Genomic DNA, 56,365 nt, shown 5'->3' with positions numbered 1-56,365 from the left:
GCAGCGGCGGGTACTCGGGGTTCTCCACCACCGGCGTGCAGAGGTCGGCGCCCACGTCGAAGAGGTCGTTCTGGATCCGGACGAGGACCTTCACGACGTCCTCGTCGAGCTGCCCGAGGGCGATGGCCGTCCCGATGGCGGCGTTGGCCTCGTTGGCGTCGGCGTAGGCCGAGATCCGCAGATCCGTCTTGGCGGTCCGGCTCATGTCGCCGAGCGCCGTGGTGCCCTTGTCGCCGGTACGGGTGTAGATGCGCGTCAGATTGACCATGCCGTCAGCCTAGTGAGGCACCGGCGCTCCGGAACGTCCGTGTGCCGACCGTCACGGCGACCACCGTGAGCCCGGCCGCGGCGAGGACGCCGTACAGCATCGTGGCGGTCGCGTAGTGGCCGGTGTACGCGTCCCGTACCGCGTCCACCAGATAGCGGAACGGCACGAAGTGCGACAGGACGTCGAGCCAGCCGGGCGCCAGGGCCATCGGCAGCATCAGGCCGGACAGCAGCATCGCGGGCATGGCCAGGGTGTTGATCGCCGGACCGAACTCCTGCGGGCTGGGCAGCCGCAGCGCGAGCACGTGCGACAGCGAGGCGAGCGAGAAGGTGAGCAGGGCGACGAAGCCGAAGCCGATGAGGATTCCGGTGAGCGGCGCCCGCAGGCCCATGAGCAGGGCGGCGAGGACGAGCAGGACGGCCTGGAAGAGGAAGAGGACGGTGTCCCGCAGGGTCCGGCCGAGGAGCAGCGCGAGGCGGCTGACCGGGGTGACCCGCATCCGTTCGAGGACGCCCCAGTTCTTCTCCATGATGACGGCGAATCCCGCGAACGAGGCACCGAAGAGGCCGAGCTGGAGCAGCAGTCCCGGCACGAGGACCTGCCAGGAGTCGCCCGCGCGGCCGAGCGGCAGCCCGGTCAGCAGCGGGCCGAAGAAGAACAGGTAGAGCAGCGGCATCAGCGCGCCGAAGAAGATCTGGAACGGCGAACGCAGGGTCTGCCGGACGTAGCGGCCGAAGAGGACCGCGGTGTCGTGGAGAAGCATCGTGGGGACTCCCGGACGGCTAGTGGACGGCGACGGGCGTGGTGTCGACGGGCGCGGGGCCGCGCCCGGTGACGGAGAGGAAGGCGTCCTGGAGGGTGTCCACGCCGTGCTCGGCCTTGAGCGCGGCGGGAGAGCCCTCGGCGGCGACGACGCCCCCGTCGATGATCACCAGCCGTTCGGCGAGGGCGTCCGCCTCGTCGAGGTAGTGGGTGGTGAGGACGACGGTGGTGCCGTGGTCGTCGCGCAGCCGTCGGACGAGCGCCCAGAGGGCGGCCCGGCTGCCCGGGTCGAGACCGGTGGTCGGCTCGTCGAGGAAGAGCAGCGCGGGGCGGTGGGTCAGGCCGAGCGCGAGGTCGAGCCGGCGCCGCTGACCGCCGGAGAGCGCGGCGGTGCTCCGGTCGAGGAGCTCGGTGAGGTCGAGGTCGCGGGCGAGTTCGGCGGCGCGGGCCGCGGCCTCGGGCCGGGGGAGACCGTAGAGCCTTCCTTGGACGATCAGTTCGGAACGGACGGTCTCCTGCGGGTCGAGGCCGCCGGCCTGGGCGACGTACCCGATCTTCCGCCGCACCGCCACGGGGTCCCGCAGCAGGTCGTGGCCGCAGACGGTGGCGGCGCCGCCGGTGGGCGGCAGCAGGGTGCTGAGCATCCGCAGGGTCGTGGACTTGCCGGCGCCGTTGGGCCCGAGGAAACCGAGGATCTCGCCTGCCCGCACCGTGAGGTCGATGCCCCGGACCGCGTACACCTCGCCCTGTTTCGTCCGGAAGGTCCGGGAGAGCCCGGACGTGCTGATGATTGCCATGGTGACTACAAAAACAGAGTGACTGGAAATTTGCAATGTATCCAAAATTTCAGGCCACCTAGGATGACGCCATGGCTGAAGGGCTCAGGGAGCGCAAGAAGCGCCAGACGAAACAGCGGATCTCGGACATCGCGACCGGGCTCTTCCTGGAGCGCGGCTTCCAGGCCGTGACGGTGGCGGAGATCGCGGAGGCCTCCGACGTCTCCGTCAACACCGTCTACAACTACTTCCCGGCCAAGGAGGACCTCTTCCTCGACCGGATGGAGGGCGTCACCCACCGCCTCGCCCGGATGATCCGCGGCCGCGACGCGGGGGAGTCCGCCGCCCAGGCCGTGCTCCGCGAGATCCGCGGCCACGTCACCGCCGTCTCGCCCGCCTACGGACTGATGGACGGCTACGCCGACTTCATGCGGGTGATCGACGAGGCCCCCACCCTCCAGGCCCGGCTCATGACCCTCCAGCAGGAGGTCCGCCGGACCACCGTCGCCGCCCTGCGCGAGGAGGTCGGCACCGGCCCCGACGACCCCATGCCCCTGCTCGTGGGCGGCCAGATCGCCTGGATCCAGGACGCCGTCGTCGAGTTCATCAGCGACGGGATGACCGCCGGACGGAAGGCGACCACCGTCTCCCGCGAGGCCCTCGACCTCCTCGACGAGATCGAGGAGCTGCTGGGCGAGAAGGTCCTGACGTACGCCGTGCGCCAGGGCTGAGCCCTCCTCCGGCCGCGCGGGGGGTGTCGCGGGTGTGACGTCCGTCAAAGAGGGCGTGACGCGCATTACTTCACGGTCACATGGCGGCCCGCGACCGCTAATCTCCGCCGGAGAGCCAGAAGTGAACAGGCGTTAAAGGGGTGGAACATCGTGGCCAGGAAGCTCGCCGTCATCGGGGCCGGACTCATGGGGTCCGGCATCGCGCAGGTCTCGGCACAGGCGGGCTGGGACGTCGTCCTGCGTGACGTCACCGACGCCGCCCTGACCCGCGGCACCGACGGCATCAAGGCGTCGTACGACAAGTTCGTCGCCAAGGGCAAGCTCGCCGCGGAGGACGCCGAGGCCGCCCTCGGCCGGATCACCGCCACCACCGAGCTCGACGCCGTCGCCGACGCGGACGTCGTCGTCGAGGCCGTCTTCGAGAACCTCGACGTCAAGCACGAGATCTTCCGCTCGCTCGACAAGATCGCGAAGGACGGCGCCGTCCTCGCCTCCAACACCTCCGCGATCCCGATCACCAAGATCGCCGCGGTGACCGAGCGCCCCGAGGCCGTCGTCGGCGTCCACTTCTTCTCGCCCGTGCCGATGATGCAGCTCGTCGAGCTGGTCCGCGGCTACAAGACGAGCGACGAGACCCTCGCCACCGCCCGCGCGTTCGCCGAGTCCGTCGGCAAGACCTGCATCGTCGTCAACCGCGACGTCGCCGGCTTCGTCACCACCCGCCTCATCTCGGCCCTCGTCGTCGAGGCCGCCAAGCTCCACGAGTCGGGCGTCGCCACCGCTGAGGACATCGACATCGCCTGCAGGCTCGGCTTCGGCCACGCCATGGGCCCGCTCGCCACCGCCGACCTCACCGGCATCGACATCCTGGTGAACGCCGCCAACAACATCTACACCGAGTCCCAGGACGAGAAGTTCGCGCCGCCGGAGCTGATGCGCCGGATGGTGGATGCGGGTGACATCGGTCGCAAGAGCGGGCAGGGCTTCTACAAGTACTGAGTCCGGCCCGCCGTCCCGCCTCACTCCGTGGGGTGAATTTCGGTATCGGTTCGCTGACAAGGCGCAACGTATCTGCCGGTGCGGCAGTCAGTTGTTGCGAAGACGGAGCACTCTCGGGGAGCGCATATGCACATCAGGGGCGACCACGTCGAGCTGGTCGTCGGGGGCCGCCTCGACGTCCGCAGCGCGGCGGACGCCCGTACGGTCCTGCACTCGGCCGTCGACGACGGAGTCGGCGACCTGGTGCTCGACCTGACCGGCCTCGACTCCTGGGACGCCACCGGACTCGGCGTCATCATGGGCGCCCACCGGAGGGCCGGCCGCTGCGGCCGGCGCCTCGTCCTGCGCGGGGTGCCGCCCCAGATGCAGCGGCTCCTCGTCGCCACCCGGCTCCACCGCATCCTCGCCATCGAGGGCGGCCTCGCCCTGGAATCCCTTCCCCGCGTGTGACCCGTCCCGGCCCCGCCGCCCGTGAAGCAGCCGTGCGAACCAGGCGTCACGCGCAATCCTCACAAGACCGTGACGTCTTGGTCTCGGGAGCACCCCGGATGTTCCCGAGCCGCTGACCACGGTCTAGGGTTCGGTCGCCCGCACATTGACGGACCCGCCTGCACATGGGGCGGACCCACCGGCGGGCACCGGACACCGCTTCTTGGGGGCTAGGACCATGGACCCGATCAACCCTGGGTCGGAGGAGTACGGTCACGACACCGAGGGCGAGGAGGCCCACCAGGGCCGAGGCATGCCCGCGCCGGCGCCCGTGCCGACGCCCGCGCGCGCCCGTGTCGTCCGGCTCGTCTCCGGCGAACTGCTCCTCACCGTCAACCCCGTCGACGGCAGCGAGATCGAACCCTGCCCGCCCGGCCGGGAACCGGCGGCCCCCCGCCCCCGCACCCCCGAGGAGCGCGCCGAGGCCGCCCGCGCCGTCGCCCCGCCCGTCCCGCCCGGCCCTCCCGCACCCGAGCTGCCCTTCCTCGAACGCCAGGAGGAGCGCGAGCGGCTCGCCGGCATCCTCCGCCAGGGCCGCTGCGCCCGCCTGATCGGCTCCCCCGGCTCCGGACGCACCGCCCTCCTCGACGCCGTCGCCGCCGACTGCGCCGACCTCGCCCCCGACGGGGTCGTCCGCCTCTCCGGCCGCCACCGCACGCCCACCGCACTCCTCCGCGAGCTCTTCGCGGCCGTCCGGCACGCCCCCGACCAGCGCCCCGACCGGGCCGCCCTGCTCGACCGGGTCCGTGACATCGGCGCCGTGGTCGTCGTCGACGACCTGGAGTTCGGCGGCGCCGCCCTCGACGAGCTCCTCGCCGCCGCCCCCGAGTGCGCCTTCCTCCTCGCCGCGGGCCCCGAGACGCCCGCCCCCTCCGCCGACGCCCACGTCGAGGAGGTCCTCCTCGCCGGCCTCGGCCGCGCCGCCGCCCTCGAACTCCTGGAGAGCGCCGTCGGCCGCGCCCTCACCGAGGAGGAGGCCAACTGGGCCGGCGACCTGTGGTTCGAGTCCGAAGGCCTCCCGCTCCGCTTCGTCCAGGCCGGTGCCCTGCTCCGGCAGCGCGACCGGCTGCGCGTCACCCCCGCCGAGTTCGACGCCTTCGGCGCCCTCGAAGAAGCCTTCGGCCCCACCGGCCCCGCCGCGGCGGCGGCCTTCGACGGCATCGACGACCCCGACGTCGAGCTGCGCGAGATACCGCTGCCCAGCCTCGGCGAGGGCGCCGCGCCCGCCGCCCTCCTCGCCTCCCGCCTCAGCCGCGCCGCCCAGTCCGCCCTGCGCTTCGCCGTCGCCCTCGGCGGCGAGGTCCCCCACCAGGCCCACCTCCCCGCCCTCGTCGGCGACACCCACGCCGACGCCGCCCTCGGCGAACTCATGGCCTGCGGACTGCTCTCCCCGGCCGGTCCCCGCTACCGGCTCGCCGCCGGCGTCCTCACCCAGCTCCTCGCCCACGGCTACGACCACGGGGCCGCCGACCGCGTTCACACCCTCGCCCAGCACTACGCCTGGTGGGCGGGCCACCCCTCCGTCACCCCCGAACGGGCCGCCGCCGAGGCCGACGCCCTGCTCGCCGCCCTCACCGCGCTGATCCCCGGCACCGGCGAACCCGCCGCCGAACACCGCGCCACCGCCGTCCTCCTCGCCCGCGCCGCCGCCCCCGCCTTCGCCGCCGGACTGCACTGGGGCGCCTGGGAGCGCGCCCTGCGGGCCGGTCAGGAAGCCGCCCGGCTCACCGGCGACGTCGCCGAAGAGGCCTACTTCCACCACGAGCTCGGCGTCCTCGCGATCTGCGCCGGAAACCTGGAACGCGCCCGCGCCGAGCTGGAGGCCTCCATCGGCATGCGCGGGGTGCTCGCCGACAAGCGCGGCACCGTCGCCGGCCGCCGGGCGCTCGCGCTCGTCTCCGACCTCTCCGGAGAGCACCCCGCCGCGATCGCGCCGCGCGCCGACGAACCCGTCTCCCCGCCGCGCGGCACCCCCGCCCTGCGCGGCCCCGCCGCCCGCCCCGCGAGACCGGAGCCCGTCACGGCCCCGCTGCCGGGCGGACCCGCCCGGACCCCGGCGGCGGCCCCGACCCCCGCCTTCCCCGCCTTCGCCGACGGGGCCCCGACGGTCCTCACCCACCCCGACGCCGACGGCCGCCGCCCCGGCCTCGCGGGCGGCATCCTCAGCGGCGCCCGCCGCAACCTCGTCGCCGTCGGAGCCGGTGCGCTCCTCGTCGCCGTCCTCGGCACCGTCGTCACCCTCGGCGCCACCTCGGGCAACGGCGAGAACCCCGCCACCGACCGCGTCACCTCCGACAGCACCACGAACGAGAGCGGCACCGAAGACGGCCTCGACGAGGAGGAGCCGCCGGCCGACGGCGAGACCGGCCCGGCCGAGACGGGCGCGGCGACCCGCTCGGGCTCCCCGAGTCCGTCGGGCCCGGGCAGCACGCCGCCGTCCGCGTCGACGGACCCGTCGGACCCGGGCTCGCCCTCTCCTTCGGACAGTCCGACGGCGACGACGTCCCCCACCGGGACGAAGCAGCCCACCGGGGGAACGACGACGACGGCCCCCACCGCGACGGGCGGGCCGCGCCCGACGACCACGTCACCGAAGCCGCCGTCGACCACCCCCGCGCCGACGACGACCGAGCCGACCACGACGGCCCCGCCGACCACGACGGCCCCGCCGACGACGACCGCACCTCCCGCGACCGGCGAGACCACCACCCTCGGCGCCCCCTCCACCTCCGGCACCACCGCCGACTCGGAGCCGCCGGCCTGACCCCGTACGGACACGACGACGGCCCCGGGCGCGCTCACCGCACCCGGGGCCGTCCCCGTGCTTCGTACTCCCGCCGCCGCTAGAACAGCCGCAGCTTGTCGTCCTCGATGCCGCGCAGCGCGTCGTAGTCGAGGACCACGCAGCCGATCCCGCGGTCCGTCGCGAGGACCCGTGCCTGCGGCTTGATCTCCTGGGCAGCGAAGACGCCCTTCACCGGCGCGAGGTGCGGGTCGCGGTTGAGCAGCTCCAGGTAGCGGGTCAGCTGCTCGACGCCGTCGATCTCGCCGCGCCGCTTGATCTCCACCGCGATCGTCCCGCCGTCGCCGTCCCGGCACAGGATGTCCACGGGGCCGATCGCGGTCGGGTACTCGCGGCGGATCAGGGTGTAGCCCTCGCCGAGGGTCTCGATGCGGTCGGCGAGCAGCTCCTGGAGGTGCGCCTCGACGCCGTCCTTGATGAGGCCCGGGTCGACGCCCAGTTCGTGCGAGGAGTCGTGGAGGACCTCCTCCATCGTGATGATCAGTTTCTCGCCCGCTTTGTTGATCACGGTCCAGATGCCCGCCTCGCCGTCGGCACCTTCCTTCAGCGTGCACGGCGGGGACATCCAGTTGAGCGGTTTGTACGCCCGGTCGTCCGCGTGGATGGAGACGCTGCCGTCTGCCTTGACCAGGATCAGACGGGGTGCGGAGGGCAGGTGGGCGGTGAGCCGGCCCGCGTAGTCCACGGAACAACGGGCAATGACGAGACGCATGGTCGGCAACGCTACAAGACGGGCGCTCTTCCGCGCGATTCGGGCATCGCCCCGACGGCGCGTGGGGGTCCTCGTGAGCCGAACACCCGTCGGTTATCAGCCGGTTGTACGCCCATTCTTCTGGTGTCGCCCGGACCGCGCGCTTACCGTGGAAGCTGGAGGTCGTCGTCCGTGCACGCTGCGTGGCGCACGGCCGGCCTTCACCCCTGCCCGCAAGACCCCGTCCGCGGGGTCGCGAGAGGAGAACCCATGTCGCTCGACGTCTCACCGGCCCTGTTGGAACAGGCCGAGCGAGGCGAGGTCGACGAAGCCGACTTCGTCGACTGCGTCCGGACCTCCCTGCCCTACGCATGGGAGATGATCAGTTCTCTGGTGGCACAGCTGAAGGTCGACGGCGGAGAGTTCGCCGACAACCAGACGCCGCCGCCGAATGAGCAGGCACGTGGTCAGCTGCTGCGCGCACTCGCGAGCGATGCCATTCGCGGCGCGCTGCAGCGGCACTTCGGGGTGCGCCTCGCCTTCCAGAACTGCCACCGCGTGGCGGTCTTCCCACTGGACCCGTCGGTGGACGAGCGACTCGCCCGCTTCACGTCCGTACGGGGACAGCTGCTGAACCAGTCGCCGGAACTGCGCGACTGCTGAGACATGGTGCTGCCGCTCCGCACCGCGGGAGAACGCGATCGATGCGAGCCGACGCGCATCGCCGCCGAGGAGCGCGGAAGCGGCAGCACAGTCAGCACCGCTCCCGTGAGGGCCCTCACACCAGGAGCGGCAGGACCTCCGCGCCCAGGCGCCGGACGTTCTCCTCGGTCGCCGCGAGGTCGCCCGAGCCCTCCGCGAGGAGGGCGAAGCGCGTGATGCCCGTACGCTCCGCGGTCGCCGCGAGCCGGTCCGCCGCCCGCCGGGGCGTGCCCACCGGGTGCAGTCCGCACAGCAGCTCCGTGTACGCCACGGGGTCCCGCATCGCCCGGTGCCGGCCGTCCACCGTCACGTGCGCGTCGAGCCCCTGCTTCAGCCAGCCCGGCATCGCCTTGACCAGTGCCTCCGCCGCGTCCGCGCCCCGGTCCGCGAGCTGGGCCACCCCCGCCGAGACGTGGTCGGCGCCGATCCGCGCGATCTCGTCCGGGTCCCGCCCGGCCTCCCGCGCGCACCGCGCCCAGGCCGCGACCATCTCGGCCTTGTCCTCGTCGCCGCAGTGCATGCCGAGCAGCATCGGCAGGCCGCGCTCCGCCGCGAGCCGGACGCTCTTCGGCGAGGTGCAGGCCACCACCACCTCGGGGGCGGCCGCGCCGCCGAGCAGCTCGTCGGGGCGGGGCACCACGGGAACCTCGCGGAAAGCGAATCGCTCACCCTCGGCGCCGACGCGCGGCTCGGTGAGCCAGCGCAGCAGCAGGTCGAGCGATTCGGGGAACCCCTTCTCGTACGCCGCCAGGCCCGAGCCGAAGACCTCCAGGTCCACCCAGGGCCCGCCCCGGCCCACCCCCAGGGTGAACCGGCCGCCCGAGGTGAGGTGCAGCAGCGCCGCCTGCTCGCCGAGGGCGACCGGGTGGACGGTCGGCAGCACGCTCACCGCCGTGCCGACCCGGAGCCGCCGGGTGCGGCCGAGGAGCAGCGCGGCCAGCGTCACGGCCGAGGGGCAGACCCCGTACGGCACGAAGTGGTGCTCGGCCAGCCAGACGGAGTCGAGCCCCTCCTCCTCCGCCACCTCGGCGGTCCGCACCGCCCGGTGCAGTGCCTCACCCTGGCCCTGGCCCGGGAACTGGGCTGCCAGAACGAACGTACCCACGCGCATCGCCTTCTGCCTCCTTGCGGCCGACGCGTATCTCCCCTCGCACTGGCATCAACGTCTGACACGTGCCAAAGGCAACGGCCGTTCATGAAGTTCTTGCGATTTTCGGCTAAGCCCTCCCGGGCGGGGCCCGGGGCACCGCGTGGCGGCCCGTAGGCTGGAGGGAACGGTCCGTGTTCCCCGACCCCGTGAGGTGTGCCCGTGTCCCCGCGTCACAACCGTTCCCGAGGCGGCGAGAAGCCCGTGCAGCAGGGCGACCACGGCGACCGGTACGGCGGCGCGCAGCGCACCGAGACCTGGCAGGGCGAGGAGTGGTACGTCCGGCTCGTCGCCGGGGCGAGCGCACCCGGCAAGCGCTACCGCTGCCCGGGCTGCGACCAGGAGATTCCGTCCGGCGCCCCGCACGTGGTCGCCTGGCCGGAGTGGGGCGGGGTGGACGACCGCCGCCACTGGCACAAGGCCTGCTGGAACGCGAAGGACCGCCGCACCAGCAGGGTGCAGCGGTCCCGCAACGCGCCGAGGTACTAGCCCCTGCGCGTCCCCTCACACGTCCCGGGCGTTCAGCAGGGCGTACGCGCCGCCCAGCGCCGCCGCCGCGACCGCCGCCATGATCAGCAGCGGCTCCCAGCCCGCCGGACCCGAGTCGCCGAACGGGGGACGCTCGCTGTAGAGCGAGATCATCTGCGAGGGGATCGCGTAGGTGAACAGGAACTTCTGCACCGACTGCAGCGTCTGGTTGAACATGAACAGGGCCGCCACCAGCGGCAGCAGCAGCAGGCCGATCATCACGGTGATCGCCCCGGCCGAGTGCCGGATGAGCGTGCCGACCGCCATCGAGAGCAGCCCGAGCGCCGCCAGATAGGCGCCCGCTCCCACCGTCGCCCGCAGCCATTCGGAGGTCGTCGGCTCGCCCGCGTCCACCATGGCGACCTGGGCCACCGCCACGAGCGTCGTGACGACGGTGGTGAGCGCGAAGACCAGCAGGAAGAAGACGATCGCCTTCGCCGTGAGCACCCGGCCCCGGCTCGGGCAGGCCGTCAGGGTCGTCCGGATCATGCCCGTGCCGTACTCGGAGGCGATCGTCAGGACGCCCAGCGTGATCACGCAGATCGAGGCCGGCAGCATGCCGAAGAAGCCGAAGCCGAGCGCGGACTCCTCGCCCATCGGGGCCTCGGAGGCCGCGGCGATGGCGGCGACGCCGATCCCGATGCCGACCATCAGCAGGATCATCACCCCCAGCGTCCACATCGTCGAACGCACCGAGCGGATCTTCGTCCACTCGGAGGCGAGCGCGTCACCGAGGTGCGCGGCGCGGACCGGGATGGGCGAGACGTAGGAGTGCGGAGCCGGGGCGTGGTGGTGGGCGGGGGCGGTCATCGGACGTCCTTCGAGGTGTCGTCGCTCGGCTGCGGGAGACCCGGCTGCGGGGCGGCCGGAGGGGCGTACGGACCAGGCGCGGGGGCCTGCGGACCCGACGCGGGAGCCTGCGGGGCCCCGGCGTACGGGTTCTGCGCGGGGGCCTGCGGGGCCGCGCCGTACGGGTTCCGTCCGGGCGGCGGCGGGGCGTACCACCCCTGCTGCGGCACGTCCTGGACCGGCGGCTGCGGCGGCATCCCGTACCCCGGCTGCCCGGGCTGCACCGGCGGCTGGAGGTGGGCGAGGCGGTCGTCGGTGGAGCGGTAGTCCACGGCACCCTGCGTCAGCCGCATGTACGCCTCCTCCAGGGAGGCCTGGTGCGGGGACAGCTCCCAGAGCCGCACGTCCGCGTCGTGCGCGAGGTCGCTGATCCGCGGCAGGGGCAGGCCCGTCACGCGCAGCGCCCCGTCCGGCTCCGACAGCACCTGGCCGCCGGCCTCCATGAGCACCGACGTCAGCTTCTCCCGCTGCGCCGGCTCGGTCCCCGGCGTCCGCACCCGGGCGAAGTCGGCGGAGTTCGCCGAGATGAAGTCCTTGACGGGCATGTCCGCGAGCAGCTGCCCCCGGCCGATCACGATCAGGTGGTCGGCCGTCAGCGCCATCTCGCTCATGAGGTGGCTGGAGACGAAGACCGTGCGGCCCTCGGCGGCCAGCTTCTTCATCAGGTTCCGCACCCAGAGGATGCCCTCGGGGTCCAGGCCGTTGACGGGCTCGTCGAAGAGCAGCACCTGCGGGTCGCCCAGGAGCGCCGCCGCGATGCCGAGCCGCTGGCCCATGCCGAGCGAGAAGCCCTTCGAGCGCCGCTTGGCGACGTCCTGGAGACCGACCACGCCGAGGACCTCGTCGACGCGCTGCGCCGGAATGCCGGCCAGCTGCGCGAGCGACAGCAGGTGGCTGCGCGCGCTGCGGCCGCCGTGCACGGCCTTGGCGTCGAGGAGCGCGCCGACCTGCCGGGGCGCGTTCGGCAGCTGCCGGAAGGGGTGGCCGCCGATCGTGACGTGACCCGCGGTGGGCCGGTCGAGCCCCAGGATCATGCGCATGGTCGTCGACTTGCCGGACCCGTTGGGCCCCAGGAATCCGGTGACGACACCGGGCCTCACCTGGAAGGAAAGGTTGTACACGGCCGTCTTGGCGCCGTAGCGCTTCGTCAGGCCGACTGCCTCGATCATTCTCCAGCCCCATCGACAGGTCGGTCGCATCCATGTCGGGGCGTGGCGGCCGTCGGCCGGAGCCCCCCGTATGAGCTAGGAGCTTATCCAGCCGTTGACGGTTGCGGCCAAGTCCGGGGAATCAGGCGTCCCGCTCCTTCAGCACCAGATAGCCGCCGCCGAGCGCCGCCACCACCCAGAGCACCATGATCCCGAGTCCGCCCCACGGGCCGTACGGGGCCGCCTCCGAGTTCATCGCGTCGGGGACGACCCGCATGACCTTCGAGCCGGCCTGGTCGGGGAAGTACTGCGCCACCTCCTTGGCCTTCGGCACCGCCGAGAGGATGTTCGAGACCAGGAGGAGGAAGGGCACCAGGATGCCGAGCGACAGCATCGACGAGCGCAGCATCGCCGCCACGCCCATGGAGAACACCGCCAGCAGCCCCATGTAGAGCCCGGCGCCGACCACCGCCCGCAGCACCCCGTCGTCCCCGATGGAGGCCCGGTGCCCGCCGAGCAGCGCCTGCCCCAGGAAGAAGGCGAGGAAGCTCGTCGCGAGCCCCACCAGGAGCGCGAGGCCGCCCGCGACCGCGATCTTCGAGAAGAGGAAGGTCGCGCGCTGCGGCACGGCGGCCAGCGAGGTGCGGATCATGCCGGAGGAGTACTCGGTCCCCACCACCAGGACGCCGAAGACCACCATCGCCAGCTGCCCCAGGATCATCCCGGAGAAGCTGACCAGGGTCGGGTCGAAGGTGAGCCTCTCGGCCTCCCTCATGTCGTCGAAGGTGGCGTTCGTCAGGGCGCACAGCGCCGCGCCCATCGCCACCGTGACGAAGAGGGCGCTCGCCAGCGTCCAGACGGTCGACGACACCGTCCGGATCTTGGTCCACTCGGACTGCAGTACCGCGGATGCCACCGCCATCGTTCAGGCTCCCTCGGAGGTCGTGCCCCAGCGGGGGCCGGGCGCCGCGGCGCCGCTGTGAACATCGGTGCCCTGCGCGTGGTACTCCACGGCAGCGGCCGTCATCTGCATGAACGCCTCTTCGAGGGAGGCGCGCTGCGCGCTCAGCTCGTGCAGCACCAGACCGTTCTCCGCGGCCAGTTCGCCCAGCTTCTCCGTCGTCGCCCCGTCCACCTCCAGGGTCCCGCCGCCGGCCTCGACCACGACGAATCCGTTCGCGCGGAGCACGTCCCGCAGGCGTTCCTGCTGCGGCGAGCGCATCCGCACATAACTCCGGGAATTCTGCTGGATGAAATCCGCCATCGAGGTGTCGGCCAACAGTTTCCCCTGCCCGATCACGATCAGGTGATCCGCCGTCAGCGCCATTTCACTCATCAGATGGCTGGAAACGAAGATCGTCCGGCCCTCGGCCGCCAACGCCTTCATCAGATTGCGGATCCAGTGAATTCCCTCGGGGTCCAGACCATTGACGGGTTCGTCGAACATCAGGATCTCGGGATCTCCGAGGAGCGCCGACGCGATCCCGAGCCGCTGCCCCATGCCGAGGGAGAAGCCCTTCGACTTCTTCTTCGCGACCGCCGTCAGACCCACCAGGTCCAGCACCTCGTCCACCCGGCTCGCCGGGATGCGGTTGGACTGCGCCAGACACAGCAGGTTGTTGTAGGCGGAACGGCCGCCGTGCATCGCCTTCGCGTCGAGCAGCGCCCCGATGTACTTCAGCGGCTCCGCCAGCTCCCGGTAGTGCTTGCCGTCGATCCGGACCGTCCCGCTCGTCGGGTTGTCCAGGTCGAGCATCATCCGCATCGTCGTCGACTTGCCCGCCCCGTTCGGCCCGAGGAAGCCGGTGACCACACCAGGGCGGACCTGGAAGGAGAGGTGGTCGACCGCCGTCTTCGCCCCGTAGCGCTTGGTCAGGCCCTCAAGCTCGATCATGCGTCCCAACCTACGGGCGCGCAAAACCCCCCGCCACCGGAATGACGGGGGGTTTTCGGACGAGCCGCGGGCTCGTTACCGCGACTGCTGGGCCGGGACGCCGGCCGTGCGCTCGTCGTCGATCGGGGAGCCGGCCGCCGCCACCGCGGCACCGGTCAGCGTCGCCAGCATCTCGCGGACGTTGGTCAGCTGCGCGTTGATCGAGTCGCGGCGGTTCGTCAGCGCCGCGAGCTCGCGCTCCGATTCCGAACGGATCCGGTCGGCCTTGGCGTTCGCGTCGGCCACGATGTCCTCGGCCTGGCGCTGCGCGGTCTCCACCGTCTGACGGGCCCGGCGCTCCGCGTCCGTCCGCAGCTTCTCGGCCTCCAGGCGGAGCTGCTCGGCGCGGTGCTCGATCTCCGCGAGGCGCTTCTCGGCCTTCGCCTGACGCGAGGCCAGGTCGCGCTCCGACTGCTCGCGGCGCTTCGCCAGGTTCGTCTCGAAGTCCGCGGCGGCCTGGGCGGCCTTGGCGCGGGTCTCCTCGAAGAGGGCGTCCGCCTCCTCGCGCTTCGACTGCGCGTCCTTCTGGGCCTCGGCACGCAGCGAGTTGGCCTCGCCCTGCGCCTTCTCGACGATCCGGACGCCCTCGTCCTCGGCCTTCGCCTTGCGCTCGGCCGCGAACGACTCCGCGTCGTTGCGCACCTGCTGGGCGGCCGACTCGGCCAGCTCGCGGTGCTGCTCGGCGGCGCGACGGGCCTCCTCACGCAGGTCCTTCGCCTCCTCCTCGGCCAGCCGGAGGATCTTCTCGACCCGGGCGCCGAGCCCCGCGTACGACGGCTCGGCGTCGGTGACCTGTGCCTGGGCGTTCTGCGTCTCGAGGTGGAGCTCCTCGATGCGCTTCTCCAGCGAGGTGATGCGGGACAGGGCGCTGTCGCGGTCGGCCACGAGCTTGGTAATGCGGTCGTCCACCTGACCGCGGTCGTAACCGCGCCGCACGAGCTCGAAGCCGAAGGGGGAGGAAGTGTCGCTCATGGGGTTCCTGTCGAATGAGACCGGTGAGGTGTTAGAGGGAATCCTAGGGGCCGAAGCGGCGTGTCATCGAGCGTATGCCCGTTTGATCTGGAGAATGTCCAGCCTTTTGAGTGGCTAGCCGTCCTGGGACTTGCCACTCGTCCGGGTGGAACCCGCCGACGCACCCGCCTTGACCCCGTCCTTTCCGGACGACGGGGTCTCGAAAGACTCCAACGCCTCCAGCACGTCCTGGACACGGGAGATCTCGGCATTGATGTCCTTGCGACGGCGCGTCAGCACCTCCAGCTCGCGCTGACCCTCCTGGACCGTCTTCTCCGCTTCGGCCTCGGCCTCCGCGCGGATCCGCTCGGCCTCCGCCTTCGCGGCCTCGGCCTCCGCGATGATCGAGGCCTTCTTCTGCGCGGCCTCCTTGAGGAGCGCGTCCGCCTTGCGGACCGCGGCGATCCGGACCTTGCTCGCCTCCGAAGTCGCCTCGGAGACCAGCTCCTTCGCCTTCTCCTCCGCCTCGGCGCGCTGCTCGGTCGCGGCCTTCACCAGCTTGTCGACGCGCTCGCCGGCCGTCTTCATCTGCTCGGCCGTCTCGCGCCGCGCCCGCTCGTGCAACTCCTCGATCTCGCTCTCGATCCGGCCCCGCAGCTCCTCGGCCCGCTCCCTTATGGCCGTCGCGTCGCTGCGCGCCCCGACCAGGAGCTCGTCCGCGTCCGTACGGGCCTTCTCCACCAGCGTGTTGCCCTCGACGGTGGCCTCGGCGACGATCCGCTCGGCCTCCTTGCGGGCCGCGCCCACCATCGTGTCCGCCTGCGACTCGGCCTCCGTGGTGGCGCGCAGCGCCTCCTCCTGGGCCTTGGCGACGAGCTGGTCGGCCTGCTCGGCCGCGTCCGAACGCTTCCGGGCCCCGGCCTTCCGGGCCTCGTCGAGGGTCCGGTCCGCCTCCTCGCGGGCCTCCGCGCGCATCTGCTCGCCCGCCGCGGCGGCCTCGGCCTTCACCCGCTCCGACTCGGTACGGATCCGCTCGGCGTCCCGCAGGGCCTCGGCGATCGCCTCGGCGCCCTCGGCGCGCAGCCGCTCGGCCTCCTCCGAGGCCGCCGCGACGGTCCTGCCCGCCTCGGCGCGGGCGTCCGCACCCACCGAATCGGCCAGCTCGGCCGCCTCGTTCACGATCCGCTCGGCCTCGGCCGTGGCCTCGCCGACGAGGGCGTCGGCCTGCCCGGCCGCGTCCGAACGGCGCTTGTCGGCCGCCTTGCGGGCCTCGTCCAGGATCTGTTCGGCGTCGGCCAGCGCGGCGTTGCGCAGGGCCTGCGCGTGCGCCTCGCCGTCGGCCTTGACCTGCTCGGCCTCGGCGCGGAGGCGGGCGGCGTCCTGCTCGGTGGTCTCCATGAGCTCGACCGCCTCGGCGGTGAGCCGCTCGGCTTCGGCGGTGGCCTCGCCGATGAGGGTGTCGGCCTGCTCGGCGGCGTCCGAACGGCGCTTGTCGGCGGCCTTGCGGGCCTCGTCGAGGACCTGCTCGCCCTCGGCGCGGGCCTCTGCCCGCAGGGCCTCCGCCTGCGCCACCCCGTCGGCCTTGACCTGCTCGGCCTCGGCGCGGAGGCGGGCGGCGTCCTGCTCGGTGGTCTCCATGAGCTCGACCGCCTCGGCGGTGAGCCGCTCCGCTTCGGCGGTGGCCTCGCCGATGAGGGTGTCGGCCTGCTCGGCCGCGTCCGAACGGCGCTTGTCGGCCGCCTTGCGGGCCTCGTCGAGGACCTGCTCGCCCTCGGCGCGGGCCTCTGCCCGCAGGGCCTCCGCCTGCGCCACCCCGTCGGCCTTGACCTGCTCGGCCTCCGCGCGGAGGCGCTGGGCGTCGCGCTCGGTCGTCTCCCGCAGCTCGGCGGCCTCGGCCGCGATCCGCTCGGCCTCGGCGGTGGCCTCGCCGATGAGGGCGTCGGCCTGCTCGGCGGCGTCCGAACGGCGCTTGTCGGCGGCCTTGCGGGCCTCGTCCAGGGCCTGCTCCGCCTCGGCGGCGATCCGCTCCGCCTCCGCCCGCGCCTCGCCGACCGTCGTCTCGGCGCGCCCGGCGGCCTCCGAACGGATCCGGTTCGCGTCCTCCCGGGCGTCCGCGCGCGTACGGGCGGCGTCCTGCTCGGCCGAAGCCAGCGAGTCCGTCGCCTCGGTCCGCACCCGCTGCGCGTACTCGGCGGTGTCCGTCCGCAGCTTCTCCGCCTCGGCGAGCGCGTCCGCGACCGTCCGCTCCGCCAGCGCCTTCGCGGCCTCCGACTCCTCCTGGGCACGCGCCCGCGTGCGGACGGCGTCCTCGGACGCCCGCTCCCGCTCCTCGTACGCGTCGGTGCGGACCCGGTCCGCCTCCTCCTGCGCCTCGGTGCGCGTCCGCTCGGCCGCGTGCTCGGCGGCGCTGCGCAGCCCGGCGATCTCCTCCTCGGCCTGCTCGCGCAGACCGGCCACCGAGTCCCGCACCTCCTGGGCGGTCTGTTCGGCGGCGGTGACCATCTCGGTCGCCCGCGCGTCCGCCTCCTCGACCAGGCGCTGCGCCTCGGTCTGCGCCTCCTCGACCCGCTTGCGGGCGGCGGCCAGGAGCTCCTCGGACTGCGCGCGGGCGTGCTCGCGCTCCCGGCCGGCCTCGGAGCGGGCCGACTCGAGGGTCTCCTCGGCCTCCCGGCGGCGCCGGTTGGCCTCGTCCCGCGCGGCGGCCAGGGCCTCGGCGGCCTCGGCGGCCACCCGCTCGGCGGCGGCGGCGGCCTCGGCCCGCACCCGGTCGGCGGTCTCCTGGGCCTCCGAGCGCAGCCGCTCGGCCTCCTCGGACGCCTCCGTGCGGAGCCGTACGGCGGCGGCCTCGGCCTCGGTACGGGTGGTGGAAGCGTCCGACGCGGCCTCGGCGCGCAGCCGCTCGGCCTCCTGCTCGGCCTGCTCACGGAGGGACCGGATCCGCTCGGCGGCCTCGGTCCGCAGCCGCTCGGTCTCCTCGGCGGCCTCGCGCCGGATCCGCTCGCCCTCGGCCCGGGCGTCGGTGAGCTCCTCACCGGCGGCCGCGACCTTCGCCTCGGCGTCGGCGTGCAACCGGGTCAGCTCCTCGGCGGCCTCCGCGCGGCGCGCCTCGGCGGCCCGCTCGGCGTCCGCGCGCAGCCCGGCGGCGGCCTCCTCGGCCGCCCCCTTCACCGACTCGGCCTGCTCCTCGGCCTCGGCGCGCAGCCGCTCGGCCTCGGCGCGGGTGCGCTCCAGGGTCTCCTCGGCCTGGGCGCGGAGCGTCTGGGCGCGCTCCATCGCCTCCGACTTGACCCGCTCGCTCTCGGCACCGGCCTTGGTGCGCAGCTCGTCGGCGTCCGTACGGGCCTTGGTGAGGAGCTCCTCGGCGGTCCTGGCCGCCTCCTCGATCTGCTGGAGGGCCTCGCGCCGGGCCTCGCCGCGGATCCGCTCGCCCTCGTCGACGGCCTCGGCGCGCAGCTGCTCGGCCTCGCCGCGCAGCCGGCGGGCCTCCTCCTGGAGCTCGACCGTCTTGGCGCGGTACTCCTTGGTGTCGTCCTTCGCCGAGCCGAGCAGTTCGTCGGCCTGCTCCCCGGCCTCGGCGCGCAGCCGGTCCGCCTCGGTCTCGGCGTCGCGGCGGACCCGCTCGGCCTCCTCGGCGGCCTTGCGGGTGGTCTCCCGGGCGTCCTCGGACGCCTTGGTGAGGATCTCCTCGGCGCTGCGGGCGGCCTTGGCGAGCGCGGCGGCGGAGTCCTCGGCGGCGGCGGTGACGGCCTTCTCGGCGGCCTCCGTGACGAGCCTCTCCGCCTCGGCGGAGGCCTCGCGGAGCTTCTCTTCGGCCTCCGCCTTGAGCGCCTCGGCCTCCTTGGTGGCCTCGCCGACGAGCCGGGCGATCTCGGTCTTGGCGGTGCGGGTGCGCTGCTCGTTGACCGACTCGGCGGAGGAGAGCTGCCGGGCGGCGGCCTCCTTGGCCTCGGTGAGGGCCTTCTCGGCCTCGGCGCGGGCGAGCCGCAGCCTCTCCTCGGCCTCCTGCATGCGCTGTTCGGCGGCGCGGGAGAGCTCGGTGGCCTGCCGGCGGGCCTGGTCGGTCTCGGCGGCGGTGGTCGAACGCAGCTGCTCGGCGTGGCTGGTGGCCTCCTGCGCCTGGCTGGAGGCGGCGCTCAGGAGCCGCTCGGCGTCCTTGCGGGCGCGCAGCAGAATCGCTTCGGCCTCGGCGCGGGCGGACTCCGCCTCGGCGCCGACGCGGCGGCTGGTCTCCTCGGCGAGCCGGGTGGCCTCGGCGCGGGCGGCGGCGAGCGCCTGCTCGGCCTCCGCGCGGGACTCCTCCATGAGGCGGCGGGCCTGGGACTCCGTGCGGGCGCGCAGCTGTTCGGCCCAGGCGACGTTCTCGTTGACGTGCGCCTCGACGGTCTGGCGGCGCTCGTTGAGCTCCTGGTCGAGCTGCTGGCGGCGCTGGACGGCCTCGTTGTGCAGCTCGGCCTGGAGTCGGGCCTGGTGCTCGGCGTGCTCCTGGAGGATGCGCTGGGTCTGGGCGCGGGCCTCGCGCAGTTCGCGCTCGGCGTCCTGACGGAGCTGCTCGGCCTGCGCCTGTGCGTTCCGCAGCATCTGTTCGGCCTGGTAGCCGATGTCGGCGCTGTCGTAGGCGGGCCGGGAGGCGATGGTGCGGCGCGCCTCGTGGAGCTTGGCGCGCAAGACCTCGACCTGGTAGCCGAGGTCCTCGGCATGCTGGACGGCCTTCTCGCGCTCGGTCTTCAGCCGGTCCATCTCGGCTTCGAACCTGGCGAGATGGTCGTCTTCAGCTCGGTGGCTCTCCTGGCGTTCGTAGCCCCGCACTGCGCGGTCCCATCCTTCCCCGAGCTCTTCGAGCAGGGGATACCCCAACCCTGATCGCAACTCCTACGAGCACGCCCTCACGGCCGAGGACGGGCCCCCGGGGAATCGCGGCAGATCGGACGACCCCGACATTCCGTCTTCGGTGCCGCACGGAGCGGCCCCGACCGGCCCCGGCCCGGAGTCGCCCACTCTACCGGGCCAGGAATCCGGAGGTCAGTGCTCCGCTGAGGAGTGGTCAGCGGACGGCTTCGCCGAGGTGACCAGTTCCGTGAGGACGCCGTGGCAGTCCTTGGGGTGGAGGAAGGTGATCCGGGAGCCCATGGAGCCGATCCGCGGCTCGTCGTAGAGGACCCGGACGCCCTTGGAGCGGATGGCCTCGGCGTCCCCGTCGACGTCGGCCGTGCCGAAGGCGATGTGGTGCACGCCCTCGCCGTTCTTGGCGAGCCACTTGCCCACCGCCGAGTCCTCCCGGGTGGGCTCCAGGAGCTGGAGGTAGGAGGCCCCGCCGTCCGAGGTGTCGTTGATCTTGAGCATGGCCTCGCGGACGCCCTGCTCTTCGTTGACCTCGGAGTGGAAGACCTCGAAACCGTACGTGGCACGGTAGAACTCGACGGTCTTGTCCAGGTCGAAACAGGCGATCCCGATGTGGTCGATACGCGTCAGCATGGCTCCAGTGCACCCCCGCGGGGATGGTTACGCAACGTGCGCGCCGTCACACCGTCCGGCCGATGACCCGGCGCCGCGCGCCTCAGTACATTGGCGGTAAACCCTCGTTCACCTCTCATCCCTAGGGGCCGTGCCTCATGTCTGGAACGACCGGTACCACCTCAGTGATCGTCGCGGGCGCCCGCACGCCCATGGGTCGCCTGCTCGGCTCGCTCAAGTCCTTCTCGGGCGCCGACCTCGGCGGCTTCGCCATCAAGGCGGCCCTCGACCGGGCCGGCATCGGCGGCGACCAGGTGCAGTACGTGATCATGGGCCAGGTGCTCCAGGCGGGCGCCGGTCAGATCCCCGCCCGTCAGGCCGCCGTCAAGGCCGGCATCCCGATGAACGTCCCCGCGCTCACCATCAACAAGGTGTGCCTGTCGGGTCTCGACGCCATCGCGCTGGCCGACCAGCTGATCCGCGCCGGCGAGTTCGACGTCGTCGTCGCCGGCGGCCAGGAGTCCATGACCAACGCCCCGCACCTGCTGCCGAAGTCCCGCGAGGGCTTCAAGTACGGCGCCATCGAGATGCTCGACGCCATGGCGTACGACGGCCTCACCGACTCCTTCGAGGGCATCGCCATGGGCGAGTCCACGGAGAAGCACAACACCCGTCTGGGCATCCGGCGCCCCGAGCAGGACGAGATCGCCGCCCTCTCGCACCAGCGCGCCGCCGCCGCCCAGAAGAACGGCGTCTTCGAGGCCGAGATCACCCCGGTCGAGATCCCGCAGCGCAAGGGCGAGCCGGTCGTCTTCTCCCAGGACGAGGGCATCCGCGCGGAGACCACCGCCGAGTCCCTCGGCAAGCTCCGTCCGGCCTTCGCCAAGGACGGCACCATCACCGCCGGCACCTCCTCGCAGATCTCCGACGGCGCCGCCGCGGTCGTCGTGATGAGCAAGGCCAAGGCCGAGGAGCTGGGCCTGGAGTGGATCGCCGAGATCGGTGCCCACGGCAACGTGGCCGGCCCGGACAACTCGCTCCAGTCGCAGCCGTCCAACGCGATCCGGCACGCCCTCGGGAAGGAGGGCCTGGAGGTCTCCGACCTCGACCTGATCGAGATCAACGAGGCCTTCGCCGCGGTCGCCGTCCAGTCAATGAAGGACCTCGGCGTCACACCCGAGAAGGTGAACGTCAACGGTGGCGCGATCGCCCTCGGCCACCCCATCGGCATGTCCGGCGCCCGCGTCGTGCTCCACCTCGCCCTGGAGCTCAAGCGGCGCGGCGGCGGCGTCGGCGCGGCGGCCCTCTGCGGCGGCGGCGGGCAGGGTGACGCGCTGATCGTCCGCGTGCCCGGCAACGGCAAGTAAGCACCCGATCGAGGAGCAGCGCAGATGGTGGACGTCCCCGAACTCGTCGCCCAGGCACGGGAGGGCAGGCCGCGGGCCGTGGCCCGGCTGATCTCGCTCGTCGAGGGGGCGTCCCCGCAGCTGCGCGAGGTGATGGCGGCGCTCGCGCCGCTCACCGGCGGCGCGTACGTGGTGGGGCTGACCGGCTCGCCGGGCGTGGGCAAGTCCACGTCGACGTCCGCGCTGGTCTCCGCGTACCGCCGGGCCGGCAAGCGGGTCGGCGTGCTCGCCGTCGACCCGTCCTCGCCCTTCAGCGGGGGAGCGCTCCTCGGTGACCGGGTCCGGATGTCGGAGCACGCCTCCGACCCGGGCGTCTACATCCGCTCCATGGCGACCCGCGGCCACCTGGGCGGGCTCGCCTGGTCCGCTCCGCAGGCCGTTCGCGTCCTGGACGCGGCCGGCTGCGAGGTGGTCCTCGTGGAGACCGTCGGCGTCGGCCAGTCGGAGGTGGAGATCGCCTCCCAGGCCGACACCTCGGTGGTCCTGCTCGCGCCGGGCATGGGCGACGGGATCCAGGCCGCGAAGGCGGGCATCCTGGAGATCGGCGACGTGTACGTGGTGAACAAGGCCGACCGGGACGGCGCGGACGCCACCGCCCGCGAGCTCAACCACATGCTGGGCCTGGGCGAGGCGCGGGCGGCGGGCGACTGGCGGCCGCCGATCGTGAAGACGGTCGCGTCGCGCGGCGAGGGCGTCGACGAGGTCGTGGAGGCGCTGGAGAAGCACCGCGCCTGGATGGAGGAGCGCGGGGCCCTGGCGGAGCGCCGCCGGGCCCGTGCCGCGCGCGAGGTGGAGACCATCGCGGTGACGGCCCTGCGCGAGCGGATCGGCGACCTGCACGGCGACCGGCGCCTGGACGCCCTGGCCGAGCGGATCACGGCGGGTGGCCTGGACCCGTACGCGGCCGCCGACGAGCTGGTCGCGAGCCTGACCGGAAACTGAGGTCCGGAACGCGCGCGAAGGGCCTCCCCGGTCACCCGGGGAGGCCCTTCGCGGATATGTCAGGTCACGGCTTGCCGCGGCGGCCGCGGAGCTGCTCGGCGACCGGCTTGAGGGACTCGTGGAGGTCGCCGAGGGCCTCGCCGCTGAGCTGGTCGATGAAGTGCTTGCGCACCGACTCGACGTGGTGCGGGGCGACCTTGCGCATGGTCTCCATGCCGTCGTCGGTCAGGACGGCGTAGAGCCCGCGGCGGTCGGACTCGCAGTTCTCGCGGCGTACGAGGCCGGCGTTCTCCATGCGGGTGATCTGGTGGGAGAGCCGGCTCTTCGACTGGAGGGTGGCGGCGGCGAGGTCGCTCATGCGCAGCCGCCGTTCCGCCGACTCCGAGAGGTTCACCAGGATCTCGTAGTCGTTCATCGTCAGGCCGAAGGGCTGGAGGTCCCGCTCCAGCTGGTACGTCAGCATTCTCTGGACGTCCAGGAACGTGCGCCAGGCGCACTGCTCGCCGTCGGTGAGCCAGGGGGTGGCCGTCTCGGTCTCCATATATGGATTCTACCTAAGAAGTTGAATACTTGACGAAGTCTGGGAGTGTGACGCCGGGCACCACGCGCCGGGCGTCATGTGCCGGACACCCCTGGTCCGGCGCAGACGTTCGAGGACGTCACACTCCGCAGACTACCGGCTACAGGCCGAAGCGACGCTGGAGGTCGCCGAGCTGGCCGGGAAGGCGCGGTACCGAACCCAGCGCCCCCTGGCCGGAACCAGGCGCCCCGTGCCCGCCCGGAACACCCGCCTGCGCCGGCGGCGCGCCGGTCGCCCGCTCCGCCATCAGCAGCTCCGTCGACTGGAGCAGCACCGTGCCCGCGCCGACGAACTCGAACTGGTGCTCCTCGCCCGAGGTCCCGCCGATGCCCGTCAGCGCGCGGACACCGCCCATCACGCCCGTCATGTAGCCGTGGTCGTAGTGGTGACAGGGCGAGGGGCAGTCCGCCCAGCCGACGAGCGCCTGCGGGTCCACCCGCATCGGCGGCTCCATGAAGACCACCGGGCCGTTCGACGCGGCCACGAACTTGCCCGTGCCGATCAGCGTCACGAACCCCGGCACGATCGACTGCTTCAGCGCCAGCGTCGGCTGGTAGGCCAGCAGGTTCCCCGAGCGGATCGTCAGATTGCCGTCGTCCAGGTCGTACGAGTTCACGTCGAAGGCCCGGTCCGCCAGCAGCATCTTCCCGCTGCCCTCGGCCACCACCCAGTCGCTCGCGTGCAGCGGCGAGTGGAAGGACGTCCGCACCAGCCGGTCGAGCCGGCCGTGCCCGATGCCGTTGAACTCGATCCGCCCGTAGTAGGCGATCATCTTGCCCTTCTGCAGGAACCACTGGCTCCCCTTGAGCTCCACGCAGAAGGTGTACGGATTGACGTTGTCGTCCGACGGAAGGGTCGTCGGGTCGTGGATCACCGGGGTGCTCACAGCTTCTCCTCCGAGGCCTGGACGTACACCACGCCGTTGCCGCTCAGCTCCAGCTGGAACGCCTCGCCGGAACCGCGCCCCACCATGTCGCGCCAGCCCAGTGCCGTGGACAGCTTGTTCCGCACGTCGCCGCGGTGCGCCACGTACGCCTGCGGGTCCACGTGGACCGGGCGGGCCGGGGAGATCGGCAGCTCGATGACGCCGCCGTGCGCCATGACCGCCACCGAGCCGTGGCCCTTCAGGGTCGTGGTGAAGAGGCCCTGGCCGGTCACCTGGCCCCGGACCATGCCCATGACCCCGCCCTGCGAGCCCATGAACATCGTGCCCTGCTCCAGGGTCCCGTCGAAGGCGAGCAGCCGGTCGGCCTCGACGTACAGGGTGTCGCCCGTCAGCGTGATCACCTGGATGTGGTGACCGCCGTGCCCGAACATCACCGTGCCGTTGCCCTCGACGGTCATCAGCGGGGTCGCCTCGCCGGCCACCCGGCGGCCGATCATCGACATCAGGCCGCCCTGGCCGCCCGCCATGTTCGGCGTGAAACCGACGTCGCCGCGGTACGCGAGCATCGCGCCGCGCTGACTGAACATCCGCTGCCCGGGGACGACGGTCGCCTCGACCATCTTCGAGTTGATCTCGCGGAACGGCATCAGACGTCGCCCCCGATCGTGTTGCGCTCGCTCGGCTGCACGTACACGAGGCCGTCGCCCTCGAAGCGGATCTGGAAGGCCTCGCCGCCGCCCTCGCCCATCAGGGTGCGGAAGGTCACCCCGGACTGGAAGTGCTGCTGGAGGTCGCCCTGGTGGGCGATGTACGCGCCGGGGTCCACCTGGAGCGGGTACTGCGGGGTCACCCGCAGCACCACCGCCGGGCCGTCCGACATGATCGCGGCCTGGCCGGTGCCCTCGACGGTCGTGGTGAAGAGACCGTTCCCGGTCGCGCCGCCGCGCAGGCCCGTGAAGGTGGTGCCGGTGCGCAGCCCCGCGTCGGTGCAGAGCAGATTGCTGGCCTCCACCCACAGCTTGTCGCCGTGCAGCGAGACGAGATTGATCTCGGAGGCCCGGTCGGCGAACCAGCAGGTCCCCTGGCCGCGCACCTCCATCACCTCCATCTGCTCACCCGTGAGCCGGCGGGTCACCATGCCGCGCAGACCCTCACCGCCCCCGCTCATCTTCTTGAACGCCATCTGGCCGTCATAGGCGACCATCGAGCCGTTCTTCGCCTTGACGGCGTCGCCGGTCATGGAGACGGCGAGCACTTTGCTGCCTTGGAGTCGGAACGTTGCCACCCCAGGAAGGTACTGGGCCCCCGGCCAAAGAGACAGCAAAGTGGCCGTGCACAATGGACGGGCCCTTGTGCATCCGTTCACAAGATCGAACGAAGGTGACCTCCTCCGTGGACATCAAGACCGCTTCCTCGCTCCACCGGCTCCGGCTCGTCTCCGCCCCGGAGGCCGTCTCGTTCCTGCTCCTGCTGGTCTGCTCGGTGCTCAAGCGGACGACGGACTTCAACGCGGTGCCGGTCATGGGCGCGATCCACGGTGTCCTGTTCGTCCTGTACGTCCTCTTCTGGCTGGACGCCTGGAACAAGACCAAGTGGAGCTTCGGCACGGCCGCGCTCTACTTCGTCCTCTCCGTGCTGCCCTTCGGTGGCTTCGTCGCCGAGCGGAGGCTGAAGCGCGAGGCCGAGGCCGCGGTCATCGCCTCCCGCGCCCGTCGCGAAGGGGTGGTCAACGCATGATCGTCGCGTTCTCCGTGACCCCCCTCGGCGTGGGGGAGGAGGTCGGCGAGTACGTCGCCGACGCCGTCCGGATCGTCCGGGAGTCCGGCCTGCCGAACCGCACCGATGCCATGTTCACCTCGATCGAGGGCGAGTGGGACGAGGTGATGGACGTCGTGAAGCGCGCCGTCGCCGCCGTCGAGGCCCGCGCCCCGCGCGTCTCCGTCGTCCTCAAGGCCGACATCCGTCCGGGCGTGACGGACGGCCTGACCTCCAAGGTCGAGACGGTGGAACGCCACCTCGGCGCCTGACCCGCCCCCGAACCGAAGCAGCCCCCGCCCCTTCCGGGCCGGGGGCTGCTCCTCGTCCTGCGGTTGAGCGAGTGCTCAAAATCGGCTACCTTCACTCGCGGGCAGTTTTGAGCAGTCGCTCAAAACCCCGGACGGGCAGGGGGACGGCCATGGGTCTCTACATCGAGACACGGGTGCGCGCGGACCTGGGGACGCTCTGGGAACGCACGCAGGAACCCGACCGGCACCAGCGCTGGGACCTGCGGTTCACCGAGATCTCCCACCTCCCGCGCGCCGAGGGCGAACCCCAGCGCTTCCGCTACGCGACGCGCGTCCTGCCCTTCCTGGTCGTCGCCGGCACCGGTGTCTCCGCGGGGGAGCGCCACCGGGCCGGCGGCGACCGGGTCTCCGCCCTGCGCTTCGCCTCCCCGCACCCGCTCTCGCTCCTCGCCGAGGGCAGCGGCTACTGGAGGTACGTCCCCACGCCCGACGGCGTCCGCTTCCTCACCGGCTACGACTACCGCCCCCGCTGGGGCCGCCCCGGCCGGCTCGCCGACCGGCTCCTCTTCCGGCCCCTCATGGGCTGGGCCACCGCCTGGTCCTTCGACCGGCTGCGGCTCTGGTGCGAGCGGGGCATCACCCCCGAGCGCTCCCGGAACCGCTGGCTCCTCGAACTCGCCGCCCGGATCCTGCTCGCGACCCTCCCGTGGATCGCGACCACCCTGCCGCTCGGCACCGTGTCGCTCGCCGCGGTCCCGCTCACCGTCCTCGGACTCGCCGCCGCCGTCCTCGTACCGCCCTCCCCGGGCGCCCCCGCGGCCCGCCGCTGTCTGCGCACCCCGCCCGCCCGCCACCGGGAGCCCCGGCTCCTCGCCACCCTGGAGCAGCCGTGACCGCGACCTCCACCGCGCCCTCGATCTTCCGCACCGCCATGGGGGACGCCGCGTTCGAACGGCTGCACCCCGAACTCCAGCGGCGCTTCTCGGTCGGACTCGCGAGCGGCGAGCTGTGCGTCGGACGGGGCGTCATGGACCGGATCTGGCACGGCCGGGCCTTCGTGAAGCCCTTCCTCGCCCTCGGCGGGCTGCGGAACGTCCTGCTGCCCCGCACCGGCCGCGACGTCCCCTTCACCGTCGAGAACGTCCCCTACGCCGACTCGTACGGACGGGAGACCGTCACCTTCGTCCGCACCTTCGCGCTGCCCGACGGCCCCCGGCGCTTCGACGCCACCATGGTCCACAGTCCCGAGCGCGCCTGCGTCCTCGACTACCTCGGCACCCATCAGCACCTCGCCAGCGACCTGCACCCGACCGTCGAACCCGACGGCTCGCTCCTCGTCACCTCCGGCGAACACCGCTTCCGCGAGGGCCCCGTGGACGTGCGCGTCCCGGAAATCCTGGCGGGCCGGGCCGAGGTGCGCGAGTCCTTCGACGAGCGCACCGGCCGCTTCCGCATCGACGTCCGGGTCGTCAACCGGCACTTCGGCCCCCTCTTCGGCTACCACGGGTCCTTCACCGCCACGTACGCCGACGTACGCTCCACCGGGGTGCGCGCGGGGCTGCGCCCGGTGCGCGAGGAGGTACGGGCGTGACGCGGGGCGGTACGGGTGCGGGCGGACGGGCCGCGGCGGGCGTGAAGGCACAGGGCGCGAAGGCGCAGGACGCCAGGAGCCGGGAGACCCGGGAGAAGCTGCTCGACGGCGCCCTGCGCACCCTCGCCGAGCAGGGCATCGCCAAGGCCTCCGCGCGCGCGATCGCGACCACCGCCGGGGTCAACCAGGCCCTGGTCTTCTACCACTTCGGCTCCGTCGACGAACTGCTCTCCGCCGCCTGCCGGCACGGCGCCGAGCAGCGGGTGGCCCGCCACCGGGAGCGGCTGCGCTCCGTCGGCAGCCTCTCCGAGCTGCTCGCCTTCGGCCGCGAGATGCACACCGAGGAGCGGGACGCCGGTCACGTCGCCGTCCTCGGGCAGCTGCTCGCCGGCGCCCAGACCCACCCCCGGCTCGCCCCCGCCACCGCCGCCGGACTCGACCTATGGGTCGCCGAGATCGAGCAGGTCCTCGTCCGGGTCCTCGCCGGGACCCCGCTCGCCGAGTTCACCGACCCCGCCGGGCTCGCCCGCGCGGTCGCCGCCTCCTTCGTCGGCCTCGAACTCTACGAAGGGGTCGACCCGGCGGGCGCGGAGGCCGCGCTCTCCGCCCTCGAACGGCTCGGCGCCCTGATGGCCGCGGTCGAGGAGCTGAACCCGGTGGCGCGCAGGGCCGTCACGTACACCCTGCGGCGCCGGCTGGAACCCTGAGGCTCATCCCGGGTCGGGCCGTGACAGGGCGATGCCCAGCGGGGTCCGCTCGTACAGCACCTGGTGCCCGTACCGCCGCGAGGTCAGCAGCCCCGCGTCCCGCAGCACCGCCAGGTGCGAGGAGACGGACGAGGGCGCCCGGCCCAGGAGGTGGGCGAGCGCCGTGGTGCCCGTCGGCTCGTCGAGCGCGCACAGCACGTCCGCGCGCACCGGTCCGAGCAGCCGGGCCAGCGCCTCCGGCGTGCGGTCGGCGGGCTCCGACCACAGCCCGCCGATGCCGCGCGCCGGATAGACCACCGTCGGCTGCCACGGCGGGTCGAAACCGCTCACCACGTCCGGCCAGGTGAACACCGACGGCATCAGCACGAGCCCCTGCCCGTCCAGCGGCCGGTCGTGCTCCCCCGGATAGGCCACCCGCAGCGTGGCCGTCTCCGCCGCCCAGTCGAAGGCCGGGTGCAGCTCGTTCAGCAGCCGTTCGAGCCCGCCCTCCGCGAGCCGCCGCGAGTGGTACGCCACGTCCGCCTCCAGGAGCGCGCGCAGCCGGGGCCACTCGGGCGCGATCAGGGCCTCCCAGGCGGCCCGGAGCAGCTCGGCGAGCCGCTCCACCGCCCCGGCGGGGTCGACGAGCATCCGGCGCCCCTCCGCCGTGTCCGCGGCCCCCGGCGTCTCGGCGAGCGCCCGCTCGAAGTCGTCCAGGGCCAGCGACGGATCCGTCTCCCGTACGGCCGTGATCTCGTCCTCGAAGGCGGCGGCGGGGCCCAGCGGCGGCGGGTACAGGAAGTCCGGACTGTGTCCGCGCAGCGGCATCAGCAGGTGCAGCGGCCCGAGGTCGAGCTCCCGCGCGGCGCCCGCGATCCGTCGCATCCACGGCAGGTGGTAGCCCTGCTTGGCGGGCCGCGCGAGCACCCGCACCGCGGAGTGCGTCTCCCAGAGCGGCGAGACCGCGAACCGGATCCGCAACGGGTCGGCCTCGCCGAAACGCAGGTGGTACGGCACGGGGCCCTCCGGGGACGCGGCTGGACATTCGCCTGGAGCCGAAAGTCTAGGTCCCGCGCCCCGCCCCGGGCACGCTGCGCCCATGCCCGAGAACACCCACCGGACGCCGCTCCCGGCGCCCGCGCCCACCCCTGTCCCGCTTCCACCGGAGCCGGAGCCGGAGTCGCTCGCCGCCCCCGAGGCCGCGCCGACCTCCGTACGGGCCGCCGTACGGGCCACCGCGCCCGAGGGGCCGCCCGCCACCCCCGGATATCGCGCCGTCTTCGCCGTCACCGAGTTCCGGTTCGTGTTCGCGGCGCATCTGTTCTCGCTGCTCGGGGTCGTCGTCAGCGAGCTCGCGCTCACCGTGCTCGTCTACGACCTGACCCGCTCCCCGCTCCTCTCCTCCCTCACCTTCGCCCTCGGGTTCCTGCCCTACCTCCTCGGCGGCACCCTCCTCGCCGGACTCGCCGACCGGCTGCCGCCCCGACGGATCCTCGTCGTCTGCGACCTCGTCTGCGCCGGCTGCGTCGCGCTCATGGTCGTGCCCGCCACCCCCGTCGCCGCCCTGCTCGTGCTGCGCTGCGCCGTCGCCGTCGTCTCGCCCGTCTTCAACGGCACCCGCACGGCGACCCTCGCCGACATCCTCGGCGAGGGCGAGCTCTTCGTGCTCGGGCGCTCGCTGCTGCGGATCGTGTCGCAGGGCGCGCTGCTCGCCGGCTTCGCCGCCGGCGGCGTCCTCCTCGCCCTCGTCCCGCCGCGCGGCGCCCTCGCCGTCACCGCCGTCACCTTCCTCGTCTCCGCGCTGCTCCTGCGCCTCGGCACCGTCCGCCGCCCGGCCAGGGCGGCCGGGAAGGAGACCGGCAGCGGCCTCGCCGGCACGTGGGCGGTCCTCCGCGACCGGCGGATCCGCGCCCTGATGCTGATGTTCTGGGTGCCGCCGCTCTTCGCCGTCGTCCCCGAGGCGCTCGCCGCCCCCTACGCCGACGAGATCGGCGTCTCCACCGCCGCCCTCGGCCTCCTCATGTGCGCGCTGCCCGTCGGCACCATCGCGGGCGAACTCTTCGCCGGATCGTTCCTCTCCGCCGGGACCCGCTCCCGGATCGTGCTGCCGCTCGCCGTCACCGGCGTCCTGCCGTACCTCCTGTACGCCCCCGAGCCGGGCGTCGCCCTCGCGGCCGTCGCCCTGTTCCTGGCCGGCGCCACCGGCGCGCACACCCTCGGCCTCGACGCCCGGTTCGTCGCCGCCGTCCCCGAGGAGCAGCGGGGGAGGGCCATGACGCTGATGACCGCGGGCATGATGACCGTGCAGGGCGTCGGCATGGCCGGGGCGGGGATCGCGGCCGAGTTCGCCCCCGCGCACACGGTCGTCGCGGGCACGGGCGTCCTCGGCACGGTCTGTCTCCTCGCCGCCGCCGCCGAGCTGCGGGCGACCGAAAGGCGAGACGGGGCTGACCGGCATATGACCAGTCGGTAAGGTCGACGCGTGCCGAAGCCGCTCAGTCTCCCCTTCGACCCCATCGCCCGAGCCGACGAACTCTGGCAGAAGCGCTGGGGCCCGGTCCCCTCGATGGCCGCGATCACCTCGATCATGCGCGCCCACCAGATCCTCCTCGCGGAGGTCGACGCGGTCGTCAAGCCGTACGGGCTGACCTTCGCGCGGTACGAGGCCCTGGTGCTGCTCACCTTCTCCAAGGCGGGCGAGCTGCCGATGTCCAAGATCGGCGAACGGCTGATGGTCCACCCGACCTCGGTGACGAACACGGTGGACCGGCTGGTGAAGTCGGGACTCGTCGCCAAGCGGCCCAACCCCAACGACGGCCGCGGCACCCTCGCCTCCATCACGGAGAAGGGCCGCGAGGTGGTCGAGGCCGCGACCCGCGACCTGATGGGGATGGAGTTCGGCCTCGGCGCGTACGACGCCGAGGAGTGCGCGGAGATCTTCGCCATGCTGCGCCCGCTGCGGGTCGCGGCGCACGACTTCGACGAGGGCTGACCGTACCCCGACCCGGGCGAAGATCGCCCGGATCGTGCCGTTACGCTCGACGGCATGAAATCCAGCGTGCTGACCCGCTACCGCGTCATGGCGTACGTGACCGCGGTCATGCTCCTCATCCTGTGCGCGTGCATGGTCGCCAAGTACGGCTTCGGCGTCGGGGAGGACCTGACCTTCGCGGTCTCCCAGCTGCACGGCGTCCTCTACATCATCTACCTGGTCTTCGCCTTCGATCTGGGCTCCAAGGCGAAGTGGCCGTTCGGCAAGCTCCTCTGGGTGCTGGTCTCCGGCACCATTCCGACCGCCGCGTTCTTCGTCGAGCGCAAGGTCGTCGCCGAGACGCTTCCGCTGGTCGGCGGCGCGCAGGCGCAGCCCGTCAAGGCCTGACCCCCGCCCCCGTGCACACGTACGGGGGTTTCCCGTCGACATGTACTAGGACGTCCTAGTAAATTCGAGTCATGGACGCTGACGCCATCGAGGAGGGCCGCCGCCGCTGGCAGGCCCGCTACGACAAGGCCCGCAAGCGTGACGCGGACTTCAGGACGCTCTCCGGCGACCCCGTCGAGCCGGTCTACGGCCCCCGGCCCGGCGACACCCACGAGGGCTTCGAGCGCATCGGCTGGCCCGGCGAGTACCCCTTCACCCGAGGCCTGTACTCGACCGGGTACCGGGGCCGGACCTGGACCATCCGCCAGTTCGCCGGCTTCGGCAACGCCGAGCAGACCAACGAGCGGTACAAGATGATCCTGGCCGCGGGCGGCGGCGGCCTCTCCGTCGCCTTCGACATGCCGACCCTCATGGGCCGCGACTCCGACGACCCCCGCTCCCTCGGCGAGGTCGGCCACTGCGGGGTCGCCGTCGACTCCGCCGCCGACATGGAGCTCCTCTTCAAGGACATCCCGCTCGGGGACGTCACGACGTCCATGACGATCTCCGGGCCCGCCGTCCCGGTCTTCTGCATGTACCTGGTCGCCGCCGAGCGCCAGGGCGTCGACCCGGCCGTCCTCGACGGCACGCTGCAGACGGACATCTTCAAGGAGTACATCGCGCAGAAGGAGTGGCTCTTCGAGCCCGAGCCCCATCTGCGTCTGATCGGCGACCTGATGGAGCACTGCGCGGCGCACATCCCCGCGTACAAGCCGCTCTCGGTCTCCGGCTACCACATCCGCGAGGCCGGGGCGACGGCCGTGCAGGAGCTGGCGTACACCCTCGCCGACGGCTTCGGCTACGTCGAGCTCGGCCTCTCCCGCGGCCTCGACGTCGACGTCTTCGCCCCCGGCCTCTCCTTCTTCTTCGACGCGCACCTCGACTTCTTCGAGGAGATCGCCAAGTTCCGCGCCGCCCGCCGGATCTGGGCCCGCTGGATGAAGGAGGTCTACGGAGCCAGGACCGACAGGGCGCAGTGGCTCCGCTTCCACACCCAGACCGCCGGGGTCTCCCTCACCGCCCAGCAGCCGTACAACAACGTCGTGCGGACCGCGGTCGAGGCGCTCTCCGCCGTCCTCGGCGGCACCAACTCCCTCCACACCAACGCCCTCGACGAGACCCTCGCGCTCCCCGGCGAGCAGGCCGCCGAGATCGCCCTGCGCACCCAGCAGGTGCTGATGGAGGAGACCGGCGTCGCCAACGTCGCCGATCCGCTGGGCGGTTCCTGGTACGTCGAGCAGCTCACCGACCGCATCGAGGCCGAGGCCGAGAAGATCTTCGAGCAGATCGAGGAGCGCGGTCTGCGCGCCCACCCCGACGGTCGGCACCCGGTCGGGCCGATCACCTCCGGCATCCTGCGCGGCATCGAGGACGGCTGGTTCACCGGCGAGATCGCCGAGTCCGCCTTCCGGTACCAGCGGGCCCTGGAGAAGGGCGAGAAGCGGGTCGTCGGCGTCAACGCCCACCACGGCTCGGTCACCGGCGACCTGGAGATCCTGCGGGTCAGCCACGAGGTCGAGTGGGAGCAGGTCCGGGTCCTCGGCGAGCGCAGGGGGCGGCGCGACGACGCCCGGGTCCGCGCCTCGCTCGACGCGATGCTCGCGGCGGCCCGGGACGGGTCGAACATGATCCCCCCGATGCTGGAGGCCGTCCGCGCCGAGGCCACGCTCGGCGAGATCTGCGACGTCCTGCGCGAGGAGTGGGGCACCTACACGGAGCCCCCGGGCTTCTGAGGGCCCGGGCTTCTGGAGCCTCCGGTACGCCTGAGGGCCCCGGGCTTCCACAGCCTCCGGTGCGCCTGCTGCGCCTAGTACGCCGCCGCCGCGCCCAGGCCGCCGAGGAGGAGGGCGGAGAGGCGCGCCGCCCAGGACCGGTCCACCGGCTCCGCGCTCACCAGGGCGCGGTGCACCACCGCGCCGGCGACCACGTCGAAGATCAGGTCGTCGAGGGCGGCGACGGTGGACACGGAGTGCTCGTCGGGGAGTTCGCCGCGCTGCTGGGCCCGCTCGCGGCCCGCCAGGACCAGCCGCTTCTGGCGGTCGACGATGGAGGCGCGTATGCGCTCGCGCAGCGGCTCGTCCCGGGTCGACTCGGCCACCACGGCCATCAGGGCCGTCTTCGTCTCGGGCCGTTCGAGGAGGGCCGCGAACTGCAGCACCACGTGCTCGATGTCGGCCTGGAGGGAACCGAGGTCGGGCAGTTCGAGTTCGTCGAAGAGGACGGCGACGGCGTCCACGACGAGCTCGTTCTTGTTGGCCCAGCGGCGGTAGAGGGTCGTCTTCGCAACCCCGGCGCGGCCGGCCACGTCCCCCATCGTGAGCTTGGACCAGCCCAGTTCGACCAGGGCCGCGCGGGTCGCCTCCAGGATGGCCGTGTCGGCCTCCGTGGAGCGGGGACGCCCGGTGCGGCCGCTGCGGGGGTTGGTGCGCTTACACATGGAAAGGGACCATACCCGCCGGTAGGTGCACCGCCAGGGGTCGGTGATGTGAGGCAGTTCACCGTACGGATCCCCTCCCCGCCCTCCCGCCGGGTCCCTCCCCGGAGTTACGCTACGACCCGTAGCGAAAGGCATTGAGCGGCCTGAGCGACAACCACAGTGCCGGATGGGGATCCGGTGCGACAGAGGGCGCCGGGTGGGGACCCGGGGCCACCGAAGACGAAGGACCGCGTCGTCCGCGCGTCTCGCACACCGGCGGGAGATGCGCGGACGGCGCGGTTCAGCCACGGCTTACCGGTTACGCGCGCGGAGGGGGGAGGATGTATCCATGCAGCCCCGAAACATGTCCATGAGCGGCGTCGTCGACCTCGCCGCGGTGAAGGCGGCCGGAGAGGCCAAGGCGAAGGCGGAGCAGGTGCGCGCCGAAGCCGCCCGGCAGGGCGGTTCCACCGCCGTGCCCCCGTCGGCCCTGGTGATCGACGTCGACGAGGCCGGCTTCGAGCGCGACGTGCTCCAGCGCTCGGCCGAGGTTCCGGTCGTCCTCGACTTCTGGGCCGAGTGGTGCGAGCCGTGCAAGCAGCTCGGCCCCCTCCTGGAGCGGCTGGCCGTCGAGTACAACGGCCGCTTCCTGCTCGCGAAGATCGACGTCGACGCCAACCAGATGCTGATGCAGCAGTTCGGCATCCAGGGAATTCCGGCCGTTTTCGCGGTGGTCGCCGGTCAGGCGCTGCCGCTGTTCCAGGGCGCGGTGCCCGAGGCGCAGATCCGGGAGACCCTCGACCAGCTGATCCAGGTCGGCGAGGAGCGCTTCGGCCTGACCGGCATCGCCGTGGACGCGGGCGCCGACGCCTTCGACCCGGCGGCGCGGCCGGCCGGCCCGTACGACGCGCTCCTCGAAGCGGCGATGTCCGCGCTCGACGCGGGCGACCTGGCGGGTGCCGTCCAGGCGTACAAGAACGTGCTCGCCGACGACCCGGCCCACCCGGAGGCCAAGCTCGGTCTGGCGCAGGCCGAACTCCTCACCCGGGTGCAGGACCTCGACCCGGCCGCCGTCCGCAGGAACGCGGCGGACGCCCCGGCCGACGTCACCGCGCAGATCGCCGCCGCCGACCTGGATCTGGTGGGCGGCCACGTGCAGGACGCCTTCGGGCGCCTCGTGGAGACCGTGCGCCGCACGGCGGGCGAGGACCGGGACGCGGCGCGGCTGCGGCTCCTGGAGCTCTTCGAGGTGATCGGCGCCGACGACCCGCGGGTGACGGCGGCCCGACAGGCCCTCGCGCGGGTGCTGTTCTAGCCCTCCGTGCGTGCCGGATCGTCTGACGATTTGGCAGCAGCGTGACAAAACGCGGCCGCGCTTTACCAAAACTTGGTAATCGCGGCCGCTGTTACTTGCAGTAAATCGAACCCGGCGTTCTGTCCGGATTCATGTGGCGATCTCCCGACATTCCCCGTCGTTCGAACGCACCCAGCGTGCCCGTTCGGTCCCGCCCCGCCATGGCGTGGTTATCCACCCGTTACTAGCCAGTAACGAACCCCCTTGTGCGGGCGCCCGGAATGGACCACGATCGGCGACGCTCGGTCCGAATCGCATCCCCCGGCAACCACCCGGGAACGCGGCGAGGGTCCCCACCGAGTGGACCGGTGTTCCGGCACCGGTCGTGGACAGGGGGGTTCCCGATCTCACCGACCGGGGCCTGTCCAATCAGGCCGTGCCCGATGGCGCGGCCCATGGTTGTCGCTCGGGGGTGATCGCCGGTGATTCGGACGCGCATCGCGCCGCCTGATGCCTCGGCGCTCTCCTTCCCGAGGACGTAGCTCTTCTCCCATCCCAGGGCGGGCTCCCGGGCCCCCTTCGGAGATGTACGTCCGAGAAGGAGGAATTCTCATGAAGTCCCAGGTTCGTGGCGGGACCAGATGGAAGCGGTTCGCCGTCGTCATGGTCCCGAGCGTGGCCGCGACGGCCGCGATCGGTGTCGGCCTGGCCCAGGGCGCGCTCGCCGCGTCCTTCAGCATTTCCGGCCAGGAGTTCAAGGTCTCGGCCCAGAGTCTTGAGGGCAAGGACTTCGTCCAGTACGGCAGCGTGGACGTGGGCAAGAACCTCGACGGTTCGAACCTCGCCGCTCCCGTGGCGGTGTCCGGCTTCTCCAGCGCCAAGATCACCAAGATGTGCCAGTCGGTCGTGACGCCGAAGGTGCCGTTCATCAACGACTCGGTCACCCTCCGCCTGGAGGCCGGCACCAAGGCCGCCGAGAGCGGTGAGGACAAGGACAAGGTCCAGGCGAAGGACATCTACCTCGATGTCTCCGACCTCCAGACCGACGCCAAGTTCGAGAACATCGACATCGGCGTCGCCGCGGGCAAGCTCAACGAGTTCGGCGGCAAGGCGGACCCGAGCAAGCCGGGCATCCAGCCGAACACCGCGGCCAGCCCGTACGGCTTCGGCCAGCGCGCCGAGACGGCGACGCTGAGCAACGTGAAGCAGAAGGCCTGGGCCACCACGGCCGCCACCTTCACGCTTCCCGGCCTGCACCTGTCGCTGCACAAGGGCACGGACGCCGAGTGCTACTAGGACCGGCCGGTCCCTGAGGGACCGATCCGTTCCGGAGGGTGGGGCCGCCGCGTGCGGCCCCGCCCGACAGGCCCGTCACCTCATCTTTCTCAGCAACACCGCTTCCAGGGAGCTGTTCCATGAGCGCCGAGTACCCCGCCTCCCGCGAAGTCCCGAAGAAGGAGAACCGGTTCAAGGTCTGGCGGCAGACCCGGCCCTTCTGGGCGGGACTGTTCACCATGATCGGCGGCGTACCGATCGCCTACCTCCCGTACGGGGACATGCGGCTCGGCAACATGACGCTCGCCATGAAGACGACGGCCGGGTCGGCCGCGCTGATCATCGGCGTCCTGCTCATCACGCTCGGACTGACGATGTGGTTCCAGCCCATCGTGCGGGTGTTCGCCGGCGTCGCGACCATCGTCCTGGGACTCGTCTCCATCCCGGTGTCGAACTTCGGTGGCCTCGTCATCGGGTTCCTGTTCGCCCTCATCGGCGGCGGCATGTCCGTCGCCTGGGCGCCCGCGCCCCCGGTCGAGGAGAAGGACACAGAGCACGACGGTCACCCGGAGGCCTCCTACGAGGCCGGTGCGGAGCCCGCTGCGGAGGCCGTGCCCACGGCCGTGTTCCCGGAGCAGCGCGGGGTGGAGCACCTGGCGACCGAAACCACGACCGACGCCAACGGCGGGAGGAACAGTGCGGGGTGACGAGACTCAGTCGGCGCTCGCGAAGGAGGGCCCGCGGCACGCGGCCCCGCGCAAGTCGCTGCTGAACAGGATCCAGGGCCCCGCCGGGAAGGCGATGGCGCTGGCCGCCATGCCGACCGCGGTGCTCGTGGGCATGGGCCTCACGCCCAGGCTCGCCCTCGCGGACGACAAGGACATCCCCTTCGCCCCCGGCCCCTGCGTGACCCGCTCGGACGAGCCGACGCCGGAGGCGTCGGAGACGCCGAAGCCGGAGGAGAGCACCGAGCCCACCGCCACGGCCACGCCGACGGACACCCCCTCGGCGACCGCCACGCCCTCCGCCACCGCGACGCCGTCCGCGACCCCGACGCCCACCGCGACGGAGACCGCGCAGACCGCCGTGCCGCAGGCGCAGGAACACGCGACGACCGCCCCCGCGCCCACCGCGACCCCCACGGCCACGCCCTCCCCGACGCAGTCCAGGAACCCGCTGGACCCGTTGGGCCTGGGCGACGCCCTGAAGGACCTCCTCGACGGCCCGGACAAGACGCCGACGGCCACCGCCACGCCCACGACGGCGCCGACCACGCCCGCCCCCGAGCAGACCGGGACTCCCGCCGACAAGGCGCCGGCCACCGACGCGCCGCCCACGACCGCCCCCACCGGGGCTCCGAAGCGGAAGACGGACGCGGTCACGGAGAAGACGAAGGCGGCCATCCAGAAGGCCGCCGAAGCGGCGGGCGCCAAGGTCGAGGAGCTCCCCGAGAGCGCCAAGGGCCTCGACGCCAAGAAGGACACGGACATACCCGACGGGGCCAAGCCCCGCTTCCCGTGCCCCGTGCCGGACCCCGAGGCGCTGGCCGCGGCCGAGCTGGAGCCGGGCATCCCGCTGCTCCCGGACGAGCCGTGGCGGCTGGACAGCACGAGGCTCGAACTGATCGGCCTGAAGTACCACGGCATCGTCGAGGTGAAGACTGCCGGCGGCAAGGTCAAGAAGGCGCTGAAGTTCACCGCGGGCACCGTCAAGATCAGGGACCTGCACCAGACGACGGTCCACTCGGAGGGGCTCTCGGGCCACGTCCGTTCCGCCCGGGGCGAGGACTCGACCATCACCGACGGCACGGTCACCATGTACACGGAGTCCCTGAAGGGCAACCTCTTCGGGCTCATCCCGGTCACCTTCACCCCCGAGACCCCGCCGCCGCTGGACGTCCCGTGGGCCGTCTTCACCAACGTGACGGTGATCCAGGCGGGCCAGTTCGGCGGCACCCTCCGCATCCCGGGCCTGCACAACACGATCGAGCCCAGCTGACCTCCGTACGACCGGCGGGCCGCACCCCCTCCCAGGGGTGCGGCCCGCCGTCGTGTGCTCAGTCGGCCCTCGGGAGAATGCCCTCGGGGCCGCCCTCGTCGAAGAGGGCGCTGACGGCCCGGACCATCGAGTCGAGGCCGGGGCGCCTGACGATCACGAGATCGCGGCACTGGAAGAAGTGACCGCCACCCGCCTCACCCGTCAGGGCCCAGCGGTCCATGACGCGCTCGATCTCCCGGAGTGTCAGGAACGTCGCCGTCCACCGGCCGTCGGGGGAGATGATCGTGCCGTCGGCATTCTCGACCGAGGCCGGGTCGTCGTCCGCGCCGAGCAGGAACCGTACGTCGAACCGCGGTGTGCGGACGGTTGTGTACGGACTCTGTCCGGGCCGTTCGTCACTGTCCATAGAGCACCTTCAGTCGGGCGATCACGTCGTCCTCGATCTTGCCCTTTCCGCTCGTGGCGACGACGTGCAGTTCCTCTCCGACCCTGCGGTAGAAGAGGCGGGCGCCGTTCCTGCTCCGGGCGTACAGGACGTCGGTGCCCTGCAGCGCCGAGCTGCCGATGCCCTGGTTCTCGTTGCCCGCCGCGAGCTTCTTCTGCATCGCGAGCAGCTCCCGCTTCACCACCTCGTTCCGGCTCGCCTTGTCGGCGAGCTTCTTGAGCTTGTCGTCGTTGATGGCGAGGACGACACAGAGCTTCGGCTGGTTCGACGCCGCGGGCGCCGCGGAGACGGCCTTCGAGAAGGAGGCCGTGCTCGGACCACGCAGCGCTCCCGCCGCTCCGGCGAGGTCGATGAGGCAGTGCGCGGCCGCGGTGCCCTTTTTGAGATCCTCGGCCAGCTTGACGAGCCGTTCGAGCTCCTTCTTCGCCCGGGAGACCTTCTTCAGGAAGGAGGCGACGCCACTGCTGACCTTGACGATCGCCTTGGCCACGGCGGGCAGTTTGCCGGCGACCGCGACGAGGCTCGCGACGTCGACCAGCGCCCACAGGCAGCTCTCGATGTCACCCGTCGCGAAGCAGTTTCGGATGTTGTCGACGCCGAGGAGGCCGAGGAGGATCTCCCCGCCGTTCTCGATGATCCAGTCGACGACGTCCTTGCCCGCCAGGGCCTTGGCAGCGCGGTAGTCGTCCACGCACTTCTGGCCGCAGTGCGCCAGGAGCAGGGCCTCCGCGTCGGCGTCGAGTGCCGGGCCGGTGGCCGGGGTGGCCCCGTCGACCTGCTCGGTCAGCTGGTACTGACGCTCTTCCTCCTCCGCCCGGTCGGCGGCCGCGTCGGCCTCCTGGGCGGCCCCGTCGGCATTCGACGCGGCGGTCTCGGCGGCGGTGGCGTCCTCCTCCGCCTGCGCCGCCGCACCGGCGGCGTCCGTCGCGTCGTTCGTCGCGGCGGTCGCGGCACCCCGGGCGCTCGCCGCGTCCTGCTCGGCGGCGGTAGCCTCGCCGTCGGCCGCGATGGCCTCCGCCTTCGCATCGCTCGCGGCGATCCCCGCGAGCACCGCGTCGGTGCCGGCCTGCGCGTCGTACTTCTGTGCGTTGGCGTCGGCCCTCTTCGCGGCCTCCGCCGCGACTGCGGCCTCAGCCGCCGAGGCGCGGGCGGCCTGCACGGACTTCTGCGCTGCCGCGGCGTCGAGTGCGGCGGCGGCGGCGGCCTGGGCGGCGAGTTTGGCGTCGCCCGTGGCCTTGTCGGCGAGGGCCTTGGCGTCGGCCGCCGCCTTCGCCGCTTCGTCGGCCCTGGCCTTCGCGGCGGCCGCCTGTTGCTCGGCCATCGGCTTGGTGTACTGGCCGACGAGCACCGCGAACGCGGCCGAGGAGTCGAGTTCCTGGTAGGGCGTGCCGAGGGACACCGCTTCGGTGGAGGCGACGGCCACTGCGGCGGCCGAGTCGCGAGCGGCGACGGCCGCCTGCCCCGCCGCGGCCGCGTAGCCGGCGGTCTTCGCGGCCCAGGCGACGGCCTGGGCCGCCTCCTCCTCGGCCACCGTGGCCTCTTGGCGCGCCTTGATGGCAGCCGCCTGCGCCTTCTTCGCCTCCGTCTCGGCGTTCTTCGCGTTGGTGCCGGCGGCGGCCGCGGCGTCGATCGCCTCGGCGGCGGCCGCGTGCGCGGTCGAAGCGGCCGCGCTCGTCTTCAGGTACGCGGACCAGGAGGCGTTCGCCGCTGCCGTGGAGCGGGCCGCGGAGGCTTCGGCGCGGGTAGCGGCGGCGCGTGCGCTCACCGCGGCGCCGGCCGCCTCGGCGGCGGCCGTACGGGCACGGGCGGCCGCCCCGGCAGCGTCGTCGGCGGCGCTCCGGGCCGCGGTCGCGGCCTCCCGCGACTCGGCGGCCGCCGCGGTGCCCGCCGCGGCGGCCGCGGCGGCTTCGAGCGCCGCCGCGCGGGCAACGGTCGCGTTCTTGTGCCGTTCTGCCGCAGCGGCCGCGTCGCGGGCCCGGTAGGCGCGGTCCTCGGCGGCTTCGGCGGCGGCGCGCCGGGCGGCTGCGGTTGAGGCCTCCGCCTCGGCGGTGCTCCGGGCCGTCGCGGCGGACTGCCGCTGCGCCTGCGCCCTGTCTTCGGCGGCGGCGGCCTTCTGCCGTTCGGCGGCGGCGGTGGCACGCTCCGCGGCGGCCTTCGCCTTCTCGGCCTCGGCGATCTCCCGCTGTTTCCGGGCCTCTTCGGCGCCGGCCTTGGCGCGGCCCTCGGCCGCCTCGGCCGTGGCCTGGGCGTTCTTGGCCTTCGTCGCGTTGGCGGCGGCCTCCTTGGCCTGGGCGGCCGCGGCGGTCGCGGCCGCCTTCGCCTGGGCTGCGGCCTCCTGGGCGGCGACCCTGCGGAACTCGGTGTTGAGGGCGTGCGACTGGGTCCGGGCGAGGGCGAGCAGGGCCTGGCTGTCGGCGGCTGTGGCCTTGGCCGCGTTGGAGGCCGTCGCCGTGGTCTTCGCCGCAGCCAGCGCGGCGGCGCTCGACGCCTTCGCGACCTGGACGGACTGCTGGGCGTAGAGGAGTCCCCGGCCGCGCGGGGTCTTCGCCGTGTCGGCGACCGTCCAGGCGGAGGTCTGGGCGGCAGCGGCCCTGTCGGACGCGGTCTTCGCCGCCGCTGCCGCCTTGTCGGCGATGGTCACCTGCGCCGCGGCCGTGTCCCGCGCCGTCTTGAGGTCCGCCGCGGCCTTGGTGAAAACGGACGCTGCGGGCTTGCCGTTGGTATGGGTGGACCAGTACTTCTGCCAGTAGAGGATCTGGTCGGCCAGCCAGGCCTGCCGGATGGCCTCGATCATGGCCGCGGTGGCCGCCCGGGTCTGCTTGGCGGCCTCCAGTTCGGCGGCCATGATGTCGGCGCGCTGCTTGGCCTGGCCGGAGTACTCGGCCTCCCACTCGGTGAAGGCTTGGATGACCGGCCCGGTCAGGGCGCGGTTGTAGTCGATGGGGTTTGCGCTGTCGCAGTTCGCCCAAGCGATCTTGAGGGTTTCGACCTCGGTGCGAAACTCCAGGGAGTCCGGTGCAGGCGCTTGCTTGGGGAAGCCGCCGTAACGCAGGAACTGGGCGACGTCGTTGGCCGATCCGCCATTGCCCCCCCGAACCCCCAGGAGTTCGTCACCGGCTACGGCCCGATAGCTGGTCTCCCAGTAGTCGTCCGGGGTGGAGATGCCCTCCAGGACCGTCCGAGCCTTGTCCAGGGACGCCGCGCCCGGCATCGGGCGCGGGTCGTTGGCGATCTTGCCCCACAGGGTGCTCTGCCCGGCGAACCCCAGGACGTCCGCGCCGAAGGCGGGGGCGTGGAAGTCGCGGCCGCCGAAGGAGTTCACCGAGCGGTACGGGGAGTTCGAGGCGTCCAGCTTCTGCTGGCGGGCCTGGAACGCGTCGACCGCGGTGCCCGTGGCGGCCTTGTCCCGGTCGAGGGCCTGGCCGAGCGGTCCGGAGAGCAGCCAGCCACGCGAGCCGATGGCCGTGGCGATGTCGGCGTCGGCCCCGGCGAGCGCGCGGCCGGCGGCGGCCTTCGCCTCCGGACCGCCGAGGTGGGCGAACCGGGCCGCGATGCAGCGGTTCTCCCGGGGCGTGACGCCGAGGCTGATGCGGAGGGTCCGCTGCCAGGGGTCCGTGGGGTTGTCCCCGGGCTCGTCCGCGTGGGCCGGGGCGGTGGAGAGGAGAGTCAGGAGGACAGAGGAGGCCGTCGTGAGAGCGGCGGCCGCGGTTCTGCGCCGGAACCACCCCCGTCTCGTCCCTCGCGAGCCGGGCTGGAATGTCATGTGCACGTGTTCCACCTGTGGGTCGACGAAGAGGTCAGCCCCGGGCGGAGGTACGGGTGTGGACATGGACGAGCACGGCGCGCCGTTCGCATACGGTGCGCCGCGAAGTGAGATCCCCTGGGTGCCTGGTCAGGGCACACCCCCTGCCCTCCCCCCGGAAGGCCGGGCAATCATTGCATCGGCACATTCGCATGCGGAAGATCTTTTTCGGCTCCCGGACAGGCAGTGGCTGAGAGGCGGTCGTCCGGAAACGGCGGTGGGCCGCACCCCCGGGAAGGGGGCGCGGCCCACCGGCCGTTCACGAGGAGGGCGTCACGCGCGCTGTGCGCCGCCCAGGTGGTGGACGCGGACCATGTTCGTCGTGCCGGGGACGCCGGGGGGCGAGCCGGCGGTGATGACCATGGTGTCGCCCGCGCTGTGGCGCTGGAGCTTGAGGAGCTCGGCGTCCACGAGGTCGACCATGGCGTCCGTGGTCTCCACGAACGGCACGAGGAAGGACTCCACGCCCCAGCTCAGGGTGAGCTGGTTGCGGGTTCCCTCGTCCGTCGTGAAGGCGAGGATCGGCTGCTGCGTGCGGTAGCGCGAGAGGCGGCGGGCGGTGTCGCCGGACTGCGTGAAGGCGATCAGCGCCTTGCCGTCGAGGAAGTCGGCGATCTCGCAGGCCGCGCGGGCGACCGAGCCGCCCTGGGTGCGCGGCTTCTTGCCCGGGACCAGGGGCTGGAGGCCCTTGGAGAGGAGCTCCTCCTCGGCCGCGGCGACGATCTTCGACATCGTCTTCACGGTCTCGATCGGGTACGCGCCGACCGAGGACTCGGCCGAGAGCATGACCGCGTCCGCGCCGTCCAGGATCGCGTTGGCGACGTCGCTCGCCTCGGCGCGGGTCGGCCGCGAGTTGGTGATCATCGACTCCATCATCTGGGTGGCGACGATGACCGGCTTGGCGTTGCGCCGGCACATCTCCACGAGGCGCTTCTGCACCATCGGGACCTTCTCCAGCGGGTACTCCACCGCGAGGTCGCCGCGGGCCACCATGACGGCGTCGAAGGCGGCGACGACGTCCGCCATGTTCTCGACCGCCTGCGGCTTCTCCACCTTGGCGATGACGGGGACCCGGCGGCCCTCCTCGTCCATCACCTTGTGGACGTCCTTGACGTCGTCGGCGTCGCGGACGAAGGACAGGGCGACCATGTCGCAGCCCATCCGCAGCGCGAAGCGGAGGTCGTCGACGTCCTTCTCCGACAGCGCGGGCACGTTGACCGCCGCGCCGGGCAGGTTGATGCCCTTGTGGTCGGAGATGACGCCGCCCTCGACGACGATGGTCTTGACCCGGGGGCCGTCGACCTCGACGACCCGCAGCTCGACGTTGCCGTCGTTGATCAGGACCTGGTCGCCCTTGGAGACGTCGCCCGGCAGGCCCTTGTAGGTGGTGCCGCAGATCGACTTGTCGCCCGGGACGTCCTCGGTGGTGATGGTGAACTCGTCACCGCGCACCAGCTCGACCGGTCCCTCGGCGAAGGTCTCCAGACGGATCTTCGGGCCCTGGAGGTCGGCGAGGACGCCGACGGCGCGCCCGGTGTCCGCGGAGACCTGCCGGACGCGGTCGTACCGCTCCTGGTGCTCTGCCTGGGACCCGTGGCTGAAGTTGAATCGGGCCACGTTCATACCGGCCTCGATGAGAGCCTTCAGCTGCTCATACGAGTCGACGGCGGGGCCCAGCGTGCAGACGATTTTGGAACGGCGCATGAGGCGGATCCTATCGGTTTGTTTCACTGCGGAATATTCCGTCTGGCGGAAAGTACAAATGGGCGCGGGCCCGCTCAGGCGTTCACTCGTTCGAGCTCGCCCCTTCCAGAACGAGCGCGTGGCTCTGGCGCGCGATCTCCAGCTCCTCGTCCGTCGGCACCACCGCGACCGCCACCCGCGCGTACACCGGCGAGATGATCCGGGCCTCGTCGGAACGCACGGAGTTCAGGTCCGCGTCCACCGCGAGCCCCAGCTCCTCCAGGCCCGCGATCGCAGCCTCCCGCACCGGCGCCGCGTTCTCGCCGACCCCCGCCGTGAAGGCCACCGCGTCCACCCGGCCGAGCACCGCGTAGTACGCCCCGATGTACTTCTTGAGCCGGTGCACGTAGACGTCGAAGGCCAGCGCCGCCCGCTCGTCCCCCTCGTCGATCCGCCGGCGGATCTCCCGCATGTCGTTGTCGCCGCAGAGCCCCACGAGCCCCGACTTCTTGTTCAGCAGCACGTCGACCTCCTCCGCCGACATGTCCGCGTTCCGCATCAGGTGGAAGGTCACCGCCGGGTCGACGTCGCCCGAGCGGGTGCCCATGACCAGGCCCTCCAGCGGCGTCAGACCCATCGAGGTGTCCACGCACAGGCCGCCCCGCACCGCCGACGCGGAGGCGCCGTTCCCCAGGTGCAGCACGATCACGTTCACCTCCTCCGGCTCCTTGCCCAAGAGCCTTGCCGTCTCCCGCGAGACGTACGCGTGCGAAGTGCCGTGGAAGCCGTACCGGCGGATCCGGTGCGCGTCGGCGGTCTCCACGTCGATCGCGTACCGCGCAGCCGACTCCGGCATCGTCGTGTGGAAGGCGGTGTCGAAGACCGCCACCTGCGGGAGGTCCGGGCGCATCGCCATCGCCGTCCGGATGCCGACGAGGTTCGCCGGATTGTGCAGCGGCGCCACCGGCACGAGCCGCTCGATCTCCGCGAGCACCTCGTCGTCGATCACCGTCGGCTCGGTGAACCGCAGCCCGCCGTGCACCACCCGGTGGCCGATCGCCGCCAGTTCGGGGGAGTCCAGGCCCAGGCCGTCCGCCGCCAGCTCCTCGGCGACCGCCTTCAGGGCGGCCGCGTGATCGGCGATCGGCCCGTTCTTCTCGCGCTTCCCGCCGCCCTTGAGCGGGGTGTGCACGAGCCGCGACGTCTCCTCGCCGATCCGCTCCACCAGACCCTGCGCCAGGCGGCTGTCGTCACGCATGTCGAGCAGCTGGTACTTCACCGACGAGGAGCCGGAGTTGAGGACCAGCACGCGGGAGGGAGGGGTCGTGGACGCGTTCGCGGGGGTGGCGGTCATGCCGGGAGCTCCTGGGACTGGGACTGGATGGCCGTGATGGCGACCGTGTTGACGATGTCGCTGACGAGCGCGCCGCGCGAGAGGTCGTTCACGGGCTTGCGCAGACCCTGGAGCACCGGGCCGACGGCCACGGCGCCGGCCGAACGCTGCACGGCCTTGTAGGTGTTGTTGCCCGTGTTGAGGTCCGGGAAGATCAGCACGGTCGCCTGGCCCGCCACCTCCGAACCCGGCAGCTTCGTCGCCGCCACGGACGGCTCGACGGCCGCGTCGTACTGGATCGGACCCTCGATCCGCAGGTCCGGACGCGCCTCGCGGACCAGCTTCGTCGCCTCCCGCACCTTGTCGACGTCCGCGCCCGAGCCCGAGGTGCCGGTGGAGTACGAGAGCATCGCGATCCGCGGCTCCACCCCGAAGCGGGCCGCGGTCGCCGCCGACTGGGCGGCGATGTCCGCGAGCTGCTCGGCGTTCGGATCCGGGTTGACCGCGCAGTCGCCGTACACGAGGACCTTGTCGGCGAGGCACATGAAGAACACCGAGGAGACGATCGACGCGTCCGGCTTCGTCTTGATGATCTCGAACGCGGGCCGGATCGTCGCCGCCGTGGAGTGCACGGACCCCGACACCATGCCGTCGGCGAGGCCCTCCTGCACCATCAGGGTGCCGAAGTAGTTCACGTCCGAGACGACGTCGTACGCCAGCTCGACGGTGACGCCCTTGTGGGCCCGCAGCGCCGCGTACTTCTCGGCGAACGCGTCGCGCAGCTCCGAGGTCTGCGGGTCGATCAGCTGCGTGTCGCCCAGGTTCACGCTCAGGTCGGCGGCCTTCTTGCGGATGGCCTCGACGTCGCCGAGCAGCGTCAGGTCGCAGACGTCACGGCGGACCAGCACGTCCGCCGCGCGCAGCACCCGCTCCTCGGTGCCCTCCGGCAGCACCACCCGGCGCCGGTCGGCCCGGGCCTGTTCGAGCAGCTCGTGCTCGAACATCATCGGAGTGACCCGGCCGCTGCGCGCCACCGAGATCCGCTTGAGGAGGTCGGCGGTGTCCACGTGCCGCTCGAAGAGGCCGAGGGCGGTCTCCGCCTTGCGCGGGGTCGCCGCGTTCAGCTTGCCCTCCAGCGCGAACAGCTCCGCGGCGGTCGGGAAGCTGTTGCCCGGTACGGAGACGACCGGCGTGCCGGGCGCGAGGCGGGCCGCCAGGGTCAGGATCTCGTCGCCGGGCCGCTCGTTCAGGGTGAGCAGCACGCCGGCGATCGGCGGGGTGCCGGCCGAGTGCGCGGCGAGCGCGCCGACGACCAGGTCGGCCCGGTCCCCGGGGGTGACGACGAGACAGCCCGGGGTCAGCGCCTTGAGGAAGTTCGGCAGCATCGCACCGCCGAAGACGAAGTCGAGCGCGTCCCGCGCGAGCCCCGCGTCGTCGCCGAGGACGACGGAGGCGCCCAGGGCGTGGGTGATCTGGGCGATCGTGGGCGCGGCGAGCGCCGGCTCGTCGGGCAGCACGTAGCAGGGGACGGGGAGCCGGGCCGCGAGCCGCTCGGCGATGGCCTCGCGGTCCTCGCCGGACACCCGGTTGACGACCATCGCGAGCACGTCGCAGCCGAGCCCGTCGTACGCCCGGAAGGCGTTGCGCACCTCGGCCCGTACGGACTCGGCGTTCTGGTCCTTGCCGCCGACCACCGGGATGACGGAGGCGCCGAACTCGTTGGCGAGGCGCGCGTTGAGCGCGAGCTCGTCGGGGAGCTGGGTGGCGGCGAAGTCGGTGCCGAGGACGAGGACGACCTCGTAGTCGCGGGCGACGTCGTGGAAGCGGTCGACGAGCCGGGAGACCAGTTCGTCGGTGCCCCGCTCGGCCTGGAGCGCCGAGGCCTCGTGGTAGTCCATGCCGTAGACCGTCGAGGGATCCTGCGAGAGCCGGTAGCGGGCGCGCAGCAGATCGAAGAGCCGGTCGGGACGGTGGTGCACCAGCGGACGGAACACCCCCACCCGGTCCACCTGGCGGGTGAGGAGCTCCATGACTCCCAGCTCGACGACCTGGCGGCCGTCACCGCGGTCGATCCCGGTCACGTACACGCTGCGCGTCACGCCGTGGTCTCCTGTCCAGTCCTGCGGAAGGGCCGAACGGTGCTCTCGCGGCACCGATCCGCGCCCCGTGCGTCAATCGGCAGTGCTCGGAAAGCCCTGATAGGGCGGCATCACCCCCTTGACAATACCTCCGCCGATGGTTACGCCGCCCCCTGGGCGAAGGGCCCGGAACCCCGGGACGAAAGGCCTCCGCGGCCCCGCCGACCAGGACGCGCGGACGGGCGAGGACCGTGCCCGTCGGGCGGCGCGTGTGAGAATTGGAGTGGCTCACCACGGACCGCGACCGAGCAGGAGACCAAGCACGATGCGCATCGGAGTTCTCACCGCAGGCGGCGACTGCCCCGGCCTGAACGCAGTGATCCGGTCGGTCGTGCACCGGGCGCTGACCGGCCACAACGACGAAGTCATCGGCTTCGAGGACGGGTTCAAGGGCCTCCTCGACGGCCACTACCGCCCCCTCGACCTCAACGCCGTCAGCGGCATCCTCGCCCGTGGCGGCACGATCCTCGGCTCGGCCCGCCTGGAGCGCAACCGGCTCCGCGAGGCCGCCGAGTCCGCCTCCGACCTGGCCCGCACGTACGGCATCGACGTCCTCATCCCCATCGGGGGCGAAGGCACCCTGACCGCGGCCCGGATGCTCTCCGAGGCGGGCATGCCCGTCGTCGGCGTCCCGAAGACCATCGACAACGACATCTCCTCCACGGACCGCACCTTCGGCTTCGACACCGCCGTCGGCGTCGCCACCGAGGCCATGGACCGCCTCAAGACCACCGCCGAGTCCCACCAGCGGGTGATGGTCGTCGAGGTGATGGGCCGCCACGCCGGCTGGATCGCCCTGGAGTCCGGCATGGCCGGCGGCGCCCACGGCATCTGCCTCCCCGAGCGCCCCTTCCAGGTCGACGACCTCGTCAAGATGGTCGAGGAGCGCTTCGCCCGCGGCAAGAAGTTCGCCGTCATCTGCGTCGCCGAGGGCGCGCACCCGGCCGAGGGCTCCATGGAGTACGAGAAGGGCGAGATCGACCAGTTCGGCCACGAGCGCTTCCAGGGCATCGGCAACCAGCTCGCCGTCGAGCTGGAGCGGCGCCTCGGCAAGGAGGCCCGCCCGGTGATCCTCGGCCACGTCCAGCGCGGCGGCACGCCGACCGCGTACGACCGGGTGCTCGCGACCCGCTTCGGCTGGCATGCGGTGGAGGCGGCCCACCGCGGCGACTTCGGCCGGATGACCGCGCTGCGCGGCACGGACGTCGAGATGGTGCCGCTGGCCGAGGCCGTGACCCAGCTCAAGAGGGTCCCCGAGGACCGCATGCGCGAGGCCGAGTCGGTCTTCTAGCGGGGGCCTCCGGAACCCGGACCGAGGGCCTCCGGAAACCGGACGACCCGACCGGCCCCGACCGTCCCCCCGTGGACGGTCGGGGCCACCCCGTCGTGCCCGGCACTCCCCTCGGAAATGCCGGATTCCACTCTTGAGCCCCGGCGCGGGATCAACAAGGCTGGGGGCCGTCCCGGACATGTCCCGACCCTGTCCGGCGGGAAGGGGGAGGCGCGGATGACGCCGGGGGAGCACGCGCCCGATCCGAGGGAGGCACGGAACCCCGCCGAGTTCCTCGCGGGCCTCCAGGCCCTCAAGGACCGGTCGGGCCTGACCCACCGCGAGCTGTCGGCACGCGCGGAGACGCACGGCGACGTCCTGCCCCGCTCCACGGTGGCGAACATGCTGGCCCGCCCGACCCTGCCCCGCGAGGAACTGCTCACCGCCTTCGTCCGCGCCTGCGGGGTGGAGGAGGACGAGGCGGAGCACTGGCGGGCGGTACGGAGGGAACTGGCGGCCCGGGGGGTGGACGAGTGGGACCCGGGGGCTGGGGAGGACCCGGAGCCGGGGGAGGGCCCGGGCGCGGCCGAGGGCCGCGGGAAGGACGCCGCCCGGCCCGGACCCGGCGCTCCCGGGCCCGGAGGGGGTGGCGACGAGGGCGGGGGTCCGCCCGGCCCCGGTTCCCGGATACGTCGTGCGCTCGTCGCGGGCGTCGCGTTCGCCGCGCTCGTGCTGGCCGGGGTCAGCGTCGTCGCCCTCCTGCGGGACGGGCACGCCGGGCATCCGCCCCGCACCCCCACCGCCCCCGCCGCCGGGGACGTCCGGATCCGGGTGGTCGGCACCGACTTCTGCCTCGGCGAGCGGCGCGGCACCCGCACCGGCCAGGTCCACCAGCTGCCGTGCGCCGCCGCGGGTCTCCCGCGCTATTCGCTGGCGGAGGCGGGCGGCGGCCGGTGGAGGATCGTTTCGGACCACCCCGACTTCGGCACCGGCTGCTCCGGCCTCCCCTCGGGCGGCCGGACGCCCGACGCCGCGTACGAGGACTCCGAGTGCGGCGACCCCACCCGGGTCGAGTCCTTCGCCCTGGAGGCGTACGGCACCCCCGTCGAGGGCTACCGGATCGTCCCGGTGGGCTCGGCGACCCCAGGCGGTTGCGTCACCGTCGTCGGCGACCGTTCGGCCGCCTGGGCGCGGCTCGCCCAGGCGCCCTGCGCGCCGGACGCGGCCGGACAGCTCTTCGACTTCGACCGGTGGGACTGAGCGGGCCGGGCCCGGTCGGGACGCGTACGAAGGGGAGGGCCCGCCGCCGGGACCTCAGGCGGCCTCGACCAGACGGGCCCGGAGCGCCGTCACCACCGCCGGGTCGAGCCCGACGTGGCCGGTGGCGTACGCGTGCACCGAGCCGTACCGCTCGCGCAGGTCCGCGAGGAACAGCCGGATGACGTCGGCGGGCGCCCGGCCGTAGCCGGGCCAGCGCGGCTCCCGGCCCGGGTGCGCGGCCCGCCAGTCGGCTATCAGCCGCTCCGTGGCCAGCTCGGTGAGCGCGAAGTCCGCGAGGATCTCCTCGTCCGGGACCTCCAGGAGGCCGAGGACGACGGCCGCGAGCAGCCCCGTGCGGTCCTTCCCGGAGGCGCAGTGGAAGACGAGCGGTCCCTCGGCGGCGGCGATCAGCTCCAGGGCCGCCCGGAGCTCCTCCGCGCCGTCCTCGGCGACCTCGGCGAACCGGTCGGCGAGGTAGCGCCACGGGTCGAGGGCCGGGTCGATCGCCTCCTGGTCGTAGGGGCGGTGCTCGATGGAGAGGTTGTGCCAGGAGACCTCCTCGGTCTCCGGCAGGCGGCCCTTGCCGGCGATCTCCCACGGATAGCGCAGGTCGATCACGGTGCCGACGCCCAGTGCGCGGAAGCGCTCCAGGTCGGCCGGGCCGGCGTCCGCGAGCTTGCCGAGGGAGTCGGAGCGGTAGAGGGTCCCCCACCGCACGGTCCCGCCGTCGGCGGTCCGATAGCCGCCCAGGTCACGGAAGTTGTGGAGTCGGTCGAAGGGTATGTGTCGTCTCACGACCGCCAATGTACGGCCCCGGCCCCGGACGATCTACGGGCCGACCGCCGCCCAGAAGTGCTCGGTGATCCCGTCCAGGTAGGCGCGCCCCTCGTCGCCGGTCGTCCCCGGGGCGCCCCAGCTGCTGACCGCCGTCATCCGGGCGTGGTAGTCCGAGTGGAGCTGCTGGAGCGCGGACTCCACGGCCCGCTTCGGCAGCGGCACCAGCTTCACGGTCGGCTTCACGTACGCCTGCCAGCGGGTGGTCGCCGCGTCGCGCAGCAGCCCGGCGAGGGCCTCGGCGCCGCCGGTCGCGGTGATCAGGGCGCGCGGGCCGAGGCCGAGCGCCTCGGCGAGGGCGACCGTCTGGCGTTCGGTGCCGCGCCAGCGGCCCTCGTCCTCCATCCGCTGGTACGCGTGGGGCGCCACGCCCGTCCGCCGGGCGAGCTCCTCGACGGAGAGGCCGCGCGCGACCCGGTGCTCACGCAGGGTGGAGGCGGCGGCGATGAGGTCGGCGGGGGAGCACCACAGGACGCCCGCGAGGGCGGTGAGCTCCTGCTCGTCGGGGACCGCCCGGCCGCGTTCCCAGGCGTAGACGGTCTCGGGGGCGACGAGGAGGCCGTACTGCGCCCGCAGGCCGTAGGCGACGTGTTCGGGGAGCATGCCGAGGCCCTCGCGCAGGCGGCGCGCGGCCAGGGCGTCGAAGGGTGGGGAGGGTTGGTGCACCCGGCCACGGTAGGTGCGGAGGGTGACGGCTGGCTACGGTGTGTTCTTCCAACATGCGGCGTCGTAGGAACGTGGGAACCGGGCGGTAACGGCGGGGCCGTTCAGCGGCCGCGCGCCGGGCCGTCGAGCCAGCGGTACTGGAGCTCGGGGCGTCCGATCTGGCCGTACTGCGGGGCGCGCACGGCCCGGCCCTCCGTGACCAGGTGTTCGAGGTAGCGGCGGGCGGTGATCCGGGAGATCCCGACGGTCGCGCCGGCCTCGGCGGCGGTGAGTCCCGCCGGGGTGGAGCGGAGGGTGCGGGTGACCGCTTCGAGCGTCGGGGCGCTGAGGCCCTTGGGGAGCGTGGCGGGATGCGGGGCACGGAGCGCGGCGAGGGCCCGGTCCACCTCGTCCTGGCCGGAGGCCTCCCCGGCGGCCGCCCGGAACTCGGCGTACCGGACGAGCCGGTCCCGCAGGGTGGCGAAGGCGAACGGCTTCAGGACGTACTGGACGACGCCGAGGGACACGCCCTCGCGGACGACGGCCAGGTCGCGGGCGGAGGTCACGGCGATGACGTCGGCGGAGTGCCCGGCGGCGCGCAGGGCGCGCAGCAGCTGGAGCCCGTGGCCGTCGGGCAGGTAGAGGTCGAGCAGGATCAGGTCGACCGGCGTCCGGTCGAGGACCCGCACGGCCCCGGCCCGCGAGTGCACGACCCCGACGACGGAGAAGCCCTCGACGCGCCCGGCGTAGAGCGCGTGGGCGTCGGCGGCGACGGGGTCGTCCTCGACGACCAGCACCCGAAGGGAACGCGCGCTCACGGGGCCACCTCCGCACCGGCCGCCGCGGAGGCACCGGTGCCTCCGCCCGCCCGGGAGGCACCGGGGCCCCCGTCCGTCCCGGAGCCTCCGCCCGGTCCGGCACCTCGGCCCGTCCCGGAGCCCCCGTCGGGTCCGGGGCCCCCGTCCGTCCCGGAGCCCCCGTCCGCTTCGGCCCCCCGCCGCAGGGGCAGGCGGACGGTGAACTGGGCGCCGCCCTCCTCCGCCTCCGCGAGGTGCAGGGTGCCCGAGGCGCGGGAGACCGCCTGGCCCACCAGGGCCAGGCCGAGGCCGCGGCCGGGGCCGCGGGTGGACCAGCCGCGTCCGAGGACCGCCTCCCGGTCGGCGGGGCGGACGCCCGGCCCGCTGTCGCCGACCCGGAGCAGCAGCTCGCCGTCGCCCGCGCGGGCCGCGACCGTGACCGTCACGCGCGCGTGCGGGCTCCCGCCGGCCGCCTCCACCGCGTTGTCGATGAGGTTGCCCAGGATCGTCACCAGGTCCCGGGAGGGCAGGGCCGCCGGGACCCGGCCGTCGTCGATGCGGCTGTCCTCGGTGAGGACCAGCTCCACGCCCCGCTCGTTGGCCTGCGCCGCCTTGCCGAGCAGCAGCGCCGCGAGGACGGGCTCGCCGACGGCGTCGACGACGCGGTCGGTGAGCGCCTGGGCGAGCTCCAGCTCCGCCGTCGCGAACTCCACCGCCTCCGCCACCCGGCCCAGTTCGATGAGCGACACCACCGTGTGCAGCCGGTTCGCCGCCTCGTGGGCCTGGGAGCGGAGCGCCTCCGTGAAGCCCCGCTCGGAGTCCAGTTCGCCGGAGAGCGCCTGGAGTTCGGTGCGGTCCCGGAGCGTGACGACGGTCCCGCGCCGCTCTCCGCCCACCACCGGGCGGGTGTTGACCACGAGGACCCGGTCGGCCGTCAGGTGGGTCTCGTCGACGCGCGGCTCGGAGGAGAGCAGCGCGCCGGTCAGGGACGCGGGCAGGCCGAGCTCCGCGGCCGGTCGGCCCACCACGCCCTCGTCCAGGCCGAGGAGCTCCCGCGCGCCGTCGTTGATGAGGGCGATCCGCCGCTGTCCGTCGAGCATCACGAGCCCTTCCCGGACCGCGTGCAGCGCGGCTTCGTGGTAGTCGTGCACACGGCTCAGCTCCGTGGCGTTCATGCCGTGCGTGTGGCGGCGCAGACGCGCGTTCACGACGTACGTCCCCGCTCCGCCGAGCGCGAGCGCCGCGCCCGCCATGCCGAGCAGGGCGGTCACCTGCTCCCGCACCCGCTCGCTGATCTCGTCGATCGTGATGCCCGCGCTGACCAGCGCGACGACCCGGCCGCGCCGGTCGAGGACGGGCGCCACCGTCCGTACGGAGGGGCCGAGGACGCCCAGGTGCGTCTCGGAGTAGACCCGGCCCCGCCGCGCCTGCTCGATGTGTCCGAGGTACGTGCGGCCTATCTGCTCCGGCTCGGGATGCGTCCAGCGGGTGCCGTCCGGGGACATGATCACCACGAAGGCGACGCCCGCGTGGCGGCGCAGCGATTCCGCGTACGGCTGGAGGGCGGCCGTCGGGTCGGCGGAGCCGGCCGCGGCGACCACGGACGGGGAGTCGGCGACGGCGGCGGCGGTCGCCGTGGACTGGCGCCGGGCGGTCTCCTCGGCCTGCGCGAGGTCCGTGACGTACGCGAAGACCGCGCACCCCGCCACGACGACGGCCACGAGCACGACCTGCATCGCGAAGAGCTGGCCGGCCAGGCTGCGGGGGAGGGGGAGACGCATGCGGCGCATGCGGGTAAGTGTGCACGTGGGAACGTGCGCGGCGGCACCGCATTCCCGAATCGTGGCCTTCCGGTCGCGCCCGTCGTGAACGAAACGCACGCAAGCGTGACCCCGGTCACAGGCTGGTGGATAGTCGCGGAGGTCCACCGGGACGTGGACACCCACCAGCACGAGGAGGACCCCGTGGCCGCACGCCGGGACCGTACCCACTATCTGTATCTGGCCGTCATCGGCGCCGTACTGCTCGGCATCGCGGTCGGGTTCCTGGCGCCGGGCGTCGCCGTCGAGCTCAAGCCGCTGGGCACCGGTTTCGTCAACCTGATCAAGATGATGATCTCGCCGATCATCTTCTGCACGATCGTGCTCGGCGTCGGCTCGGTCCGGAAGGCGGCGAAGGTCGGTGCCGTCGGCGGCCTCGCCCTCGGCTACTTCCTCGTGATGTCGACCGTCGCACTCGCGATCGGTCTGCTCGTCGGCAACCTCCTGGAACCCGGCTCCGGGCTCCACCTCACCAAGGAGCTCGCCGAGGCCGGCGCCAAGCAGGCCGAGGGCGCGAGCGAGTCGACCTCGGACTTCCTGCTCGGGATCGTCCCGACCACCCTCGTCTCCGCCTTCACCGGGGGCGAGGTCCTGCAGACCCTCCTCGTCGCCCTCCTCGCCGGCTTCGCGCTCCAGGCCATGGGCGACGCCGGGACGCCCGTCCTGCGCGGGATCGGGCACATCCAGCGCCTCGTCTTCCGCATCCTCGGCATGATCATGTGGGCGGCGCCGGTCGGTGCGTTCGGCGCGATCGCGGCGGTCGTCGGCGCGACGGGGGTGGCGGCCCTCAAGTCGTTGGCCGTCATCATGATCGGCTTCTACCTGACGTGCGGGCTCTTCGTCTTCCTCGTCCTCGGTACGCTGCTCCGCCTGATCGCCGGGATCAACATCTGGGCGCTCCTGAAGTACCTGGGCCGCGAGTTCCTGCTGATCCTCTCCACCTCCTCCTCGGAGTCCGCGCTGCCGCGGCTCATCGCGAAGATGGAACACCTGGGCGTCAGCAAGCCGGTCGTCGGCATCACCGTGCCGACCGGCTACTCCTTCAACCTCGACGGCACCGCGATCTACCTGACGATGGCCTCGCTCTTCACCGCCGAGGCGATGGGCGACCCGCTGTCGATCGGCGAGCAGATCTCGCTCCTCGTCTTCATGATCATCGCCTCGAAGGGGGCGGCGGGCGTCACCGGCGCGGGGCTCGCGACGCTCGCGGGCGGCCTCCAGTCGCACCGTCCCGAACTGGTCGACGGGGTAGGCCTGATCGTCGGCATCGACCGCTTCATGAGCGAGGCGCGCGCCCTCACCAACTTCGCGGGCAACGCGGTCGCGACGGTGCTCGTCGGCACGTGGACGAAGGAGATCGACAAGGCGCGGGCCGCGGAGGTGCTGGCGGGGCGGGTGCCGTTCGACGAGACGACCCTCGTCGACGACCACGGGGGGACGGCGGTGCCGGACCAGCGGGCGGACGAGGGCGAGGAAAGGGCCCGCGCGGGCGTCTGACCTCCGCGCTCCGGCTGGCCGGCGAGCTTCCGCCCCCCGCCGGGCGGGACCGCGCCCGGCGGGGCGGCGCCCCCGGCCCCCCCGCCCGTGTGGGCAATCGTCCCGCTGGGCGAGG

At 72.9% G+C, this 56,365-nt stretch carries 51 protein-coding genes (1 of these 51 only partly in view); 24 read left to right on the top strand and 27 right to left on the bottom strand.

All coding sequences use genetic code 11. From position 1 onward, the window contains the following. The 3 genes in view from ACZ66Z_RS06245 to ACZ66Z_RS06235 are tightly spaced (at most 19 nt apart) and all read right to left on the bottom strand, a layout consistent with a single transcriptional unit that may run on beyond the window. A protein-coding gene (locus ACZ66Z_RS06245; RefSeq protein ID WP_469932832.1) for a cob(I)yrinic acid a,c-diamide adenosyltransferase crosses the window boundary here: on the bottom strand, positions 1-268 show its beginning. The gene continues 305 nt to the left of window position 1, outside the view; only the first 268 of its 573 coding nucleotides appear in the window; it begins with the start codon at positions 266-268; the stop codon falls past the left edge of the window. 4 nt (positions 269-272) lie between these two features. Next, complete coding sequence (locus ACZ66Z_RS06240) at positions 273-1,031, bottom strand: ABC transporter permease (protein WP_469932831.1); 759 nt, start codon at positions 1,029-1,031, stop codon at positions 273-275. A gap of 19 nt (positions 1,032-1,050) precedes the next feature. Further along, a complete protein-coding gene (locus ACZ66Z_RS06235; RefSeq protein WP_469932830.1) occupies positions 1,051-1,827 on the bottom strand; it encodes an ABC transporter ATP-binding protein in 777 nt (258 codons plus the stop codon). Between the two features lie 71 nt (positions 1,828-1,898). On the opposite strand from ACZ66Z_RS06235, the gene ACZ66Z_RS06230 reads away from it, so the two are divergent. From ACZ66Z_RS06230 to ACZ66Z_RS06215, 4 genes are all read left to right on the top strand, one after another. Further along, complete coding sequence (locus ACZ66Z_RS06230) at positions 1,899-2,537, top strand: TetR/AcrR family transcriptional regulator (protein ID WP_469932829.1); 639 nt, start codon at positions 1,899-1,901, stop codon at positions 2,535-2,537. Positions 2,538-2,687: 150 nt separating this feature from the next. Beyond that, positions 2,688-3,536: a 3-hydroxyacyl-CoA dehydrogenase family protein gene (locus ACZ66Z_RS06225; protein ID WP_469932828.1), complete on the top strand. Its 849-nt coding sequence runs from the start codon at positions 2,688-2,690 to the stop codon at positions 3,534-3,536. Between the two features lie 126 nt (positions 3,537-3,662). Next, positions 3,663-3,986: an STAS domain-containing protein gene (locus tag ACZ66Z_RS06220; RefSeq protein ID WP_030210572.1), complete on the top strand. Its 324-nt coding sequence runs from the start codon at positions 3,663-3,665 to the stop codon at positions 3,984-3,986. Between the two features lie 217 nt (positions 3,987-4,203). Continuing rightward, positions 4,204-6,789: an ATP-binding protein gene (locus tag ACZ66Z_RS06215; protein ID WP_469932827.1), complete on the top strand. Its 2,586-nt coding sequence runs from the start codon at positions 4,204-4,206 to the stop codon at positions 6,787-6,789. Positions 6,790-6,868: 79 nt separating this feature from the next. On the opposite strand, the gene nucS is transcribed toward ACZ66Z_RS06215, so the two are convergent. Continuing rightward, positions 6,869-7,540: an endonuclease NucS gene (nucS, locus tag ACZ66Z_RS06210; protein ID WP_469932826.1), complete on the bottom strand. Its 672-nt coding sequence runs from the start codon at positions 7,538-7,540 to the stop codon at positions 6,869-6,871. A 249-nt stretch (positions 7,541-7,789) separates the two neighbouring features. Here nucS and ACZ66Z_RS06205 point away from each other — a divergent pair, with 249 nt between their 5' ends. After that, on the top strand, positions 7,790-8,182 hold the full coding sequence (locus tag ACZ66Z_RS06205; RefSeq protein ID WP_015036224.1) for an SCO5389 family protein: 393 nt from the start codon (positions 7,790-7,792) through the stop codon (positions 8,180-8,182). 115 nt (positions 8,183-8,297) lie between these two features. Here the strand turns inward: ACZ66Z_RS06205 and ACZ66Z_RS06200 are convergent, their stop codons facing one another. Then, positions 8,298-9,332 (bottom strand): LLM class flavin-dependent oxidoreductase, encoded by a 1,035-nt coding sequence (locus ACZ66Z_RS06200; protein WP_469932825.1) that lies wholly within the window; start codon positions 9,330-9,332, stop codon positions 8,298-8,300. Positions 9,333-9,530: 198 nt separating this feature from the next. Here ACZ66Z_RS06200 and ACZ66Z_RS06195 point away from each other — a divergent pair, with 198 nt between their 5' ends. Beyond that, positions 9,531-9,857, top strand: coding sequence for an ATP/GTP-binding protein (locus ACZ66Z_RS06195; protein WP_469932824.1), 327 nt, complete (start codon positions 9,531-9,533; stop codon positions 9,855-9,857). 15 nt (positions 9,858-9,872) lie between these two features. Here the strand turns inward: ACZ66Z_RS06195 and ACZ66Z_RS06190 are convergent, their stop codons facing one another. The 7 genes from ACZ66Z_RS06190 to mce form a co-directional block, all read right to left on the bottom strand. Next, the gene (locus ACZ66Z_RS06190) at positions 9,873-10,706 is read right to left on the bottom strand and encodes an ABC transporter permease (RefSeq protein ID WP_469932823.1); all 834 of its coding nucleotides are present in this window, start codon (positions 10,704-10,706) and stop codon (positions 9,873-9,875) included. Next, entirely contained in the window at positions 10,703-11,914 is a 1,212-nt protein-coding gene (locus ACZ66Z_RS06185; RefSeq protein WP_469932822.1) for an ABC transporter ATP-binding protein, read from the bottom strand. The genes ACZ66Z_RS06190 and ACZ66Z_RS06185 overlap by 4 nt, the downstream gene beginning before the upstream one ends. A 121-nt stretch (positions 11,915-12,035) precedes the next feature. Next, complete coding sequence (locus tag ACZ66Z_RS06180; protein WP_469932821.1) at positions 12,036-12,815, bottom strand: ABC transporter permease; 780 nt, start codon at positions 12,813-12,815, stop codon at positions 12,036-12,038. A gap of 3 nt (positions 12,816-12,818) precedes the next feature. Then, positions 12,819-13,787 (bottom strand): ABC transporter ATP-binding protein, encoded by a 969-nt coding sequence (locus ACZ66Z_RS06175; RefSeq protein ID WP_469932820.1) that lies wholly within the window; start codon positions 13,785-13,787, stop codon positions 12,819-12,821. A 75-nt stretch (positions 13,788-13,862) separates the two neighbouring features. Further along, a complete protein-coding gene (locus ACZ66Z_RS06170; protein ID WP_116158785.1) occupies positions 13,863-14,798 on the bottom strand; it encodes a coiled-coil domain-containing protein in 936 nt (311 codons plus the stop codon). A gap of 114 nt (positions 14,799-14,912) precedes the next feature. After that, positions 14,913-19,583 carry a polarized growth protein Scy gene (gene scy, locus ACZ66Z_RS06165; protein WP_469932819.1) on the bottom strand — a complete coding sequence of 1,557 codons (4,671 nt, stop codon included), beginning with the start codon at positions 19,581-19,583 and terminating at the stop codon, positions 14,913-14,915. Positions 19,584-19,796: 213 nt separating this feature from the next. Beyond that, positions 19,797-20,249: a methylmalonyl-CoA epimerase gene (mce, locus tag ACZ66Z_RS06160; protein WP_469932818.1), complete on the bottom strand. Its 453-nt coding sequence runs from the start codon at positions 20,247-20,249 to the stop codon at positions 19,797-19,799. Between the two features lie 137 nt (positions 20,250-20,386). Between mce and ACZ66Z_RS06155 the strand changes: the two genes are divergently transcribed. Next, a complete protein-coding gene (locus ACZ66Z_RS06155) occupies positions 20,387-21,595 on the top strand; it encodes an acetyl-CoA C-acetyltransferase (RefSeq protein ID WP_469932817.1) in 1,209 nt (402 codons plus the stop codon). A gap of 24 nt (positions 21,596-21,619) precedes the next feature. Then, positions 21,620-22,576: a methylmalonyl Co-A mutase-associated GTPase MeaB gene (gene meaB / locus ACZ66Z_RS06150; RefSeq protein ID WP_469932816.1), complete on the top strand. Its 957-nt coding sequence runs from the start codon at positions 21,620-21,622 to the stop codon at positions 22,574-22,576. Between the two features lie 64 nt (positions 22,577-22,640). Here the strand turns inward: meaB and ACZ66Z_RS06145 are convergent, their stop codons facing one another. The 4 genes from ACZ66Z_RS06145 to ACZ66Z_RS06130 all read right to left on the bottom strand — a co-directional run bounded on the left by ACZ66Z_RS06145 (position 22,641) and on the right by ACZ66Z_RS06130 (position 25,327). Further along, positions 22,641-23,117, bottom strand: a complete 477-nt coding sequence (locus ACZ66Z_RS06145; RefSeq protein ID WP_116158780.1) for a MarR family winged helix-turn-helix transcriptional regulator — start codon at positions 23,115-23,117, stop codon at positions 22,641-22,643. 139 nt (positions 23,118-23,256) lie between these two features. Beyond that, positions 23,257-24,042 (bottom strand): AIM24 family protein, encoded by a 786-nt coding sequence (locus tag ACZ66Z_RS06140; RefSeq protein ID WP_469932815.1) that lies wholly within the window; start codon positions 24,040-24,042, stop codon positions 23,257-23,259. Further along, entirely contained in the window at positions 24,039-24,689 is a 651-nt protein-coding gene (locus tag ACZ66Z_RS06135) for an AIM24 family protein (RefSeq protein WP_469932814.1), read from the bottom strand. The genes ACZ66Z_RS06140 and ACZ66Z_RS06135 overlap by 4 nt, the downstream gene beginning before the upstream one ends. Further along, on the bottom strand, positions 24,689-25,327 hold the full coding sequence (locus tag ACZ66Z_RS06130; RefSeq protein ID WP_469932813.1) for an AIM24 family protein: 639 nt from the start codon (positions 25,325-25,327) through the stop codon (positions 24,689-24,691). The genes ACZ66Z_RS06135 and ACZ66Z_RS06130 overlap by 1 nt, the downstream gene beginning before the upstream one ends. A gap of 107 nt (positions 25,328-25,434) precedes the next feature. Here ACZ66Z_RS06130 and ACZ66Z_RS06125 point away from each other — a divergent pair, with 107 nt between their 5' ends. The 5 genes from ACZ66Z_RS06125 (at position 25,435) to ACZ66Z_RS06105 (ending at position 28,346) form a co-directional block, all read left to right on the top strand. After that, positions 25,435-25,779: a DUF3817 domain-containing protein gene (locus ACZ66Z_RS06125; RefSeq protein WP_469932812.1), complete on the top strand. Its 345-nt coding sequence runs from the start codon at positions 25,435-25,437 to the stop codon at positions 25,777-25,779. After that, complete coding sequence (locus ACZ66Z_RS06120; RefSeq protein WP_190154743.1) at positions 25,776-26,069, top strand: MTH1187 family thiamine-binding protein; 294 nt, start codon at positions 25,776-25,778, stop codon at positions 26,067-26,069. Before ACZ66Z_RS06125 ends, ACZ66Z_RS06120 begins: the two co-directional genes overlap by 4 nt. A 149-nt stretch (positions 26,070-26,218) precedes the next feature. Then, the gene (locus tag ACZ66Z_RS06115; RefSeq protein ID WP_469932811.1) at positions 26,219-26,941 is read left to right on the top strand and encodes a hypothetical protein; all 723 of its coding nucleotides are present in this window, start codon (positions 26,219-26,221) and stop codon (positions 26,939-26,941) included. 38 nt (positions 26,942-26,979) lie between these two features. Further along, positions 26,980-27,639 carry a DUF4166 domain-containing protein gene (locus tag ACZ66Z_RS06110; RefSeq protein ID WP_469933188.1) on the top strand — a complete coding sequence of 220 codons (660 nt, stop codon included), beginning with the start codon at positions 26,980-26,982 and terminating at the stop codon, positions 27,637-27,639. Between the two features lie 41 nt (positions 27,640-27,680). Beyond that, entirely contained in the window at positions 27,681-28,346 is a 666-nt protein-coding gene (locus ACZ66Z_RS06105) for a TetR/AcrR family transcriptional regulator (RefSeq protein WP_469933187.1), read from the top strand. Positions 28,347-28,349: 3 nt separating this feature from the next. Here the strand turns inward: ACZ66Z_RS06105 and ACZ66Z_RS06100 are convergent, their stop codons facing one another. After that, complete coding sequence (locus ACZ66Z_RS06100; RefSeq protein WP_469932810.1) at positions 28,350-29,342, bottom strand: ArsR/SmtB family transcription factor; 993 nt, start codon at positions 29,340-29,342, stop codon at positions 28,350-28,352. Positions 29,343-29,424: 82 nt separating this feature from the next. On the opposite strand from ACZ66Z_RS06100, the gene ACZ66Z_RS06095 reads away from it, so the two are divergent. From ACZ66Z_RS06095 to ACZ66Z_RS06080, 4 genes are all read left to right on the top strand, one after another. Then, positions 29,425-30,798, top strand: coding sequence for an MFS transporter (locus ACZ66Z_RS06095; protein WP_469932809.1), 1,374 nt, complete (start codon positions 29,425-29,427; stop codon positions 30,796-30,798). Between the two features lie 9 nt (positions 30,799-30,807). Next, positions 30,808-31,317, top strand: a complete 510-nt coding sequence (locus ACZ66Z_RS06090; RefSeq protein ID WP_469932808.1) for a MarR family winged helix-turn-helix transcriptional regulator — start codon at positions 30,808-30,810, stop codon at positions 31,315-31,317. A 54-nt stretch (positions 31,318-31,371) separates the two neighbouring features. Beyond that, a complete protein-coding gene (locus ACZ66Z_RS06085; RefSeq protein ID WP_469932807.1) occupies positions 31,372-31,704 on the top strand; it encodes a DUF3817 domain-containing protein in 333 nt (110 codons plus the stop codon). Positions 31,705-31,775: 71 nt separating this feature from the next. Continuing rightward, positions 31,776-33,476, top strand: coding sequence for an acyl-CoA mutase large subunit family protein (locus ACZ66Z_RS06080; protein WP_469932806.1), 1,701 nt, complete (start codon positions 31,776-31,778; stop codon positions 33,474-33,476). 74 nt (positions 33,477-33,550) lie between these two features. Here ACZ66Z_RS06080 and ACZ66Z_RS06075 read toward each other — a convergent pair whose 3' ends face one another. Further along, complete coding sequence (locus tag ACZ66Z_RS06075) at positions 33,551-34,180, bottom strand: TetR/AcrR family transcriptional regulator (protein ID WP_469932805.1); 630 nt, start codon at positions 34,178-34,180, stop codon at positions 33,551-33,553. 328 nt (positions 34,181-34,508) lie between these two features. Here ACZ66Z_RS06075 and ACZ66Z_RS06070 point away from each other — a divergent pair, with 328 nt between their 5' ends. The 4 genes from ACZ66Z_RS06070 to ACZ66Z_RS06055 all read left to right on the top strand — a co-directional run bounded on the left by ACZ66Z_RS06070 (position 34,509) and on the right by ACZ66Z_RS06055 (position 38,726). Further along, positions 34,509-35,474, top strand: coding sequence for a tetratricopeptide repeat protein (locus ACZ66Z_RS06070; protein ID WP_469932804.1), 966 nt, complete (start codon positions 34,509-34,511; stop codon positions 35,472-35,474). A 591-nt stretch (positions 35,475-36,065) separates the two neighbouring features. Continuing rightward, positions 36,066-36,749 carry a DUF6230 family protein gene (locus ACZ66Z_RS06065; protein WP_469932803.1) on the top strand — a complete coding sequence of 228 codons (684 nt, stop codon included), beginning with the start codon at positions 36,066-36,068 and terminating at the stop codon, positions 36,747-36,749. Positions 36,750-36,868: 119 nt separating this feature from the next. Beyond that, positions 36,869-37,435 (top strand): DUF6114 domain-containing protein, encoded by a 567-nt coding sequence (locus ACZ66Z_RS06060; RefSeq protein ID WP_469932802.1) that lies wholly within the window; start codon positions 36,869-36,871, stop codon positions 37,433-37,435. Further along, positions 37,425-38,726 (top strand): hypothetical protein, encoded by a 1,302-nt coding sequence (locus ACZ66Z_RS06055; RefSeq protein ID WP_469932801.1) that lies wholly within the window; start codon positions 37,425-37,427, stop codon positions 38,724-38,726. Before ACZ66Z_RS06060 ends, ACZ66Z_RS06055 begins: the two co-directional genes overlap by 11 nt. Before the next feature lie 58 nt (positions 38,727-38,784). On the opposite strand, the gene ACZ66Z_RS06050 is transcribed toward ACZ66Z_RS06055, so the two are convergent. The 5 genes from ACZ66Z_RS06050 to pta form a co-directional block, all read right to left on the bottom strand. Then, on the bottom strand, positions 38,785-39,132 hold the full coding sequence (locus ACZ66Z_RS06050) for a hypothetical protein (RefSeq protein ID WP_469932800.1): 348 nt from the start codon (positions 39,130-39,132) through the stop codon (positions 38,785-38,787). Beyond that, positions 39,122-42,934 (bottom strand): hypothetical protein, encoded by a 3,813-nt coding sequence (locus ACZ66Z_RS06045; RefSeq protein ID WP_469932799.1) that lies wholly within the window; start codon positions 42,932-42,934, stop codon positions 39,122-39,124. Before ACZ66Z_RS06045 ends, ACZ66Z_RS06050 begins: the two co-directional genes overlap by 11 nt. Positions 42,935-43,246: 312 nt before the next feature. Then, the gene (gene pyk, locus ACZ66Z_RS06040) at positions 43,247-44,677 is read right to left on the bottom strand and encodes a pyruvate kinase (RefSeq protein ID WP_469932798.1); all 1,431 of its coding nucleotides are present in this window, start codon (positions 44,675-44,677) and stop codon (positions 43,247-43,249) included. Positions 44,678-44,759: 82 nt separating this feature from the next. Further along, entirely contained in the window at positions 44,760-46,010 is a 1,251-nt protein-coding gene (locus ACZ66Z_RS06035; protein WP_469932797.1) for an acetate kinase, read from the bottom strand. Next, positions 46,007-48,088, bottom strand: a complete 2,082-nt coding sequence (pta, locus tag ACZ66Z_RS06030; protein ID WP_469932796.1) for a phosphate acetyltransferase — start codon at positions 48,086-48,088, stop codon at positions 46,007-46,009. Before pta ends, ACZ66Z_RS06035 begins: the two co-directional genes overlap by 4 nt. 304 nt (positions 48,089-48,392) lie before the next feature. Between pta and ACZ66Z_RS06025 the strand changes: the two genes are divergently transcribed. Next, the gene (locus ACZ66Z_RS06025; protein WP_469932795.1) at positions 48,393-49,418 is read left to right on the top strand and encodes an ATP-dependent 6-phosphofructokinase; all 1,026 of its coding nucleotides are present in this window, start codon (positions 48,393-48,395) and stop codon (positions 49,416-49,418) included. A gap of 216 nt (positions 49,419-49,634) precedes the next feature. Further along, positions 49,635-50,657, top strand: a complete 1,023-nt coding sequence (locus tag ACZ66Z_RS06020) for a helix-turn-helix domain-containing protein (protein ID WP_469932794.1) — start codon at positions 49,635-49,637, stop codon at positions 50,655-50,657. A gap of 54 nt (positions 50,658-50,711) precedes the next feature. On the opposite strand, the gene ACZ66Z_RS06015 is transcribed toward ACZ66Z_RS06020, so the two are convergent. The 4 genes from ACZ66Z_RS06015 to ACZ66Z_RS06000 form a co-directional block, all read right to left on the bottom strand. Next, the gene (locus ACZ66Z_RS06015) at positions 50,712-51,452 is read right to left on the bottom strand and encodes a tyrosine-protein phosphatase (RefSeq protein ID WP_469932793.1); all 741 of its coding nucleotides are present in this window, start codon (positions 51,450-51,452) and stop codon (positions 50,712-50,714) included. Between the two features lie 33 nt (positions 51,453-51,485). Beyond that, complete coding sequence (locus ACZ66Z_RS06010) at positions 51,486-52,094, bottom strand: helix-turn-helix domain-containing protein (protein ID WP_469933186.1); 609 nt, start codon at positions 52,092-52,094, stop codon at positions 51,486-51,488. Between the two features lie 164 nt (positions 52,095-52,258). Then, the gene (locus tag ACZ66Z_RS06005) at positions 52,259-52,954 is read right to left on the bottom strand and encodes a response regulator (protein ID WP_469932792.1); all 696 of its coding nucleotides are present in this window, start codon (positions 52,952-52,954) and stop codon (positions 52,259-52,261) included. Beyond that, entirely contained in the window at positions 52,951-54,714 is a 1,764-nt protein-coding gene (locus tag ACZ66Z_RS06000; protein ID WP_469933185.1) for a sensor histidine kinase, read from the bottom strand. The genes ACZ66Z_RS06005 and ACZ66Z_RS06000 overlap by 4 nt, the downstream gene beginning before the upstream one ends. Positions 54,715-54,897: 183 nt before the next feature. On the opposite strand from ACZ66Z_RS06000, the gene ACZ66Z_RS05995 reads away from it, so the two are divergent. Then, entirely contained in the window at positions 54,898-56,250 is a 1,353-nt protein-coding gene (locus ACZ66Z_RS05995) for a cation:dicarboxylate symporter family transporter (protein ID WP_469933184.1), read from the top strand. The last annotated feature ends 115 nt before the right edge of the window (positions 56,251-56,365 follow it).

This window comes from Streptomyces sp. NPDC107498 (assembly GCF_055582805.1).
The sequence above is the reverse complement of the archived record's forward strand: the minus strand, read 5'-3'. Positions and strand labels throughout refer to the sequence as shown.

Coding starts and splice junctions, on each gene's coding strand:
- ACZ66Z_RS06240 (WP_469932831.1), bottom strand. CDS start 1,031: ATGCTTCTCCACGACACCGCGGTCCTCTTCGGCCGCTACGTCCGGCAG.
- ACZ66Z_RS06235 (WP_469932830.1), bottom strand. CDS start 1,827: ATGGCAATCATCAGCACGTCCGGGCTCTCCCGGACCTTCCGGACGAAA.
- ACZ66Z_RS06230 (WP_469932829.1), top strand. CDS start 1,899: ATGGCTGAAGGGCTCAGGGAGCGCAAGAAGCGCCAGACGAAACAGCGG.
- ACZ66Z_RS06220 (WP_030210572.1), top strand. CDS start 3,663: ATGCACATCAGGGGCGACCACGTCGAGCTGGTCGTCGGGGGCCGCCTC.
- ACZ66Z_RS06215 (WP_469932827.1), top strand. CDS start 4,204: ATGGACCCGATCAACCCTGGGTCGGAGGAGTACGGTCACGACACCGAG.
- nucS (WP_469932826.1), bottom strand. CDS start 7,540: ATGCGTCTCGTCATTGCCCGTTGTTCCGTGGACTACGCGGGCCGGCTC.
- ACZ66Z_RS06205 (WP_015036224.1), top strand. CDS start 7,790: ATGTCGCTCGACGTCTCACCGGCCCTGTTGGAACAGGCCGAGCGAGGC.
- ACZ66Z_RS06200 (WP_469932825.1), bottom strand. CDS start 9,332: ATGCGCGTGGGTACGTTCGTTCTGGCAGCCCAGTTCCCGGGCCAGGGC.
- ACZ66Z_RS06190 (WP_469932823.1), bottom strand. CDS start 10,706: ATGACCGCCCCCGCCCACCACCACGCCCCGGCTCCGCACTCCTACGTC.
- ACZ66Z_RS06185 (WP_469932822.1), bottom strand. CDS start 11,914: ATGATCGAGGCAGTCGGCCTGACGAAGCGCTACGGCGCCAAGACGGCC.
- ACZ66Z_RS06180 (WP_469932821.1), bottom strand. CDS start 12,815: ATGGCGGTGGCATCCGCGGTACTGCAGTCCGAGTGGACCAAGATCCGG.
- ACZ66Z_RS06175 (WP_469932820.1), bottom strand. CDS start 13,787: ATGATCGAGCTTGAGGGCCTGACCAAGCGCTACGGGGCGAAGACGGCG.
- ACZ66Z_RS06170 (WP_116158785.1), bottom strand. CDS start 14,798: ATGAGCGACACTTCCTCCCCCTTCGGCTTCGAGCTCGTGCGGCGCGGT.
- mce (WP_469932818.1), bottom strand. CDS start 20,249: ATGCTGACGCGTATCGACCACATCGGGATCGCCTGTTTCGACCTGGAC.
- ACZ66Z_RS06155 (WP_469932817.1), top strand. CDS start 20,387: ATGTCTGGAACGACCGGTACCACCTCAGTGATCGTCGCGGGCGCCCGC.
- meaB (WP_469932816.1), top strand. CDS start 21,620: ATGGTGGACGTCCCCGAACTCGTCGCCCAGGCACGGGAGGGCAGGCCG.
- ACZ66Z_RS06145 (WP_116158780.1), bottom strand. CDS start 23,117: ATGGAGACCGAGACGGCCACCCCCTGGCTCACCGACGGCGAGCAGTGC.
- ACZ66Z_RS06135 (WP_469932814.1), bottom strand. CDS start 24,689: ATGCCGTTCCGCGAGATCAACTCGAAGATGGTCGAGGCGACCGTCGTC.
- ACZ66Z_RS06120 (WP_190154743.1), top strand. CDS start 25,776: ATGATCGTCGCGTTCTCCGTGACCCCCCTCGGCGTGGGGGAGGAGGTC.
- ACZ66Z_RS06115 (WP_469932811.1), top strand. CDS start 26,219: ATGGGTCTCTACATCGAGACACGGGTGCGCGCGGACCTGGGGACGCTC.
- ACZ66Z_RS06110 (WP_469933188.1), top strand. CDS start 26,980: ATGGGGGACGCCGCGTTCGAACGGCTGCACCCCGAACTCCAGCGGCGC.
- ACZ66Z_RS06095 (WP_469932809.1), top strand. CDS start 29,425: ATGCCCGAGAACACCCACCGGACGCCGCTCCCGGCGCCCGCGCCCACC.
- ACZ66Z_RS06085 (WP_469932807.1), top strand. CDS start 31,372: ATGAAATCCAGCGTGCTGACCCGCTACCGCGTCATGGCGTACGTGACC.
- ACZ66Z_RS06080 (WP_469932806.1), top strand. CDS start 31,776: ATGGACGCTGACGCCATCGAGGAGGGCCGCCGCCGCTGGCAGGCCCGC.
- ACZ66Z_RS06075 (WP_469932805.1), bottom strand. CDS start 34,180: ATGTGTAAGCGCACCAACCCCCGCAGCGGCCGCACCGGGCGTCCCCGC.
- ACZ66Z_RS06070 (WP_469932804.1), top strand. CDS start 34,509: ATGCAGCCCCGAAACATGTCCATGAGCGGCGTCGTCGACCTCGCCGCG.
- ACZ66Z_RS06065 (WP_469932803.1), top strand. CDS start 36,066: ATGAAGTCCCAGGTTCGTGGCGGGACCAGATGGAAGCGGTTCGCCGTC.
- ACZ66Z_RS06060 (WP_469932802.1), top strand. CDS start 36,869: ATGAGCGCCGAGTACCCCGCCTCCCGCGAAGTCCCGAAGAAGGAGAAC.
- ACZ66Z_RS06050 (WP_469932800.1), bottom strand. CDS start 39,132: ATGGACAGTGACGAACGGCCCGGACAGAGTCCGTACACAACCGTCCGC.
- ACZ66Z_RS06045 (WP_469932799.1), bottom strand. CDS start 42,934: ATGACATTCCAGCCCGGCTCGCGAGGGACGAGACGGGGGTGGTTCCGG.
- pyk (WP_469932798.1), bottom strand. CDS start 44,677: ATGCGCCGTTCCAAAATCGTCTGCACGCTGGGCCCCGCCGTCGACTCG.
- ACZ66Z_RS06035 (WP_469932797.1), bottom strand. CDS start 46,010: ATGACCGCCACCCCCGCGAACGCGTCCACGACCCCTCCCTCCCGCGTG.
- ACZ66Z_RS06025 (WP_469932795.1), top strand. CDS start 48,393: ATGCGCATCGGAGTTCTCACCGCAGGCGGCGACTGCCCCGGCCTGAAC.
- ACZ66Z_RS06020 (WP_469932794.1), top strand. CDS start 49,635: ATGACGCCGGGGGAGCACGCGCCCGATCCGAGGGAGGCACGGAACCCC.
- ACZ66Z_RS06010 (WP_469933186.1), bottom strand. CDS start 52,094: ATGCTCCCCGAACACGTCGCCTACGGCCTGCGGGCGCAGTACGGCCTC.
- ACZ66Z_RS06000 (WP_469933185.1), bottom strand. CDS start 54,714: ATGCGTCTCCCCCTCCCCCGCAGCCTGGCCGGCCAGCTCTTCGCGATG.